This window comes from Frankia sp. CcI156, assembly GCF_001983015.1.
Taxonomy (GTDB): Bacteria; Actinomycetota; Actinomycetes; order Frankiales; family Frankiaceae; genus Frankia; species Frankia casuarinae.
Window position 1 is genome coordinate 1 of the sequence record NZ_MOMD01000059.1, and the last position, 42,577, is coordinate 42,577.

The window sequence follows — 42,577 nt, forward strand, 5'->3', positions numbered from 1 at the left end:
GTCCCCAACGGCGTGAACGCCACCCCACACCCGGGGCAGGCACGGTCGACCTCGGGCACATCATGGATCTCCTCGCGGGTCTGCAGATGCGAGTAGTCCCGCCGGCCATGCCCCCGGCTCCCCGGCCGCTGCCCGCGTTGACGCGCCGGCCGGCCGGCATCCCCACCGCCCGAATCCTGCCGATCTTCTGGTTTCTCATCCACAGCCGACGACGGGCCGGTCTTCTCCGAGGAACGACCGAACAGCATCCGGGACAGCACCGCGACCTGCTCGCTCAACTCCTCGACCMGCAGCTGCAGCTGCCCGACACGGGCCTCGGCTTTCTCCGCACACTCCTCGGCCCGCTCGGCACGCCCACGCCAGTACGCCACCTCGGTGACATCATCGGTGACAGACAGAACAGACACACCACCCAGGACACATCACCAGCGTCCTCGGTATCAGGAACTACACCCGACGTATCACGAAGAGCCCACAACCCCCCACCAGCATCCCGCGGACACTCCGCCCGACTCCCGCCACAGCCACGACACCGCCACACGGCGGAACCAGCCCCTCCACGCCATCGYCGAATACTTACACCGGTGTTCCCGGCCCCCGGTGGTTCGGCGGCGGCCGCTGCGCCGGCGCCGGCTGCTTTCTCGTCCGGGGGCACATTACCCGGCGGTTCGTGCGGCAAGGTTTCATCCGCTGGACTGGCGCCAGGCATAAGACTCCGGATGTCAGTCATCGTGTGCGCCCTCCACGCCCGAAGTCCCCTTTTCGTCCACGGCTCCGGGGTCCGGGGCCGTGGTCGGGGATCCCTGCGTGAAGTTAGAATCACCAAAATTAGGGCGGTCGAGCGGCGCGGCGAACTGGTGGCCCTGGCCATAGTGTTCCGGGCCATGGTGCTCGGTACGCGGCCCGATCTGCTGGTCGCCGCGTGGGGCGTGGGTATCTCTACGGGTTGTGCGGATCGGACCAGACGCGGTGTTGATGTCACCGATGCCCACGTGCGTCTGCGGCCGATTATCCCCGAAGACCGATCCGCCGACGTTGCTGATACCACCGATATTTCTGATGCCGCTGATATTTCTGGTAGCGCCGCTCTGCCCAAGGTCGGCTCGGCTACGGTCCGATGGCGTGGAAGCCTCGGCCGCCGCCCGCGACGGTGCGGCTGGAACCTCGGGAACGCGGAAGCCGCGGTGCAGCAGGCCGCCCGACGGTCTCGGCACATACAGGTACGCCTCGTCGCGGTATGTCTTCACCTCGACGGGGGCCTTCACGAACAAGGAGTCGTCCAGCCCGCTGTAACCGCTGAGCACGGCGTCCTCGTAGGCCCGTGACGACAGGATCRCGGCCACCAGGGTCGTCCGGGGATTCGACTCTTCCAGCAGGTGTCGTACCGCGGCGGCGTCAAGCTGGCGGTGCAGGGCAATACGGGCCGCACCGCTGCCGTCACCCAGCCGGTTCGTCCCCGAATCGGTCGTCGATCCCACGTGCAGGCTCACCCGCATCCGCAGCGTCCGGTCGGCCGCGGCAGGTGCGACGGGCGCGACCTTGTTCCGGTACTCCAGCTCCTGCTGGAGGTTGTCCAGGAACGGGTGGACGAGCAACGGCAGCATCGAGGGCTCGAAGCCGAGCACGTACCCGTCGCCGGTGGTGTCGGAGAAACGTTCCATCGATGGTGATTCGGACCAGCCAGAACGCGCGAACGCTCCGGTGAGGATGTCCGGCACCGCCCGCGTCATGTCCTCGTGCCAGCGTCCGGGGTAGCCGCTGAAATCCTTGATGTCGACGACGAGCAGGGCCCGGTAAGGGGGCATTGCCATGCTGTCGGTGCCGCCATGGACCGGTGTAGAGGCCATCGCTGAATCCTTCGCGTTCGCGGGAGAGCACGGATGTCGTGCCCGTGTTCTTCAGCGTCGCGGCGGAAGAGTGACAAAAACGTCCATCGACGGACGGTTCAACGGTGGCACGGACCACATCTCGTCGGCCCACCGGCTCCCGTCAACGGAGAACCAGCGGACGACCTGGAGCCCGCCGGGCCAGACCGGCATGCTCAGCCGGTCGTGATGCCCACCTCGGCCCGCAACCGTGAGATATCCGCCACCGCGAGCCGTGGCCCCGGCCTCAGCACCTGTTCCTCTCGCAATGCCGCCACATGTGCGGCCACCGTGCTCCGGGCGAGCCCCAGGGACTCCGCGACGGCATCGAGCGAGAACGGCACCCRCATCGGATCGGGCAGCTCCGGTCCGGCGAGGGCGACCAGTTCCAACAGCAGGCGGGCGACCCGCTGCCGCGGCGAGAAATGCACGAGCTGATGCTGATAGGGAACCGTTTCGGACAGCTTGCTCACCACGTAGTCAGCCAGCGCTCCCTGAACACCGTGCCGCCGCAGGAAGGAGTCGAGCGTGGCGGCGGAGACCCGATGCGCCTCGCATCGATCGATCGCCTGCACCGTGGCGGTGCGTCCGGTTCCGATTCGCGCCATCTCACCAATCATGTCCCMGGGCGAGCGCAGCGCCAGCAGGAGGGCCGAGCCCTCCGCGTCCACGCGCACCACCTTTACCCGGCCGGTGGTCAGCAGAAGCAGGAAATCATCTGGATCGCCCTGACGCAGCAGCACCTGCCGCGACCGGAAATGGCACCGGGAACCGCATGACAACAACGCCTGCCAGAGACGGTCGCCGAGGATAGCCTGCATTCCCCGCCGGGCAGGCCGGACAGAATTGGTCATCCCACAGAAGTATCGCGGATCGGGCCCGCATTCGGCGCCGCCACCGAGAGGATGCGACTGAGGTGACCGACCAGCGGTCTTGTCCGATCAATCCTTTCTATCCGGTTCGCCCGATTCGCTCTCGGCCGCGATGCACCGATGCACCGATGCACCGTGCCGCGGATGGTCGAACTGCTGCCATCCGCGGCACGGCGCCCGGCTCCCCGTGCCATCGGCGCAGGGCCTCGTTCACCGGCCGGGCCGGGCCCCGGGTGGACGGGTTACTCGACTACTCGACGCCCTCGAAAATCCAGCCCCTGTCCTCCCTGAAGATAGGTGACAGGGCAACCAGCGGCGGGTAGATGAGCGCCGGGTGAAGTCCCAGGGTCAGTTCATTGTCCGGGACACCGATGGTGAAGGTACCCGACTGGGGACCATCAGCGATCTTCCATTCACGCGGCTCCGGGAGCACACRTACCCGCTCGAATGTGTCCGGGTCACCATCGAAGCTCACAAAAGCCCCGCCGGACGGCTTGCGGATCGTGTAGGTGTCGTCGTTGGCGCGCCGCACCTGCCACACCTGCCCGCCGCCGTTGCCGTCAGGCAGAAGGACGAGGTTGCCCCCGCCCACGTCGGTGAGGGTCTGCTGCCCGGCGATGCTGATCCGGTAGATGCCGTCGATCACACTTGCCACGCTTGGCTCCTCTTCCGTCAAAGGAACAACTGGTCACGGTTGCAACCAGCCGCGATTGAGAATGTTGCTGCCTGCACCAGAGTCAGAAGGAAGATCTTCTCTTTGATGACATGATGAGACCCTTTTTGGCGGTTCGATGAGCCAGGAAAGCTCTGCGATGGGGCACTGGACGAGCAGACCGTGGTGGCAGCGGACAGCCAGGACGCTAACACCATCATGCCCGCTGGCGTCGGCGTTTCGGATCAGCGGCGCACACTAAAAATGCAGATCAAGACCCGACTCGCGCCGTCCACGTATCCAACGATATCTTCGCACACCAAACCGCGCTTTGTGGCCGGACTTCGCCCTCCTTTTCCCCCCGACGTCCCACCAGCCGCGCCGAGCGGTGTCCCGCCGCGCCGCGGCGCGGCGGCGCACCGGTGGCGCGAGCCCCGCGAGCGCACCGAGGGCGAGGGCCGCCGTATGGCCGACCGCGTCGAGCTCCCCACGGCTCACCCCCTTCATCATCACGGGGAGTACGACGACGAAGGTCAGTGACGCCAGAGCGCGCAGCGACCGGCGGGAGGGCAGCACCACGAGCGCGGTCAGGGCGGTCGCCACGACATAGCTCGGCCCGACATCCAGGACGTGCAGAGCGGTCCGCGRCAACCCGCCGGTGACGACCCGCAGGTCCAGCACACCCTGGGAGATCAACGTCGCCCCGGCGTGCCCACCCAGCACGACGGCCAGCGCGGTGGCGCCTCCCGCCGTCGCCTCCAAGCCGCCCACGGCCAGGCCCGCGAACATGAGCCACGGCGCCAACGGCCCCTCGGGCAGCCACGGAATACTGCCCACAAGCACCCCGAGGGGATGGTGGCGCATCTGGTCGAAGGTTGTGCTCATGGCCCACTGCCAGCGGGTCGCCGTGGCCGGGTCGACGTACTGGAACACCCGCGCCGCGACGAGGGCGCCGAGCAAGGAGTCGGTCACCGGCAGCCGCCACACGACCGACCACGGGCGTCCCGACCACGGGCTGGCGGCGCCCTCGGCCCCGTGAACGTGCTCCGCGCCGGCGGGGCCGTCGTCACCTCTGGCGGTACCGTCGTCGCCTCCGGCGGGGGCCGGTGTGCGGACGGTCATGGGACTCCGGCCCCCGGTCCACCTCGGATGTTCTCCGCCGGCGCGGCCCATCCCCGCTGATCGCCCCGGCCTGGAATCGAGCACGCCACGGAACACTCCCGCCTGACGAGAAGCAGGGCCCATCTGAAGAATGTCTTCGCCCGGCGCTGTCATTCCCGGCACCGCGGCAGCCGACCAGATGTGCCACGGTCGCGCCGGGCGGATGGTCGCGCCGGGCGGATGGTCGCGCCGGGCGGATGGTCACGCCGGGCGGACGGGGCCGACAGTCACGCCGGGCGGATGGTCACGCCGGGCGGTACCGCCCACAGCAGGCTGTCTCGAAGCGCCGGACGCCACACGCCGAAGTCGTGGCCGCCGGGGCGCAGCCGCAGCACGACGTCGAAGCCCGGACGCTCCCCCAGGGCGCGGGCCATCGCCTCCGTGTCGCCCAACGCCTCATGATCGCCATGTCCGCAGTCCAGCCACACCCGCATCGGCGGGAATGGTGGGAGCGTCGCCGCGTACCGGGCCGGGGTGTTCGCCGCCACGACCAGAGCGAGATCGGGCCGGTTCCCGAACAGGCCGACCATCCCGCCGTCGTGGGTCGGTTTCGACATCCCGGACATATCAATGATCGTCTCGACGAGGTCACGGTGGCGTAGCCCGAGGTTCAGCGCGCAGAACCCGCCGGCGGACATTCCGACGAAGATCCGGTCGGCTCGGTCCGCGATGGCGCGCAACCGCCGGTCGACCGTCGAGATCACGTCGTCGATCAGATAGGTCTCGATGTTCTCGCCGGGCCGGTCGACGCATTCGCTGTCGTCGAGCCAACCGTGACTCAGTCGCGGGGCGACGAGGATCGCGGGCCGGCCGACCCCGGCAAGCAGCGCGCCGACCTGCGCGGCCCGGCCCGCCCGGTACCAGTCGACCGGCACCCCCGGCGAGCCATGCAGAAGGTAGACGACGGGGAACCGGACGTGCGGTTCGGTGAAGTACTGGGGCGGGAGGTACACCAGTGCCTGCTTTGCCTCCTTCACACCGAACCCGCTGTGCGTGCCGGGGACCAACAGGTCGATAACCGATCCGTCCGGGTGCGGCGGCGCTGGCGCCACAGCCTCCCGCGCCGACCCCGTCGGCCAGGACTTCACCCCGATGACGTCGTCGACCCGCGGCAGGTAGCCGTAGTAGGCATTGACCAGATCCGCCGCCGTCACCAACGTGAGCAGCATGGCGAGGACGCCCATCCCGAACGCGGCGGGGCGTCCCACCCGGTTCCGATGHCCCGCCCGGCGCCGGTGGGCCAGCCACCCGCAGCCTGCCCAGCAGGCGAGCGACATTCCCGCCAGGGACAGCAGGAACCACTTCCCGATGACGACCAGGGACCCCAAATCCACGCTCCCCTGCGAGTGTGTCCACGGTGTAGACAATATGGACGACGTAGACAATATGGACGACGTAGACAATATGGACGACGTAGACTGAAGGTGATGGTCAGTCCGGCCCGGGGCCGGTCGAGGTGTCCTTTCTTCGGGCACGGTGATGGAGGCCGGCCGTCCCAGGCCGGGGCAGTCGGGACAACCGGGATAGTCGGGACAACCGGGATAGCCCGGACAGATGGTCGCGCCAGCAGGGCCAGACCAGGAAGGCCTCGGCTTCGAGCATCGCCAAGGCGATCCGTGGTAGCTCGGAACTGGCGGGGTAGCAGATATAACGGGGCTGCCAGGTGGGTTGAAATTTGGCGTTGAACCGGTACAAGCTATCGATTTGGAACCAGCGGGACAAGAATATTAACAGGGAACGCCAGCAGCGGATGACCGGCCCGGCGCCCAGGCGCTCGCCGCGTTCGAGCGCGGACCGGAAGAACGCAAAGTTCAGCGACAGCCGTTCGACGCCCAGCTCGCGGGCCTGGCGCAGGGCGCTGACGATGAGGAACTCGTTCAGCCCGTTGTCGGCGGTCCGGTCCCGCGTCATCGCGTCCAGCGACAGGCCGTTGGGGCCCCACGGCACGAAATGCAGCAGGGCGCGCAGCCGGGGCTCGGTGCCGGCCGCGTCGGCATGCGACGTGCCGTCCTCGATGCCGCTTGTCGTGTCGTTCGCCGGGTGGCCCGGAGCACCGTTCACCGGGTCGTCCGCGTCGTGGGGACCCGCGTCATGGGGACCCGCGTCATGGGAGAACGCCATCACGGCTACGCAGTCGCCGTCCGCGCCGCCGCCGAGGCGGCCGAGCGCCATCGAGAAGCCCCGTTCCGTCTGGGTACCCCGCCAGGCAGCGGCCTGTGCCTTCAGCCGGGCGATGTCGGCCGGCGCGAGATCGCCGACCCGCCGCGCGACCGCGGTGTAGCCGGCGCGTTCCACCCGGGCGACCGCCTGGCGAACGTTACGCATCGCCCGGCCCTCCAGCGTGAACGACGCCGTGTCGACGATGGCCTCGTCACCGAATTCCAGCGCGCACAGCCCGGCGCGSGTCCAGGCGAAGCCACCCGCCTCCGAGCAGCCGAGGACCGCCGGCGTCCACGCATGATCGGCCGCCTCACGCAGGAACTCCCTGATGGCCCCCGGCCAGGCCTCCCGGTCACCGAGCGGGTCTCCGCTGGCCAGCATCACGCCGGAGACCACCCGGTAGGCCACGCAGGCCTTGCCGGTCGGTGACCAGATCACCGACTTGTCCGACCGCAGCGCGAAGTATCCCAGCGAGTCGGCCTTGCCGTGCCGGGCCAGCAGGGCACGTATCCGTTCCTCGTCGGAGTCGGTCAGCCGGGGCCGGGGCTCGGGCGGTCGCAGCGCGAGGTAGCCGGTGGTCACTATGGTCAACAGGCCCATCGTCAGCAGCACGCGGGCGGCGAGGCCGGAGAACCGGTCGGAGGTGAACCGTAGCGGACCGGGGATCCCGACGAGTCCCTCGACGATCTGTTCGAACTGGGCGGACAGCGAATGCGGGCCGACGATCCGGTCCTGGCGCACATAAAGCAGCAGGAACCCGATCCCGATCGAGACGACAGTGAGCAGCAGGCCGACGCCGAGCGCCCGCCAACGCGTCGACGGGTCGCCCTTGGCCCGGAACTCCCCGTGGACCAGCAGCAGGGCGATGAGCAGCGCGGCCGATCCGGCCGCCTCCTCGTAGTCCAGACCCTTGGCAACGTGGAGCACGATGCTCACGCCGAGCAGGACCACCACGGCCCGCCAAGCCCGCCGCTTGCGGCGGCGCAGCCCCGGCGTCAGCAGCACGAGCAGCATGCCGACGACGACGGTGAACGCGGCGGCCTGCTGGGAGGCCGCGGGGGGCAGGAGCACCCGCAGGTCCTCCAGGCGGGAGCGCCACTCCGGGGTGACCGCGGAGATGACGTCCACCAGGCCGACAACCAGAGCCAGCAGCGCGGCGATCCGAGGCGCCCACGGCTGTTTCCAGGGGGGCAGCACGGGCATCCGGCCGCTCTTCCTGCCGGGACGGACGCCGGGTGATGTCGTCGACGGCGGGGCAGATGACGGCTGTGAGGCAGACGACGCCGGTGAGGCAGACGACGCCGGTGAGGCAGACGGGGCACGCGGTGCCTGGGGGGCAGGCTGTGCGGAAGGGACAGGAGGGACGGGAGAGGCCGCGGACCCCCGACCGACCGGACCAGACCGGGCGGACAGGCCCCGGCGGGCGCCGGGCCGCCCGGGTTCCGGCCGCACCGCCGGGCGTGGCCACCACCGGCGCCGGATGACGGCGCGCTCGTTCGCCTCGGGCGGCGCGTTTCCCCCCCGCCGCCCGTCGGCGGGGCGCCCGGCCGAGGTGCCCGATGCCCCGGTCCCGCTCGAGATTCTCATGATCCCTATCGTCTCCCGATGGGTCGCTTGCTATGGCGCTCAGGACCTGGAGACGATAAACCGCCCCGTCACGGACGTTCCTCGTGCCACCCGATCGTAGCCGGGCCGAGTCGCGGGGTGGTCACGCGCAGAAGGCGCCGAGTCGTGGACGAGGGCCAGGCGGGCGTCCCGGGCCGGCAGGGAAGGACGACCTGGACGATCTCCGCCCGAACGTCTAGACACACCCAGCAGACCAGCTCACATACGACATTTAGGCAGTTAACTCACTTATCTAGCTCACTTATTACTCCCATCCGGACGGAGGTGACCCTGTGAGGTCGATCCGCGGTCTACTCATCCTGCGCTGCCGCTGCGGCCATGCGCGTCATGACCACGAGCACTACCGGCCCGGCTCGGATTGCGGCCGATGCGGGTGCCCGGCTTGGACCCTGTGGAGGCGACGTTGACGCCCCTGAACCTAGGGTAAGACGGGCAGGACGCCAGTCAACCAGATCAGCCGCTTACACAGCGTCACCTCCTGCTGTCCGCCGGACACGATCAACACCAGGTCACACGTCATTGGCCCTTGTGGCCCTCGGCGCCGATSCGCGCACCGGCTCAGCTCATGATTTCCGGGCTTGGTCTCGGCCCGTCCTCCTCCCGATGTGAAACTTTCTGAGGATGCCGGCGACCGACAGCTCGGTGTCGAGATACCACGTGCCGACGATTACCCCTCCGATGAGGACGACACCGAAACCGATCAGCCACGACAGGATGGTGAACACGACCCCGATCCCGCCATAGCTGCGCTCGTTCGCCACGATGGAAGCCGAGAATGCCAGCCGGYTGACGACACCCAGACCAGTCAGGCCGATCGTCGTGAACAGGGCTGTCGGCCACGAGTCCCGCCAGCTCATCCGGCCGATGGTGAGTACCCGGACCCCGACCCACAAGAAGAGCGCCAGGATCACGGTGGCTACCAGGCCGTAGCAGACCTGACCAGCCACGGTGCCGGTKAGCAGCGCCCCGAGACTCGTGGTAGCGACGAGAAAGAAGATCAATCCGCAGAGCCAGCYGACCTGGRCCAGTAGGCCGCGTAGCCCGAATGGCTTCAGTCTGAAGACCCGCACATAAATGGACTGGACGGACGCGGCCAGACTCAGTCCGCCAATTATCAGCCAGAGCACTCCCAGTACTGTCCAGCCGGTGAGGACGGTTCCGCTCCGCGGGGTAAAGAGTCGTTCCACGGCCATCGCCGCATCATGGCTCAACCCCATGCGCGCGATGATTATGTCCGCCGCACCGCCCTGCCGCAGTGGCGACAGCGCCGCCAGCGTGATGACAAAAGGAAAGAAAATCATCAGGATCATCGCGGCGAGATTCATCGCCCTGTTAATCAGATCCGCCTCACGTAGTCTGGACGCCAGGTCTCCTACCGGGGACTGCCCCGCACGCCCCCGGGCTGTCCCGACGCGCGCACAGAGCGTCCTGATCGGCCGCCACGGCGCGCCGCTGCGGTGAGCGCCAGCGCCGCCGGACGGCCGCGACGCAGGATTGTTATTACTCGTACGCCAGCTCCGGGGCATGGCGTCCTCCCCACAGCACCGGGTTCATCGCCGGATCCGCCGAATGCCCTGTGTGCGGCGCTCGCCCTCCGGGGCGGGGACTCAGGCAGCCGCTTCAGTCGATGATGAGGGCGATGAAAATGATGCAGACGATTATGTTGATGAGCCAGCTGTGAGTGTTCATCCAGTCTCGGACGCGCGGTGCGGCGACTTCTGCCCGTCTATGGAACAGTAGTCGGGCAAGCAGCGGCAGTGCCGCCACCGTAACGGTCAGCCCGATGAACGGGAGTGCTGCCGCATAGGACKCGTTGTTCTGCTGCAGGTGTATTCCAACCGTCATCATAATCACGATGTCCGAGGGCATCAGCAGAATGACGAACAGTCCGACTTGGAACGCCTTCATCAGATCTGCCGCCATCAGCGTCGTCAGCCATTTCGGCGGCTCCACCGTTTCGCGCCRCACCCAGTTCTTCACGGCGGCGACTGCCAACAGGCCCACCAGTACGTACTGGATGATCTGGCCGGCCGAACCGTTACTCCTCGAACTTCCCAGGTCGACGGCGCTGTCCAGCAAGGCGGCGAGGCCCATCATGACGGCCACACCGGCCGCTGTCGCGGCCGCCACACCGGCCAGGAACCCCAGGGATACCCGCCCGGCTCGTGGCGTGGTAACGAAGATGATCGCCGACATGATCTGCGGTCCGATCATCATGGTGATTGCCAGCGGGAGAATCTGGAGACCGTCCATGGATGCTCCCCACCGCTTGACCATGYTGATTCACGCGAGACTCCTAGCCCTCTCGCGCTCGAACTCCTGGTCGTTGAGCAGTCCGCGGCGGTGCAGGTCTCCGAGCTTGGCCAGCTCGTCTGCAATAATGGTCGCGCGGGTCGCGGCGCGGATGTAGCCGCGGACCGCTTCCTCGCTCGCCGAGCCAACAGCCGGACCGGGTCCTCCCGGCCCCGCGCGCGTCGGGTGCGCCGATTACCACAGCCATTACCTACCGCCTGCTCGCCGCGTCAAACCCAGCATCACCCGAAACTCACCCTCTCGTCTCGGCCCGATGCCGCAGACGGTGGCCGGGGGCACTAGGTGAGCAGGGGCACTGACGGAAGACGGTCGGCTTGGGGTGTCCGGCCGGACTTGCGGGCCTTCGTCTTGGTACCGTCCCACTTCGCTTGAGTTGACCATGGTGTACCCACCAGTCGGCTAGGTCCAGCGTGGCGGCAGTCCGGAGCCGGTGCGCGGCTGGCCGCCCTACGACCTCTCCCACGACCCTCCCAACGTGCGATCAGCTGGACGATCGATGGTCATCGGCGGCCAAATGTCCACGCACGGCACTCACCCGTCCGGGGGATCCTGGAAGTGGCGTCAACGGCACGTGGTGTGCTGGCAGGAAGAAGGCCGGCGCGGGTTACGCGTACGGACGACGGCGCCAGTGCGCGACAGGGGGACCGCCGGATGACACATCATCGAAGTCCACGAAGCCAACCTGACGGCTACCTTAATATATCGCGGTCATCCACAAGAGCGGTGACACCGTGAAAGTGGTCTCCGTCATGAACTACAAGGGCGGAGTCGGAAAGACCACTCTGACGGCGAACATCGGCGCGGAGATCGCCCGCTGGGGAAAACGGGTTCTTCTGATCGATCTTGATCCGCAGGCGAGCCTCACCTTCTCCTTCTACCGGCCGGAGGACTGGCGGGCGCACCTCGCCGAGGGCCGGACCATCAAACAGTGGTTCGAAGCCTGGCGGATGGACGGGCCGGTGCCGGGACTCGAGGTACTCGTCACCGCCCCCACGGTGGCGAACTCCCGCATCGCGCATAACGGTGGCCGGCTCGACCTGATCGCGTCCCACCTTGCCCTCGGCGACGTCGAGATGGATCTCGCCGCGCGGTTGGGTGGGGCACAGATCCACCGGTCGACACGCCACTACTTCGACGTCTATCTGCGTCTCGCGGCCGGGCTTGCCACCCTGCCCGGGCGGCTCTACGATCTGGCGCTCATCGACTGCCCGCCGAACTTCGGCGTCATCACGAGGTCCGCCGTGGCGGCCAGCGACCAGCTGCTCATCCCGGCCYGCCCGGACGAGCTGTCCACCCTCGGAATCGATCACCTGCAGTCCCGGCTGCGCCGGTTCACCTGGGARTTCAACCAGGTCGCTGATCTGCAGGCCGACCTCCGGCCGGCCGTGAAGAAACTGGAACCGATGATTCTGGGCGTCGTCTTCACGATGGTCCAGTACTACGGTGGTCAGCCCGTCTCGGCGCTGCGGCCCTACATAGCACAGACCAGAAGCCTCGGGCTGCCCGTCTTCGATGCGATGCTTCGGGAGAGCAACAAGCACTTCGCCGGCGCGGCCCGCGCCCAGCTCCCCGCCATTCTCACCGAGCAGCTCAGCCGGGAACTCGCCTGGGAACTGCAGAGCCTGGTCGAGGAGTTCCTCAAACGCATCCGGACGGCGAACCATGGCTCCTGACAGTCGGCCCGCCAGCCACCCGGGTCGGGATGCGGCCCGTCTCGGGGCTGTTCTCCTGCGCCAGGTGTCCGATCTGCTCGACACCCTGGACGTCCGGCAGCTTGACGATCTCGTGGCGGGTCGGGCGCGGCTCGCGGTCGTCCCCACGCCCACAGCAGCGCCCACGCCCACAGCAGCGCCCACGCCCACAGCAGCGCCCACGCCCACAGCAGCGCCCACGGCCACGGCCACGGCCACGGCAGCAGACCCGGGCGGTCGTGCCGCGGCGGACGGCTCCCGGCTCCCGGCGTCCGTGGACGTCGAGAAGCTGCACGCGACACTGGTCGCCGCCGCGAGCCGGGAGGAAGCCCGGGAGCACCTGGCTGCCCTGGGCCGGATTCCGGTCCCGCAGCTACGGGCCCTGGCGGGCGCCCTGGGTGTCGACGGTGTCGGCGGCAGGGATCCGAAAGCCACCGTGATCCGAAAGATCGTGGACGGGACCATCGGTTTCCGGCTCAGCTCCCGGGCGATGCTGGCCGGGGAATCCGAACTGTAGAGCCGCGTTCTCCGACCGTTCTCCGGCCGGTGGAGCCGTCGGCTGGCCCGCTCCCGCCGGTCATGCCGCACCGAGCAGGAGGCCGAATCCGGTCATCAACACGGCGACGGCGAGTACCAGCGAGGTCACGAGATTACGCATGGTGACTCGGCGGGGAGCGCCGTCGAGGTCCGGCTGCGCCTCGGGCTCGCGCGGTGGAATCCGCAGGGCGAGCACGATCGGGTGAAACGGCGAGACGCGGTTCRGCGGCCAGGCGACCGCCCGCAGATCGCGCCGTTTGAAGGGGGCGTGACTCGCGCATCCGGTGAGCCAGCCGTTGACCGGGGTCTCGCAGATGCCGTCGTCGGTCCGGTAGGCCCGGCAGAGCGTCGGCCAACGGAATCCCAACATCACGGTGATCACGAGCAGGGCCACCGGCAGCGCGATCCACGTGCCCCGCAGGGTGAGCCACAGCCCGGCGGCACCGAAGGCGAGATAGCAGGCGAGATGGACATGTTTGCGTTCCCGTCGGCTCCTCGTCCGTGAAGCGGCCCGGYGGGACCGGGTCGGTTGCCGGCGGCGGGCGGACGTCCGGCCCGATCCCGACGAAGATCTCCTGCGCGGCGCTGCCATGACCATCCTCCTGTCTGCCCAGGTGCACGGGTGGGATGCGCCGCGGCGTCACGACAGATGCGTGGCCGTCCGTGCATCTGCGCCGACGGTCACGCCCCGCCCCTCGGCTGGCGTCGCTCCGCGATGGTTCTAGCACAGCTTGATGCCTAATTTAGCGCTTATCCTTTGTTTGCCATCACTTGCCACCAAACGCCAATAATAGGCGTATGATGTGTCCGTATAGCAGTCATGTTTTCAGTCATGCTTCTTCGCGACAGATCTCGATCAAGGCTTTGGCGGATCCCGCCGGCCTGTCGATCAGTACGGTGAAGGCGCGGTCGAGATCGGGCAGCGGATACCGGGGATGATCAGACTGGCCGCGACGAGCCTCGGCCTGGTCCCCACCGGCCTCCTTGTCCGACGGGACACGCGCGGGCGTCCGGGCCGGCCCTGGACCTTCGGCCGCACTGACGCGCCGCCGTTGACACCTGGAGCCGCTCCAGGAAGCTCCTGCTCCTGGCCGGGTTACTCGTCCATGGCACGGAGCAGGCTCGCGGGCAGCGATCGATCCGGGCCGGCTCCCGTAGTCCATCGGGAGCYCCATCGGCCGAGTTCCATCAGGATCGGCGCGAGATCCCGGCCCGCCGACGTCAGTTCGTATTCCGAACGAGGTGGACGTGGCTGATAAAGCCTGCGTTGCAGGATGCCTCGATCGACGAGCCGGTCGAGGCGCCGAGTGAGGGTGTGATCGGAGATCTTCAGACGGRTTCGGAAGTCGTCGTAGCGCCGAGCGCCGCCGAACGCCTCTCGGATGATCAGCAGGGACCAGTGATCGCCGATCAGCCCGAGCGCGCGAGCGGCCGGGCAGTCGGACTCGTCGTGCTGGTCAAGCACCTGGCCAGTGTATCTGTTGACTTCCATTTCGGAAGCATCTAGGATCCCTTCCGAAATGGAAGTCGGTCTCGGGGGAGTGGAGGCGCGTATGTCGAGGTCCGCTCAGCCGAAGGAGTCTGCGGCATCACCACTGCTGCTGCCGGTCGTGTGCCTCGGCCAGTTCCTGGTCGTGTTCAGCCTGTCCAGCGTGAATGTCGCGCTGCCCAGCCTGGCAGCCGATCTTCAGATGAGCCGCGAGACCCAGCCCTACACGGTCACGGCCTACGGGATAGCCCTGGGCAGCCTGCTCCTGCTGGGTGGCAGGGCTGGCGATCTACTCGGCCGACGGCGACTGTTCCGGCTAGGCACGGGGGTCTTCGCGGTCGGCACCGTGGTGTGCACGCTCGCCAACGTGACCGGCGTGCTGCTCGCTGGGCGGGCCCTGGAGGGGCTCGGTGCGGCCATGCTCGCCCCGGCCGCGCTGGGGACGATCAACGCGATCTACCCGCAAGGGCCGAGCAGAAACAAGGCGCTCGGGGTGTTCGGTGCGGTGTCCAGCGCGGCGGCCGGGGTGGGCGTCTTGGCGGGCGGGGTCCTCACCGACGGGYCGGGATGGCGGTGGGCGTTCGCGATCAAAATTCCCTTCTGTCTACTCCTGCTCGCCGTGGTCGGAAGGATCATGCCGGAAACCCGTGACACCCGTTCTCACCACGGCTTCGACATCGCCGGCGCGCTCACCGCGACGGGGTCGATGTTCTCGCTGGTCGTGGCCATCACACAGGCGGAGCAGCGCGGTTTCACCAGCCCGGCGATCCTTGCTCTGTTCGGATCAGCCGCCGTTCTTCTGATCGCCTTCATCGTGATCGAGAGCCGCAGCGACGACCCGCTCATGCCGTTGGCCCTCTTCCGCCGGCGTGGTCTCAGCGTCGCCAACGGCGCGACCCTGCTCGTGTGGGCCAGCTTCGGGTCGGCTTTCCTCCTGGTGGCCCTGTATGTGCAGCAGGTACTCGGCTACAGCCCGATGAAGGCCGGGCTGACATTCGTGCCGATGGCAACCGCGGCCGCGCTCGCGRCCAACGTCGCCCAGGCGACAGCGAGTCGTTCCGCGCGCGGTCCCAAGCCCGCGCTGCTCGTCGGCCTTGTCCTCCTCACTGTCGGYGTGGCCCTCCTGTCCCGGGGCGACGCCGACACCAGGTACACGGCGGTGCTGCTGCCGGCGCTCGTGCTGTGYGGCGCCGGTCTCGCGACCTCCCTCACCGCGCTCAACGTGGCCGCCTTMAGCGGCTCCAACAGCGACGACTCCGGGGTTGAGGCAGGACTCCTGAGCACCTCCCAGGAGATCGGCGCGGCCCTCGGCGTCTCGATTCTCTCGACGGTGTCGGCCCGCGTCATCTCCGATCATCTCGCAGCTCATCCCGGAGATCCGACCGCGATGCTCAGCGGCACGGTCGATGCCTTTCAGGTGTCCTTCGTCGTCGCGGCGGGCATGGCTGCCGGCGCCTTCCTGCTTTCCCTGATCGCCCTCTCGACGCGGGTTGATATCCCCCCGGCCAGCGTGTCGGAAAACCCCCTCGCGGAACCAGCCTCGATAATGCCCTCAAGGTGACACGGTCGCCTTAGACGGGACTTCCGAAGATCGTCGCGCGGGTTCCGCCCGCCTTCTCATCGGATCGAACTCGGCCGCGGCCATGCGGCTGCTCCTGCCAGGCCTCCGCTCCCCTCGTCCCGCTCGCGGCCTCCTCCGCTGGGYCGTGCCGTTTCCTCCTCCCGCAGCACATCCGGCGTCAGTGGCGCTGGCCAGTGATTTCTTTCTGGCCAGCCCGTCAGTACCCGCGCTCCTCAATGAATCGCTCCTTGAGGAGCAGGTCCGCGACCCCGTTTCCCACCCCGTGGGACGGGGTTGTTGTCGTGTTCGGTGGGGTCAGGGGTGATCCCGGCYCGCCGGTAGTGCCCGCTGATATCTCCCTCCAGTCTGTCGCATAGGAGACAGCGGAGTCCTTGTTGCTAAATTGCTACGTATCGCCCAGAGTGGTGATGTCCAGTTGTTCAGGAAGAAAGGATTGGCTGATGGTAGTGCTTGACCAACGGCTGCTCGAGAGTTGTCGACGCTACGTCGACGACATGCCGCCGCGCTTCAACTACATGACTTCCCCCGAGCTGGYCAAAGCCCTGGAGTCCCATCCGGACGCATACTTCGTCCTTGACAACCGCACCCCCGAGGCGTATGCGGCGGGCCATATACCGGGTGCCGTGAACATGTGGTTCAAGGACGTGCTGTCCGACAGCAACCTCGCTCTTCTCCCTCGGGACAAGACAATCGTCATCGTATKCTGGGTGGGCCATACGGCCAGTCAGCTCGTCGCCCTGCTCGGTCTGCTGGGTTTCACCGTCGCAGGTCTTCAGTACGGCATGGGTGAAAGCCCGGTGCCCGATTCCCCCCGGGCCGGCTGGCGCGATCTGGGCCTGCCGCTGGAAAAGAAAATTGGCTAGCGAATCGCTCACCTGAGCTGACGCAACGCCTATCTGCCCTCACCACAGGTCAAGACTTCCRAGAACCCGCTTTGAATCTTGTCTTGACCGCGAACGGCGCTACACCATGGGATCGAATCCCGGTACTCGGCGTGCCGACCGGTCACAGCCCTCTTTGTCAGGCTGGAATACCGGACCGGAGTACTTCTAAAACAGACTCTAAGAGGGAGTCTTAATCAGCCATGCCCAACGAAACCGCAACAGAGATCATCGATCTGCTGTTTCAGTTCCGGCGGCTCTCCGATCCGACGGAGGTCTGCTCGGCCCAGCCCTGCGAGCTCTGCTTCGACATCCATCGCCCAAAGATCGAGTACTGGATCAACCAGAACGAGCCGATCCACTTCGTGATCCTCGCTTTCCCGGCCAAGTCACCCAACAGGCAGAAGGTCCTCGGCTCGCTGCCGGATCTCGCCGAGCGCATCGCGCTCGACTTTCTGCGCTCGATGTGTGAGCACATCGGCCATTTCTATGAGCCCGGAGCCAGGATCACGGTCTGCTCGGACGGGCACGTGTTCGGGGATCTGATCAGTGTCTCCGACGAGGCCATCTCGTCCTACCGCAGCGACCTGGAGGCGCTGCTGGTCGACATCAGAGCACACAATATCGATCTCTACTCACTGGACGACGCGTTCGGCGCCGGTGACTTCACCGAGCTGCGTAGGAAACTGGAGGAAAACTATGCCGCAACGGTGGCGGAACTGCGCCAACAGATCGCCACGAGCCCAGCCACGAAGACGCAGTTCAACGGCATCCACCGTTTCGTGTTCGAGGATCTGCTGGTGCTGCGCCCGGAGACCAGCCGCACTCAACTCCGGCTCGCCAGCAAGGATCTCGCCTACCAGATCGTCCGCCGCAGCAACGCCTGGAGCCGACTCGTCGCCGAGCAGTTCCCGTCCGCCGTCCGCCTGTCGATCCACCCCCAGCCCTRCCATTCCGAGAAAATCGGCATCCATATGATCAGAACCAGGGACAACTGGCTCACTCCCTGGCATGGCGTCGCCATGGACGACGGCAACAGTGTCACGCTGATAAAGCGCAGCACCGCCGAAAAGCTGAACGCGTCGGTGGTCTGGCGCAATGGACGACCGAGTCACTTCGTCGCTCCGCATCTCATGCGGACGGATTCGAGGGTGAAGGAGACCGTCTCGTGAGTGCCGGGGCACTGGTCGACGCCAGCTCGGCGCCGCGGCGTTCGCTGCATCCGTTCGGACTGTTGATCGAATCATCCAGTGACACGGATCTGACCGCCGTGCCACCCGAGGAGTTGACCCGGTTCGTCGCGGATTCGAAGCTGCTGGTGCTACGAGGTTTCCAATCTCCTTCGACCACCGATCTCGTCGCCTACTGCCGGCGAATGGGCGAGATCCTGACCTGGGACTTCGGGGAGGTGCTGGACCTGACGGTGCACGAGGACCCACAGAACTACCTGTTCACCACGGGTCCGGTGCCCTTCCACTGGGACGGCGCGTTCGCCCGGCTCACGCCACGCTTCATCGTGTTCCGCTGCCTACGCGCTCCCGACCCGGATAGCGGCGGGGAGACGACTTTCTGCGACACCGCCCGCATTATTTCCGCCGCGCCTGCGCACCTGCGTGACACCTGGGCCGGCGTCCGGATCGACTACCAGACCGAAAAGATCAAGCACTACGGCGGGCACATCGTGCAGGACCTCGTGGTGCCCCATGCCGTGACGGGTGTGCCGACTCTTCGTTTTGCCGAGGCGCTCGACCCAGCCGAATATCTCAATCCGCTGTTCCTCGACATCCACGGCGTCTCACGGAATGATCGCGAGGACTTTCTCGACGATCTGTCGGCCCGGCTCTAYGACCCGTCCGTCAGCTACGCGCACGCATGGCGTTCCGGCGATGTCGTGATCGCGGACAACCATGCGCTGCTACACGGTCGACGGTCTTACTCACTGGCCTCCTCGCGGCGACTCCAACGCATTCATGTGATCTGAGCAAAGATTCGAGGAAATGGAGAAGACATGCGGGATCATTACGACGTTATTATCGCCGGCGGCGGGCCGGCGGGCTCTACACTGGCCGCGCTGCTCGCCCGCACRTCGGACCTGAAAGTAGCGATCTTCGAGAAGGATGAGTTCCCGCGCGAGCACATCGGCGAGTCGTTCGCGCACCCGTTGATCCCGGTGCTGGCAGAGAGCGGAGCGCTCGCGAAGGTGCTGGCCAGCAACTGCTGGGTAAAGAAATTTGGCGGTATCTACAGCTGGGCGCGGCAGGGTCCGAGCCGGGCGTTCTTCGACCACGCGAACTGGGCGGTGGACGGGGTACACCGATGGGCACTGCACGTCAACCGTTCAGAGTTCGACCAGATCCTGCTGGAACACGCCCGGGACCTCGGAGTCGACGTCACCACCGGGATGGCCGTCACCGACTTCGCCGCGGCCGCCAACGGCTGTCAGGTGACGCTCGCCGACGGCACCGCCGTGTCCGGCGCGTACTTCGTCGATGCCTCCGGTCGCCAGCAGAGCCTGGTCACCAAAAAGCCTCGCGAATGGTTGTCCGGCTACCGGAACATCGCGATCTGGCAGCACTACCTGGGCGGCCTGCCGGCCCAGGGGCTCGACGGCGACTGGAACATCTTCCGGGAGAAGAACCTCTCGCCGATCGGTTGCTTCGCGTTTCCCGACGGCTGGTGCTGGTACATCCCCGTCCCCAGGATCGTGAACGGGGAGCGGGTGCTCACGCACTCGATCGGCATCGTGACGAGCCCGGAGGTGCTGAAGGAACCCGGGAAGGACTTCACGGACTCCGAGGTCTTTCTGCGCACCGTCCGCGGCGTGCCGCGGCTGGCCGACCTGGTGGCCGAGGTGACGCCGATCTCCGACCAGATGATGACGGTCACCAACTACTCCCGGGTCAATGAGCGCTTCGCCGACCTCGACCGGCACTGGATCCTGATCGGCGATGCCTCCTACTTCGTGGACCCCCTCTTCTCGTCCGGGGTCGCGTTCGCGGCCAACCAGGCGGCCTCGGCGGCGCTGCTGCTGCGCACCACGCTGCGCGCCGAACTCTCCCCGGGTCTGGTGAGAGATCTGTGGCAGGACTACGACCACGAGTGGCACGGAATGGCCGAGGTGTTCGCGCTCTCGATTGATCAGTGGTATCACATGATCGGCGCGGACAACCCGGGCAGCGCATACTGGCACCGGCGCAATTCGAGTCCGCATCTGGACATGCCCGATCGGTCCTTCGACGCGCTGCTCAACACGGCGTTCACCCCCGACCTGCTCCTGATCATGACGCGCGGCACCGGCCGAATGTCCGACCTGGCGATCGACGGTCCGTACCAGCAGGCTCGCGCGCACGTGATGCTGACGGAGCCGGAACCGGACGCCGTGCTGGTCGCCGCTCCCGGAGTCCGGATGCGGGCCGGCGTGGCGCTKGATGTCCCCGGCTTCAAAGCGGTGCTCCCACCGGCCGACCTCGAACTGGACACGCCCGCCGCGGTACGGGCCGCCGTCGCCGAGTACTGGACCGATCCGGTGGCGGCCGAGGCGAACGGCGGCCTCGGCGTGCCTTCTCCGACCGCCTCCCCAGTACCGTGCCACCGTTTCGAGTTCGATTCCGACGCACTCGTCGATTCCGGCTCAGGCGCGACGGGGTTTTCGGTGCGCGGGGTGGACAGTCACGACGGCGCACCGCAGCTGTGGGAGATACTCAGCCGCGGTCCGGTCGTCTACGGCGAGCTCGGCTCGCGGCTCGCCCCCGGTCAGCGGGTGCTGCTGCAGCGGCTGATAAAGGCCGGAATGGTCACCGTCAAGACCGCGGCGAGGCAGACCACGCCGGGGACTGAAGCCGCCGAGGTCACCCTCGCGGACTGRCCGAAGCGGCGGCCGGCCAGCCGGGCGCGGGCCGGGCCGGTCGCTCACGCCGGCCCGGCCCGGGTCTCAGCCGGCGTGCGCGGGGACGACCTCGACGTTGGTAGTCGACTCCCGCCCGGCCCGGATGAGCACGACGATCACCACCGCCGCGAGCGCGATGAGGATGGCGCCCCACAGGAACGCCGTGGTGTAGCCCTCGATCTGCGCCTGGTCGAGAAGCGCCTTCCCACCCCGCCCGTGATCGGCCAGGTAGTTGGTGACGGCCGTCGCGTAGACGGTGTTGAGCAACGCGGTTCCCAGCGCCCCGCCGATCTGCTGGGTCGTGTTGACCAGCGCGCTGGCCACCCCCGCGTCGTGCGGGGCGACCCCGATCAGCGCGAGGTTCGACAGGGGCACGAACGAGAAGCCCATGCCGATGCTGATCAGCAGCTCGGAGGGCAGGATGTGCACGACGTAGCTCGAATCCGTCCCAACCCCGAGGAGCAGCGCCATCCCGACCGCCGCGAGCGTCGTGCCGGTGCCGGCCAGCACCCGGGGTCCGACGCGCGGCAGGAACTGGCTGGCAAGCCCCGCGGAGACGATGATCCCGCCGCTGAACGGCAGGAACGCGAAGCCGGTCTTCAGGGCGCTGTAGCCGAGCGTCTGCTGGAAGTAGTACGTCAGGAACAGGAACATCGCGAACAGGCCGGCCCCGGTCAGCAGCGAGGCCAGGAACGAGCCGCCGCGGTTGCGCTCCCACGGCACCCGCAGCGGCAGCAGCGGCGCGCTGGTGCGGGACTCGACGACGACGAAGGCCACGAGCAGCACAGCCGCACCAACCAGCAGCCCGATGGTGCGGGCGTCGCCCCAGCCATCCTCGGCGGCCACGGTGAAGCCGTAGACCAGGGCCACCAGGCCCGCGGTCACCGTCACCGCGCCGGGCAGGTCGTAGCGGGCCTCGCCCTCCGCCCGGCTCTCGCGCACCACCGGCAGCGCGAGTACCGCGGTGATGATCGCGATCGGCACGTTCACCAGCAGGCACCACCGCCAGGAGGCGTACTCGGTGAGCAGGCCGCCGACGATGAGACCGATCGCGGCGCCACCGCCGGAGATCGCTCCGTACACGCCGAACGCCTTGGCCCGCTCGTGGCTTTCGGTGAAGGCGACGGTGATCAGCGACAGCGCGGCCGGCGCGAGCAGGGCCGCGAACGCGCCCTGCAGCGCCCGCGCTGCGAACAGCAGCCCGGCGTTCGGGGCCAGGCCGCCCAGCGCCGAGGCCAGCGCGAAACCGAGGAGTCCCCAGCTGAAGGCCCGCTTGCGCCCCAGGTAGTCGGCGACGCGCCCGCCGAGCAGCAGCAGACCGCCGAAGGCCACGGTGTACGCGGTGATGATCCACTGCCGGTTCGCGGTGGAGATGTCGAGATCGGCCTGCGCGTGCGGGATCGCGATGTTCATGATCGCGGCGTCGAGGACGACCATGAGCTGCGCGACAGCGATGATCCAGAGCGCGAGCCAGCGCCGTGGATCGGGCGAGCCGTCAGCCGCGTCCACCGGACGGTCCTCCGCCTGGTGGTCGAGGGTTGTGGTCACAGGGAAGCTCCTAGCCGGTCGGACCTGAAACGGGGACGAACGAACGCCACGAGTTCGGGCGAGGCGACCCGGTGCGGTGGGGATGGTGCCGATGGGGATGGTGCCGATGGGGATGGTGCCGATGGGGATGGTGCCGATGGACGGCGCCCCCGGGACCGGGCGGTCCGTGGCGGCGTCGGTGACGCGGCAGTGGCAGGGACAGGGACAGTGGCAGTGGCAGTGGCAGTGGCAGGGACATCGAACAGGAGTTCGAGCAGAGAATAGCTCAGGCGTTCGAGTTGACCCCGGACGGGGGTGTTTCGGGCCGGAGTGTCGTTCCGGGCCGGCCAGCCAGCAACGGCRTGAGCACGTCGTCCACCATATGATCGACGAACGCATCGTYGAGCGGCTCGCCGGTGACGAGCAGGCGACAGAAAATCATCGCCATGACGATCTCCATAATCACGTCGAAATCGGCCGACACAGAGATCTCCCCCCGTTGCGAGGCCCGAGCGAACATGCAACGGCCGATCTTCGCTTTGTTCTGCAGGATGTTGGCCTGCACGACCGCGGCCAGCCGCGGGGACTCGCTCGCGGCCCGGAGCACGCCGATGAGCAGCGCACCGTCGGGACCGGTAATCGTGTCGATCATGAGGTGCACCTCGGCGGCCAGGTCGTCCCGCAGGCACCCGGTGTCAGCCGGAACGCGGTCGCCGGGACCATGCCGGCGCAGGGCCTCCACGACCATCTCGTCCTTGCACGACCATCGGCGGTAGATCGTCGCCTTGCTGGCTCGGGCCCGGGCCGCGACGGCGACCATGCTCATCCGCTCATACCCGACCTCGACGAGCAGTTCCAGCGCGGCGTCCAGGATCGCCCGTTCCCGGGCGTCGTCCCGGGGCCGGCCACGCCCGGCGCCACTCGGCGGGGAAATCGGTTTTCGCCCTTCCGTCTCGGACGCTTCTCCGGAGTCGACGCGCATGGCCGCGACGCCGAGGAGAAGGCGTAATGAACATTACCTGGACCAGAGAAACAGTACCGTACTGTACTGAAAATACCAGCTCCCCACACCGTGTGGTGCTGGTCACATCCACTACCCGTCACCAACACCCGTACCCGCACCCGCACCGCGTCGGCCCCGGCCCCGGCCCCGGCCGCAGGCTCCGGCCGCAGGCTCCGGCTCCGGCCGTGATCCGGGTGTCCCGAACGGACAACGCCCGGGGCCGTCCGTCTGGAATGTCAGTGAACGCCAAGATCAAGGGATTCATCATGCGATCGGACGTTCGGAACGGTCAGAGCGGCAGGGCATGATGACTGGCGGAGGCGAGAGTTCCGTCCCCGCTGACCCCTGCCCGGCCGATCCCCGTCCCGCCGATCCCCGTCCCGCGGACGGCCCTCCGGAAGGGAGATTGTCATCATCCGCTCCGCCCAGCACCGATTCCTCGCCGCTGCCGCCACCGGCGGCATGCTCGCACTCGGCCTGGGCCTGGCGGCGTGCTCCCGGCACGGCTCCACCCCTCGCCCCTCGTCGCCGACAGCGTCGGGCCCGGGTGGCCCGAACAGCACACTCGCGCAGGCCGGCACGCCCGAGGAGTCCGACGGCCTGTGGGTCCTGCGCGACGTGCCCTACGCGCCGGTCTCGCCGGCACAGCGGCTGGATCTCTACCGCCCCTCCCCGCCGGCCCCGACGGCGGGTGCCGARGGGGCCCGGGTGGTCCCCGGGACGGTCCTGCCGGTGGTGCTCACGATCCACGGTGGCGCGTTCATGCTCGGCGACAAGCGGGACGACCTGCCGGTGGTCCGGGCACTCGTCCACGCCGGATACGCCGTCGCCAGCCTGAACTACCGGYTGTCCGGGGAGGCGAAGTTCCCGGCCGCGGTCCAGGACGTGAAGGCGTCCGTCCGCTGGCTGCGGGCCCACGCGGGCACCTATGGCCTGGACCCCTCCCGCATCGCCGCGACCGGCGCGTCGGCCGGGGCCTACCTCGCGGTGATGCTGGGCACGACGAGCGGCGTGGCGATGTTCGACGACCCGGATCTCGGCAACCCCGGGGTGTCCAGCGACGTCCAGGCCGTTGTCGACTTCTACGGCCCGGTGAACTTCGCCTCGATGGACGCCCAGCTGCGCACGAACGAGCGGTGCACCGTGGCCGACGCCCAGCACGACCGGCCCCACTCGCCGGAGTCGCGCTTCCTCGGCCGCACCGTGACAGCCGTGCCCCAGCTGGTACGGGTGGCGAGCCCCCTGAACTACCTGAGCCGCGGGCCGCTGCCGCCGTTCCTGATCGAGCACGGGGACGCGGACTGCACGGTCCCCCACCAGCAGTCGCTGGAACTCGCCCACGCGCTGCGCACCGCCGGAGCGCCGGCAGTGGACGTGACGATCGTGCCGGGCGCCGGCCACGGCGGTGCCTTCCCGACCCGGGAACGGATGGGCGTCGTTCTGGCGTTTCTGCACCGCACCATCGGCCGCTGACGGCCGGCACACCACCCGGCGCTCCATCGAGCAACCACCTCTGCGACCTCAGGCCGCGGGCCATCCGGCAGGGTCATGACCCGGCCGCAGGCCCCACCGGCTCACCCCGCGCGTCACGTCGCGGGGGTCACCTTCAGGCGGAACCATGGCGGTGGCGGGGGACACCACGGCGAGAGGGTGATGGCGATGTCGGACACCACGGCACAGCCGGACAGCGCGGCACAGCCGAACAGCGCGGCACAGCCGAACAGCGCGGGGTACGCGCGCCCCGCCGGGCCGGCGGACGCCCGCAACCCCGCCGGGCAGGCCGTCGAGGTGGCGGACGCGGAGTCCGCCGCCGGTGGGATCGTCGTCGGGGTCGACGGTTCACCCGCGTCCGTCGCCGCGATCCGGTGGGCCTGTGACGAGGCCGCCCGGCGCCTGGTCCCGGTGATCGCGGTACTGGTATGGGACGTCATGGGCGAACCGCGGCCGGTCTTYGAGACCGCGGCGAACGCCGACCGCGAGGGTCTGGCGCACGCCGCCACGCGGGTTCTGGACACCGCGCTGACCGCCGCCCGGGTCAGCGATCCGACAGTGCGGATCATCCGGCGGGTCGAGGAGGRCAGTCCCGTCCCGGAGCTGCTGCGGGCCGCGGTCGGCGCGCGGATGATCGTCGTCGGCGAGCGCGGTCACGGGGCCCTGCACCGGCTGGTGAGCGGCTCGGTGAGCCAGGGTGTGGTGCACTATGCCTCCCTGCCGGTCGTCGTGGTACGGCCGGTCGCCCCGGCCGCCGGCGTCGACGACCGGCCGGTGGTCGTCGGCGTGGACGGCTCGGCCCTCTCGCTCACGGCACTACGGTGGGCCGTCGAGGCGGCGATGCTCCGCAAGAGCGCCCTGCACGTCGTGCATGCCTGGCACCTGGACATCCCGATCTACCCGGGGAGCTACGCCGATATCGGATCGGTGCTGGCGGAGCAGGCCCAGCAGACCCTCGACCAGGCCGTCTCCACGATCGTCACCGAGCACGCCGGCGGGCTACCCATCCCCGTTATGAAGGAGACCGTCGCCGATGGCCCCGCCCATGCGCTGCTGCGGGCCTCGGCTGACGCGCAGCTGCTCGTGGTCGGCAGCCGCGGGCACGGCGGCTTCGCCGAACTGCTTCTCGGTTCGGTGAGCCACCAGTGCGTCCTGCACGCGCACTGCCCGGTGGCCGTGGTCAGGTAGCGGCGCGGCCCGTGGTCGGGGAACCGGCACGGTTCGTCCGGCGAGATCGATCAGCCGACGCCAGCCGGCGTTGGGATGCGGGGGCGCAGCGTGCTCAGCAGGCCGAGGACCCGGTCGGCCAGGTCCTGCTCTCCCCCGCCGGCCGATCCAGCTGATCCGGCGGTGTCCCACGAGCCGAGCAGGAAGGACGGAGTCAGGCGGACGTAGAGCTGGATCGCGGTAACCCCGGGCTGCACATATGCGGCGATCTGGTCGCGGCACTGCTCGGGCGTGCCGTGGATGAACAGGGCGTCAATGACCTCATCGGGTAGTGCCCGGGCGGCACCACGCTGGTCCCCGGCGGTCCAGCGCTCGTGGGACTCGGCGAGCCGTTCGCCGTTGCCGAGCCATTCGTGGAAGGCATGGTAGGGGGTCTGGTTGAGGATCCAGGTGAGGAACGGCCGGCTGTCGCGGCGGGCGACGTCCGGATCGGCGTTCGGGCTCACGAAGACCTTCACCACCAGCTCCTTGCCCGCTGGCTGCGGTCCGACGACGGCGCGGACCTTGATCAGATCTTCGGGGGACAACAGATTGGTGACGGCACCATCCCCCTCGGTGAAGCCGAGCTTGAGCATGCCGGGCCGCRGCGCTCCCAGGATGACCTTCGGCGTCTCGATCGGAGGATTCGGTATGGCGAAGCCGCGGATCGCGAACGTGTCGAAGGCGCCGGAGACCACCTCGCCGCGCAGCGCCCGGGTGAGGAAACGAAGCGTGTCCCGGGTCCGGCGGAAGGGCTCGTCGAACGGGATGCCGTTGAGGTCGGTCACGTGGGCGGGCACCGACGAACCGATGCCAAGGACAAGCCCGCCGAACGTCAGATCGGCCAGGGTCGCCGCGGTCTGGGCGAGCACCGCCGGGCCGCGGGTGTGGACGGGCACGATCGCGCTCGCCAGGCGCACCCGGGGATCCCAGGCGGCGGCGACCGCGAGCGGGGTGAACGCGTCGATGCCGCCGCCTTCGGCCGTCCACACGTCGCTGTAGCCAGCGTCAGCGAGTCCCGTGACGATGCGTCGATGGTCCCGCAGCGGGATGCCGGGCAGAGGAAGGGTGACACCGAAGCGCGGAGTGGTCACGGGAGTACCTCACGGGTGGTCGACGGTGTTCGGTCAGATGGTCGTCGCGGAGACGGAGGACGAAGGACGAAGGACGAAGGACGGAGACGGAGGACGAAGGACGGAGACGGAAGGGCGGGAGTTCCCGCGCCCGTAAGCTCAGGCCGGGGGGCGCYGGCCCCAGGCCGCGATGATGCTGGGCCCGAGGTCGAGGAAGTCGGGATCGGCGAGCAGGGCCAGGGCCGAGTCGAGATCGGCGCGGGTGAGCAGGCCGCTGGCGACAAGGTAGTCGGCGGACTSGCTGAACGTCGCACGCCACAGGCGCCCGATCTCGTTGGAGCCGCCAACCGGGTAGTACGTGGCGTGCAGACCGGCGTCGACCAGGCCCGCTCGGGTCAGCGGCGCCGGCAGCGTTCGCCCCCACCACAGGTCCGACCCGATCGACGACGCCATTGCCTGGCCGATCGCCTCGAAGGCGTGCCGGAATTCGTCGTGCGGTGACGAGTCAACCGGGGACAGCACGAGATCCTCAGTGACCAGCCAGCCGCCCGGGGCCAGCCAGGAGACTAGCCGCCGCAGCACCTCCTCACGTTCGGGGATGTGCATGAGGACGGTGCGGGCATGGATGAGGTCGAAGGAGCCCGGCTCGAAGTCGTGGGTGCGCACGTCCGCTTGGACGATCCGCAGGTTCGACCGGCCGGTGTCGTCGAGGAAACTCGTGCTCACGTCGACCGCGGTCACCTCCCCGCCGGGGAACCGGTCGGCCAGCCAGTAGGCGACCGAACCCGCACCGGCACCGATTTCCAGGAACCGCCCTCCGTCTGCGATTCCCCGCGCCTCGAGAACGGCGTGCGTGGCCGGGTCCACCTGTGATTCCAGCAGTTGCAGCCGACCGAGTTCCGTGGAGATGTCGTGGCTGAGGATGCCCTGGACGTATCCGACCGACGTGTCGGGCTCGGAACGCTGTGCAGCGATCACGTCTCGCGCCGGCGCCAAAGCCGCATCGAATTCCGTTGTACTGGTCATCGTCTCCCCTGGGCATGGTTCTGGGCCGGCTCCGGGCGGTCGCAGCCAAGTCCCAGACCGGTTGCGGACCAGCTCCGGTCCGGCACGGCGGTACCGATGTCTGTGCGGTTTCCACCGTCGTACCTGGTTTCCACCGTCGTACCTGGTTTCCACCGTCGTACCTGGTTTCCACCGTCGCGGCTTCCACTGCCGCGAACAGTTTCCGCGTCCCGGCCCGCGACCCATTCCAGTCGGCTCGCGGCGGCGGGTCCAGAGGCATCACGGTGCTGTTACCAGTACTAACAGGATGTCGACTATGGACGCAGAAAGCTACCTTGACCCCACACGAACACGATGCCTAATTTCAAAACTCATGGCACGGAACTCGGCGCTTGGCGCGAGCCCGTGATGCACGATGGCGGACCGTCAGTACGTCGGATCGGTTGACATACCTCGGCTGGGGAGAAGCAGATGACGCAGACCRTCACGGCACAGGCGGCCCGACTCGGCGGATACGACGACGCCAGCCGGCTTCGGCAGGCTCAGGACACCGACTGGGTGCTCGGGTTCGCCGATCCGACCGCCCGGTCCGTCGCCGATCTCGGCTGCGGCATCGGTTCCCTGCTCGCCGCGGCGCTCGACCGCCTGCCCGACGCCGTCGACGCCCTKGGCCTGGATCGTGAGGAGTCCCGGCTCGCCGAGGCTCGACGCAAGCTCGCCCCCTACGCGACCCGGGTACGGTTCCGCTTCGTCCAGGCCGATCTGCGCCGGCCCCCGCAGCTGGCCGACGATGCGGGTTCCACGGCGTTCGACCTGGTCACCCTCACCGCGGTCCTGCACTGGATCCACCCTGACGAGGAGCAGCTGGTGCGGTGGATCTCCATGCGACTGCGACCCGGCGGCGCCTTCCTGCTCACCACCCACCATCCCGAGCACGACGAGTACGGGTTCGGTGGCAGCGACGACCTCGCCCGGCAGGCCCTGGTCCGCCTGGGCCATGCGGCCGAGGACGTACCCAGGCTGCTGGCGGCGGCCGGGATCATTCCGATCGCCGTACGCACCCTGTCCGTGGACGACACCGCGACCCTGCTCGACGCGTACTTCGACATCGACGGCGTCGACGAACGCCCGGCACTCGTGCGGGCCGCGAGCGGCGAAGAGTACCAGCGGTTCCACGCGGCGACCTTTGGCACCTACTACAGCCGGCTCGTCGGTGCGGATCGCCAGGAGGACTATTTTCGGGCGATCGGGGAGGTCGCGCAGCACCGCCTCGACACCGACGGGCACATTACCCAGATGCCGGTACGGCTGTGGCGCTGTCGGCCACGGGCGTCCCGGCCTGCGGAGACGGCCCGGCCTGCGGAGACGGCCCGGCAGCCGATAGGGGGGTAGGCGGTGCGGGGAGCCGGGGCACCGCGGCGAGCAGCCGTACGGTGTAGGGGTGCCGGGGGGCGGTGAAGACCGTCTCCACCTCCCCGGACTCGACGATCCGCCCGTCGTACATCACCAGGACCCGGTCGCTGAGGTGCCGCACGACGCCGAGGTCGTGAGAGACGAAGACCATGGCCAGACGGTGGGTCCGGCGCAGGTCGACAAGCAGGTCCAAGACCTGGGCCTGGATGGACACGTCGAGCGCGGATACCGGTTCGTCGCAGATCAGCACCTGCGGTTCCACGGACAGCGCCCGGGCGATGGCCACCCGCTGCCGCTGGCCGCCGGACAGCTCGACCGGTCTGCGCCGTAGTTCCCGCGCGGAGAGCCCCACCTGTTCCAGCCGTCGGACGGCGGCGTCGCGGCGCTCGGTCCGCGCGACCCCACCCACCCGCAGCGCCTGCGTCAGGATCCGGCCCACCGTCAGTCGTGGGTCGAAGGAACCCAGCGGGTCCTGGAAGATCGCCTGGATCTGCCGACGGCGTGGTCGGCGCTCACGCTCCGACACCGAGCTGCCCCGGCCGCCCCCAGGATCCGACGGACCGACCCAGGGAACGCCGCCGAGCAGCACCTCACCCGCGTCGGGTTCGGTCAGACCCAGCATGATCCGGGCGAGCGTCGTCTTCCCCGAACCGGACTCGCCGACGAGCCCGAGGGTCTCCCCGCGGCGCAGCGCGAAGGAGACGTCCCGGACCACCTCGCGTCGCTCTCCGTCCGTCGTCCGGAACGCCTTGCGCAGTCCCGTCGCCCGCAGAAGGATCTCGGCGCCGGTCGAGCCGCCCGCGTCGAGCCCGGCAGACGCGAGCCCGGCTTCGTCGACGGGTCCGGCCAGCCGGCTGCCCCTGGTCCGTGCGGAGGGCACGGCGGCAAGCAGCTCGCGGGTATAGGCGTGCGTGGGATCGCCCAGCACCCGCTCGGTCGGGCCACTTTCCAGGATCACTCCGTCGCGCAGCACGGCGACCCGATCGGCGAGCCGGGCAACGACCGCCAGGTCATGGCTGATGAGCAGCAGTCCCATCCCGCTCGCACGCAGACCGGCGAGCAGATCGAGGATCCGGGCCTGGACCGAGACGTCGAGAGCGGTGGTCGGCTCGTCGGCGATGAGCAGGTCCGGGGTGCCGGCCAGCGCCGCGGCGATCAGCACCCGCTGGCGCAACCCGCCGGAGAGCTGGTGCGGGTACTGCCGGGCACGGACCTGTGGATCAGGAATGCCGGCCCGCGCCAGCAGCGTCACGACGCGGGGGCCACGTTCGGCTCGCGCGACCGGGCCATGCGCCCGCAGCGCCTCGTCGACCTCCTGCTCGACCCGCCGCAGCGGATCGAGGGAGCCGAGGGCGTCCTGGAGCACCAGGCCGATCCGGCGGCCACGCAGGGCGCGCCATTCCCGGTCCCGCAGCCCGATGAGGTCGGTCCCGCCCAGGCGCAGCCGCCGGGCCTGGACCGTCGCGCCCGCTCCGGCGAGTCCGACGAGGGCGCGGGCGGTCACGCTCTTACCCGATCCGGACTCGCCCACGAGGGCCACACACTCCCCCGCGCCGACATCGAAGGAGATTCCCCGCACCGCCTCGACGGCCCGAGCGCCCCGGCCGAAGGAGACCCGCAGCCCGTCGACGGTCAGCAGGGTCGCGGACGGCTCCTTCGCCCCCCGCCCGCTCGGAGGTATCGAACCAGGGGGCTCCGACCCCAGCGGTGCCAGGTTCGGCGATGCCACGTTTGGCAGTGCCAGGTTCGGCGGTGCCAGGTTCGGCGGTGCCGGCGGTGAGACCTGCGGCTGGTCGTTCACGGAGTCCGTCCCTCCACCCGCAGGCGGGCATGGCGGCCGAGCACGGTCACGGCGACGACCGTGGCGGCGATCGCCGCCCCGGGGAACACCACGACCCACCAGGCGGTGTCGATGACGCCCCGGCCGTCGGCGAGCATCGCCCCCCACTCGGGGGCCGGCGGCTTCGTACCGAGGCCTAGGAAACTCAACGCCGAACCGGAGATGATCGCCGTCCCGATGCCGACGGTGGCCAGCACGAGCAGCGGTCCGAGCGTGTTCGGCACGATGTGGCGCAGCATGATCACCGACCGGGGCAGGCCGAGCGCCACCCCGGCGTCGACGAACCCGGCATGGCGGACGACGAGGGCACGCGACCRCACAACCCGCGCGTAGCTGGGGACCGCCGCGATGCCGATGGCCACCGCCGCGTTCACCGATCCTGGACCGACGATGGTGATGACCAGCAGCGCGAGCAGCAGTTCGGGGAAGGCAAGCAGCAGGTCCACGAGCCGCATGAGCAGCCCGTCGGCGAACCGGCCGCCGAGGGCCGCCGCGAGGCCGACCGTCGCCCCGATCCCCGCGCCGAGCGCGGTCGCTCCGGCACCGAGCAGTAGCGAATGCCGGGCGCCGGTGACCACCCGCGCGAAGACGTCCCGGCCCAGCTGGTCGGTGCCGAACCAGTGTGCCCAGCTCGGTCCGCGCAGCGCCTCGCCGAGGTTCGTCCCGTCCGCGGGATGGCGGCTGAGCAGCCCCGGCCAGGCGGTCGCGACAAGAAGCAGGACTATCAGCAGGCCGGCCGCGATCAAACCGGGACGCGGCCGGCCACCGCCGGTGCCGGCCAGGGCACCGGCGGCGGGCGGCTCGGTCCCGGGGCGGGTTTCCCCGACCGCGGTCACCGGGACACCGCCAGATCAACCGCCGTGGCCCTCCCGGCACCGGATCCGTCGTCGCGCAGTCGCGGGTCGATGAGCAGGTAGAGCAGGTCGACTACGCTGTTCACGACGACGAAGACCGCCGCGGACAGCAGCACCACCGCGGTGACCACCGGGATGTCCTTGGCCGAGATCGCCACGAGGGTCACCCGACCGATCCCCGGCCGGGCGAACACCGCCTCGGTGACGACGGCGCCGCCGAGCAGGCTGCCCACCGCCCAGCCGAGCAGGGTGACGAGCGGGAGCGCGGCATGGCGCAGGGCATGGCKGGTCAGCACACCCACCGCGCCGATGCCGCGGGCGCGAACCGAGACGACGAACGGAGCCTCCAGCGCGGCGTCAAGGCCCTCCCGCAGCACCTGGGCAAGGACCCCGGCGATCGGCAGGGCCAGCGCGGACGCCGGGAGGACCAGTCCGGACGGGCCAGTGGCGCCGGCGCTGGGAAACCAGCCGAGATGCGCGGAGAAGAGGGTGATGAGCAGGATGCCGATCCAGAACGTCGGGCTCGACACGACGAGCAGCTCGGCGCTGGTCGCCAGCATCCGGCCGAGCCGGTGGGTGGTGCCGCCCCGGCCGGCGGTCGACACCGCGAGTCCGACCGCCAGCAGCGCGGCGAGTGCGGACGCCGTGAGCGCCAGCTGCACCGTCGGCCACACCTGACCGGACAACACCTCCACGACCGGCCGCTGCAGCTGGTAGGAGGTGCCGAGATGGCCGGTCACCAGGCGGCGCAGCCAGGTGCCGTACTGGACGACGAGCGGCGACTGGAATCCGTACGTCTCGTTGATCTGCTCCCGAAGCTGCGGCGAGATCCCGAACGTAGGCCCGATCAAAGTGTCGACAGGATCACCCGGTACGACGTGCAGCGTCACGAAGGCCAACGTCGCCGCGCCCCATAGGACCCCGGCGCCCACGACCAGCCGGCGCAGCAGGAACCTCGCCACAGCCCGCACTAGATCAGCCCACCCAGCTGTCGTAGAACAGCGGGAAGGCGTCCGCGTCGAAGGTGATGTCGTGGACCTTCGACGCCGTGCCGACGGTCCGGGTGAACACGTAGATCGGCAGGGTGTACGCGTGGTCGATCACATATTTCTGCACCTGCCCGTAGGCCTTCTTGCGGGCGGYGAGATCCGTCGTGCCGGCGCCGGTCGCGAGCCAGTCGTCGACCTCCGGCACCGCGATCCCGGAACTGTTCGCCCCGCCCTGGGTGAACGCCAGATTCGAGGCGAACAGTGTACGGAGCAGGTCGGGGTCGGACTTGCCCCAGCTGTAGGCGATCAGGTCGTAGCCGCCGGCGTTGCGCTGGGTGGTGTAGGCGCCCGAGTCCATCGAGTAGAGCTTGGTGGCGATGCCGACCTTCTTCAGGTCGGCCTGTACCGCCTGGCTGACGATGTCGCGCTGCTCGCGGTTGAAGGCGCCGACGTAGGGCCAGTCGAGGACGAGACGCGCGCCGTTCTTCGTGCGGTAGCCGTCGGCGTCGCGGCCGGTGTAGCCGGCCTCGTCGAGTAGCTTGTTCGCCGCGGTGACGTCATGGGGGAAGGCCTTCTCGAGGCTGCGATCGTAGGCGATGTTCTTTGGCGTCAGCRTGCTCCACGCGCGGGCGTACTGGCCGGCGTAGACCGTCTTCACGATCGTGTCGACGTCGACGGCGCGCTGGACGGCCTTACGGACCCGCTCGTCGGAGAACGGCGCACGCCTGGTGTTGAAGTAGATCGAGTAGTTGGCGTTCTGCGGAATCACCTTGAGTAGCCGCAGGGAGGTATCGCCCTCGATCGCGGCGACGTTCTGCGCCGGCACGCCGTCGGCGGCGTCGATCTCCCCACTGCGCAGCGCGCTCACCCTCGTCGCGTCCTCGGGCAGGAAGCGGATGGCCAGCTTGTCGAGGTAGGCGGCGCCGGTGTGCTTCGCGCCGCCGGGGGCCGAGGTGTAGCCGTCGTTGCGGGTGAACTCGGCGACCGATCCCTTCACATAACGGGTGAAGCGAAACGGCCCGGTACCCACCGAGTTCGGCCCGCCCGAGCAGAGGGTGTCCGGCGCGTCGGCGATCTTCTTCGACGACTCGATGCCGAGGTAGGTCGTGGCGGCCGCGGCGAGGAATGCCGCGTACGGCTTGGAGAAGGTGACCTTGGCCGTGTGCGKGTCGACGACCTCGGTGCCGACGTAGGGGCCGAGCAGCGCCACCGCGTACTGCGACTTCGTTGACTTCGCCGCGATGTGGTCGAAGTTCGCCTTCACCGCCGCCGCGTCGAACGGTGTGCCGTCGTGGAACGTCACGCCGTCCTTGAGCTTGAAGGTGAACGTCTTCGCGTCGGCGGAGACCGTCCACGACGTGGCCAGCCACGGGCCGACCCCGCCGCCMGGCTGCTGCGTCACGAGCGAGTCGAACACACCCCGCTGGATGACGGCGGTGACGTCGGCCGGGCTGACGTGCGGGTCGAGGCAGTCGCCCTCGGTGGCCACCGCGAAGGTGAGCGTGCCGCCCCGGTGCGGTGTTCCGCCCGCCCCGTTCGCGCTGGTGGAGCCGGCGGGTGCCGGATCGGACGCGCAGGCGCCGAGCATGGCGGCGGCGGCCGCGACGGCCGCGACGCGGACGGCGGGGTGGAATCGGGGACGTGGGCGTTTCATGGATGCTCCAGATAGGGCGGACGCGACGATGGCCTCACCGGGTCATGCGGCCCGGCGGCCGAGGGGCACGGGGAGCCGCAGCCGGCGGCCCGGGCGCGTGCCGTACGAGCACGGACCAGCACGAACGGGGAGGTAGTCGCCGATGGTGCTACTGCCGTACCAGCCCAGACAGGCAGCGGTTCATCCTGTTATCGCGGCTCATAGACATCGCCGCAAGCCCGTGCGCGTCGCCCCGCGGCCCGCCCCGCCCGAACCGACCCCGCCCGAACCGACCCCGGCCGAAAGGCACCCTCAGGTAACCTGAGCGGGGTCAAACGGTCGTAGCGACGCCCCGATACCCGAGATGGCGTGGACCGATGCCCGCGACATGCGGGCCCCAGGTCATGGCGGTCGACTACGCCCTGGCGGGCTGGCCGCCCGGCACATCCCCGGCCATCCGGCGGACTAAAGTCCCCGCCGAGGAGATCTGCACCGACCCCCGATCCCGGCGGCGGACCATGCCGAAAGGCCAACTCACCCGCGCACCAGGGAAGATCACAGATATCTGATCATGCTATGAAAGATCACACCACCAGCGCTGGTGGATCCAGGTAGACCGCAGGAAGGAAGGGCCGACACGGTCGGCACAGCCAGCGCAGCTGTCACACATACACAGGCACGCCACGACGTCATCGGGCGAGATACGCCCGCGGGAACGCCACGACCTCCGCCAACGCCTCCCTCGCAGCCCCCGAACTAGGCACCGCGATGTGCCAGCAGTGCCCGGTGCCCGCCCACGCGCGGTACGTGACACGGCCCCCGGYGGCGGAAGCCCCGCGTCCCGTGCGGCCAGCAGGGCCGCCGCCGTGCAGATGCAGCACCATCGCGCGCCGGCCGCCGGCCGCCGGCCGCCGGTGGCGGGCCGGGCCGCCGGTCGCGGTCAGGCYGAGAGCCGCTGCCGCGCGGCGGGGTCCGGGCGCCCCGCCGCGCCCGGCGTCTCGGCCGCCAGCCGGGTGAGCAGCTCCCGGTCCGCGGGCGTCGCGGGCGTCTGGAGCCAGATGGTGGACTCCGGATCATCACCCGGTCGCAGCACCGACAGCATCAGCGAAATGTCGCCGAGCGGCGTGGCCGCGCTGACCGTGCGGCCCGTGAACACGCGCACGGACCGGCACTGCCACCAGGCACGCAGCTCGGGGCGCGCCTGTTCGAGCAGCTCCAGCACGGCACGGCCGCGCTGGTCGTCGGGATGATGACCGATCTGGGCGCGGAACTGGGCGAGCAGGTCCTTGGCCACGTCCTCGGACCCGCCCATCCCGTCCCGGGTCCGGGGCTGCGCCACCAGCAGCCACAGCAGGTTGCGCTGGGGCTCGGGCACGTCGGCGGGATCCCCCMACAGGACGGTGTAGGCGTCGTTCCAGGCGGTGACGTCGAAGCGCCGGTCGAGCAGCAACGCCGGACAGTTCGGCCAGTTGTCCAGCACCGAACGCAGCGCCTTGACGAGGGTGTGGTGGCGGTCCGCTGGCGGCGTGTGCAGGCCGGCGAGCGCCAGGGCGTGGCGACGACCGTCGTCRTCGAGCCGCAGGGCCCGGGCGACGGCCTCGAGGACCTGCCGGGACGCGGCGACCCGGCCTTGTTCCAGCCAGGTGTACCAGGCGAGGCCGAGGCCGGAGAGCGCGGCGACCTCCTCCCGGCGCAGCCCCGGGGTGCGGCGGCGAGGTGTGGCGGGCAACCCGACGTCCTCGGGTCGCAGGCGCTCACGGTGGGCACGAAGAAAGAATCCAAGCTCACGCTGGCGGGCGTCGTCGCTCATCGGTTCCAGTCGGATCGGGCGGCCTGGTCGACACCGCCGATCCGGYACATCCGGCACATCCGGCACATCCGGCGGGCGGGACAGCATCGACACAGGGACACGCGGTCAGCAGGACTGCTACTACCCTCAGTCGCCAACAACGCCTAACAGCAGTCACCCATGTGATGGCTGAAATCCAGCCACCGCCGCCGGATCAGCGCAGGCCGAAACGGCCGAGCGGACCGTCCAACGCAAGAGGACACAGCCCCATGGTGGCATCGCCCGGCAGCCATGTCCGGCGCTTACCCGGAGAGATCGCGCCATTTACATGATCGAATAACGTCAGCACGAATTTCGACACCCGAAGCAACCTATCAATAACCACAAGTAATAGATCTGTGATGATCAGCCGGAATCCGGATCATCGAAAACACCGACTCGCGGAACGTGTTCATCCCGCCATGGCGCCCGCGGCCACCCCGATCATTCGATCATCCGGTCCGGCGCCGATCCGCGGCCGGACCCACGCCCACGGCCCGTCCAGCCGGCATGCGGACCGTCCAGCAGTCCGTGCCGATAGGCGTAGAGGCCGGCGCGTAGCCGGTCCGGCTGGCCGATCTTGCGCATCGCACCGGTGAGGTACCGCTTGACCGTTGCCTCGGCCAGGGCGAGCTCGCAAGCGATCTCCGCGTTCGACAGACCGCGGGCGAGTTGGCCGAGCACCGCGCGTTCCCGGGAGGTCAGCCCGAGGGCCTGCGGTGGCAGCTCGGCCTGGACCGGCGGCCCCGGCACCCCCGTCGGCGGCGGCGCGGGCAGGAAGACCACGCCGCCGAGCGCGGCGATGGTGACCGCGTGGGCGAGGTCGGCAGGCGGGGCGTCCGGCAGCACCGCCCCCGACGCCCCGGTGGTGAGGATCTGGGTCAGTTCGGCGCAGGTGGCCAGCGGCCGCAACAGCAGAACGCGCGTGGTGGGGATCCGGTCGCCCTCCACGCGCAGCCGGCGCACCGCCGCGAGGTCGGTCGCGAGATCCCCCGCGAGCCCGAGCAGCAGGACCCGGGGACGCGAGCGGCGGATCTGCGGCAGCGCGGCATCCAGCCGATGGCCGCGGCCGACGACGTCGAGCCGGCAGATCGTCGAGAGCAGCAGGTGCAGCCCCGCCCCGGTCACCGGATGGGCGTGYAGCAGAAACACCGACACGCCGCCGTCGATTCCCGTGGGCCTGAGATCCTTGGCGTACGCGGGACACTCGGGCTGCGCGGACGCCTCGGCGCGAACGGGAACCCCAGGACAGGCCGAAACCCTGACCCACGGCGGACCCCCGGAGGACCCGGAGGACCCGGAGGACGCAGAGGACCCGGAGACCTCGGCACGGACGGGAGGGGGCGAGGCGGCTCCGATCGTCATGACTCCGGGTCCTTACCACGAGGAGCGAACGCGGGCCGGCGGTATCACCCCGTCGTCCCGCGTGCAGGKGGCTGGCCTGACCGTAGGCACCTTCGGGTAGCTCAACCAGGTAGGCGGTGGTATCGCTAACACCCTCCGCGCACACCGTCCCCGGACCCCTCCGCCCGGTCCGACAGCCACCGGTCCGACAGCCACCTGCCGTCAAGCCTCAGAGCGGACGGGTGATCAGCTCCCGGATCTGGTCGGTGACAGGTCCCAGGTCATCCCGGCGGAGCAGGTTGATCCGGTTGCGGGTGATGTCCCCGCGGTGGACGAACTCATAGAGGTCCTGACGCTGCCCGAAGCTGTCCGCCGTGAGCTCCCAGGCCAGCCGGAACAGCCGTGACTTCTCCTCGACCGGGAGGTTCGCGCCCCGCATGTACCGATCGAGATAGGGCCGCAGGTCGGCGGYGGCGAGGTCACGCTCGCTGGGCTGCATGAGGACACCCGACGAGCCGATCCGCCGCACGATCTCCACCGCCCGGCCGGCGACCTGCGCCGACCACACGCGGCTCGCGTCGGTGTTACCCGGCGCGAGCAGGCCGCCGTCCGTCGTCTCGGCCCTGGCCTCCCCCGCGTCGAGAAAGTACCCGACGAGGTCAACGTAGCTCGCCAACTCCCCGAGGTCCTCCTGGACGTGACGCAGCCCCGAGGCTCCGATCGCGTCGGCGAGCAGCGTGCCGACGGCGAGCAGGGTCCGCAGCCGTTCCTGGTAGCGGATGTGGCCGGCGGCCGCGCTCCAGGCGTTGATCCGTCCGAGTCCGACCCGGGCGAGGTTGCCGTCGCGCAGCAGGAACACCCGGTCCCACGGAACCAGCACGTCGTCGAAGAACAGCATGGCGTCCTGCTCGTCGAACCGGGACGCGAGCGCGTGGGCGTGCCCGTACGGCCGGGCCCCCAGCGGCTCCCGACAGAGGATCTTCACGCCTGGGGTAGCCAGCGGCAGGCCGAACCAGATCACGAACTGCTCGGCCTCGCGCTGCGCGAAGCTCGCCGAGAGGTACACGAGCACCTCGTGGGCCAGTGGGGCCAGCGTCGTGAGCTGCTTGGCGCCCCGGACGACGACGCCGTCGTCCCGCTCGGCGATGATGCGCAGCGCGAGATCGGGATCGTCCACGGGGCTGGTGGTCCGGTCGATCTGCGGGTCGCCCAAAGCGTGGCYGAGGACCAGGTCATTGGCCGCACAGTGCCGGTAGAAGGCCACCGCGTTGGCGCCGAAGCCGGCCTGGTTGCACTCCAGATGCTCCCGGAAGTCGAGCAGACCCACCGCCACGTTCGCCATGAACGACGGCGACCGGCCGTGCTGACCCCAGGACTCGCGCATCCACACGGCCGTGCTGCGCCGCCGGGCCCGCAGATCGTCCAGCGTGCGCGGCAGCTGGTAGGACCARCCGACGCGGGTTCCCGCCTCGGGTTCGTGGACGGTGAGCACGTCGCGCAGATCCGGGTCGTGCTGCAGGTCGAACAGCCGGGCCAGCTCGTCAACGGCGCCCCGGAAGGCTGGATGCGTCGCCACGTTCGCGACCTTCTCCCCGTCGAGCCACACCTCGCGGCCGTCGTTGAGGCTCGCCCGGTACCGCTCCCCGGTCATCAGCCCCTGCGCGGCAGGCGGCGGGGTTCCCAGCGGCGAGTCGGCCGGGGGATCGGCCGTCGCACCGGCGGGGTGGTCACCGGCGGCTGGTCGGCCCGGATCGTCGATGGCGCCGGGATGACCGCTGTCGGTCACGAGGGTCATGGCCTGATCTCCGCTCTGTGGACAATGTCGGTGGCGCCGGTGGCGCCGGTGGCGCCGGTGGTGCCGGTGGTGCCGGTGGTGCCGGTGGTGCCGGTGGTGCCGGTGGCGGTCCAGACGCAGCCACGGTCGACCTGCCCCGGTCCGGCGACCGACCCGGCMACGACGGCAGGCTGGCCGCCCGGAGCGGGCACGGCCACGCCGGCTGACGGGACCGAGGGGTCGTCATGCAGCAGGCGGAAGGCCGGTTCGTATCCCTTGGCCCGGATGTTCGCCGAGAGGGCAGTGGTGCAGAACGAACAGGGGGAGGCCAGGGTGAGGGGCACGCCCCGGGCGCGGGCCTGCTCGCGGTAGTCCCAGATGCCACAGTGCGAGATGATCAGGGTCGCTTGCATGGGCTCGTCGGTGTCGACCGCGTAACGGGAGGAGTAGAGATCCGCCTGGCGTGCGAGCCGGTGGACGACGTCGGCGGGCCGGCCGGTCGGCTCGGGCTCCACCTTGCCGAAGACCGAGGCATTGGCCCTCGCCCAGTCGACGAGCTCCGCCTCGCCCCAGCGCGACACGATGAACCGTTCGATCAGTGCCTGCGCGCGGAAGAACACCCGCTRCCAGGCCGTCGGATCACGATCGTCGGGCGTCGGGAAGTCGGCGAAGATCTCGGCCTGGGTATGCAGCCAGTCGAGTAGACGCAGATCGGCGTGGTGTTCCAGCAGGAACGTCGTCATCCCCGACTCCGCCTCGAGCAGGCGCTGCTGCCACAGGGCTACGCGGTCGTCTCCGGTCATGTCGAGGGCCGGAGCCGGGGTAGACGACCCGGACGCCGTCGCCCGCGGGGATGCGCCGGGCGGCTCAAGGTGGGCGTGGGGACGGGTGCCGAGGACCGCCATCGGCACCGACGCGGCMGAGGACATGGACATGGGTATGGCCATCGGCGTGGCAACGGCACGGGGCACGTGTGTGGGAGCCTCCACGGATCTCCTGTCCCTGGCGGCCCCGGCTAAGCGGGCCACCGCGACGACCGTTCCGGAGACCGGACGGTCAGGATGAATCACGACGGAAACGACGCTAAGTGCGCGGATGATGTAGAAATACCGACCTTTGGTGCATCTTCGTGCCACTTTCGGCGTCCGTCTCCTCACACGTTGTCGCCGTATGCATCGGCGCCGCACGGTTCGTCCGCCGTCGGCAACTCCGGCGGCCGTCGGCAACTCCGGCGGCCGTCGGCGACTTCGCGGCAAAGGTGTGGGCGGAATGCCGGGTGCGGTACTTGCGGTTCCGGCGAGGGCGCAGCGGATACGCTCGGTGYCTTAGCCCTCCATCGACTTACCCGGGGGTGGYTGCGGCAGCGGTCGCCTTCCCACCCACGTGATCAGTATCCGGGACGCGTGTATCTATCAGGACGCGAGCGCCCCTCCGATTCCCTGACCCTTCAAGGCACCAGTCCCCCGGAGGTTCCTGATGGCGATGACGGATGATGCCGAGATGCCGTTGCTGCGCCGGCTGGTCGGGCAGGCGCTGCGCCGACGTCGCCTCGCTCAGGGCCGCACCCTGCGGGACGTGGCGGACGCGGCGCGGGTGTCGACGCCCTACCTCTCGGAGATCGAACGCGGCCTGAAGGAGGCGTCTTCGGAGATCCTCGCCGCGGTCTGCCGGGCGCTGCACATCCGGCTGTCCGATCTGCTGGACGAGGTGCGTCTGGAGCTCGCCCGGCTCGAACCCGAGGTCACCCCCGTGACATCGCCTGGGCCGCTGTCCGCCGTCCACGGGCAGGCGACACCACCGATCACGGCCCGCGTCATCTCCGCTGACCTGCACGCCGCCAGCGGCACCGCGGCCACCGCCAGCATCACGGGCTCGGCTGGCATCGAAACAACCGGTGTCGGCGCAACGGTCGGCGCGGCGTCGCCCTTCGGCGTGTCGCCGAACCTGGGACTCTCGCCGAGCTTCCGGGCCGCCGTCCATACCGGCCGGGTGGTGGTGCCCAGCCCGCGGCGAGCCGCCGTCGCTCCCGGTCCGCGGGGATCGGGGAGATCGGAGGGGCCGGGCAGGTGGTCCCGGCCCGCGGCCGCCTTCCGGCCGCAGCATAGTCGGCCGGAAGGCGGCCGCGGGCACGCTCGTCGACAGGTCGGCCTGTGGCCAGTCGACGTGTGGCAGGCCGACCGGAGCGGCCAACCGCCGGATCGCACCCGGTCAGGCGCTGCGTGCCGATAGAAGCCGGGCGGCCTTACGGCTCATGATGACCTCGTCGATGAGGCCGTACTCCTCGGCCTCATCGGCACTGAAGATCTTATCGCGTTCGGTGTCGCGACGGATCTCCGTCTCGGTACGACCGGTGTGGCGGGCGAGCATCGTCTCCTGCAGCGCCCGTACGCGCAGGATCTCCCGCGCCTGGATCTCGATGTCGCTCGACTGGCCCTCGCCCTGCGCCGACGGCTGGTGGATGAGGATCCGGCTGTTCTCCAGCGCGAACCGCTTCCCCGGCGTGCCCGCCGCCAGCAGCACCGCCGACGCCGACGCCGCCTGACCCATGCAGATCGTCGAGATGTCCGGCCGCACGAACTGCATCGTGTCGTAGATCGCCGTCAACGACGTGAACGACCCACCCGGCGAGTTGATGTAGATCGAGATGTCCCGGTCGGGATCCTCGGACTCCAGGAACAGCAGCTGCGCCATCACGTCGTTCGCCGACACATCATCGATCTGCACACCGAGAAAGACGATCCGCTCCTTGAGCAGCTTCGAATACGGATCCATCGAGTACTCGCCGCGGGAGGTCCGTTCCACGATGTTCGGCAGGACGTGACGGGCCCTCGGCGCACCGCCACCCAGCATGATCCCGCTCGCGGCGGGAGGCCGCCCGGTCA

At 69.2% G+C, this 42,577-nt stretch carries 36 protein-coding genes and 1 pseudogene; 11 read left to right on the plus strand and 26 right to left on the minus strand.

Going from position 1 to position 42,577, the window contains the following annotated elements:
• From CcI156_RS19090 to CcI156_RS27880, 10 genes are all read right to left on the minus strand, one after another.
• Window positions 1–407: transposase (locus CcI156_RS19090; RefSeq protein WP_217697723.1), on the minus strand; the 407-nt coding region annotated here is incomplete at its 3' end.
• A gap of 315 nt (window positions 408–722) precedes the next feature.
• The gene (locus CcI156_RS19095; RefSeq protein WP_139341548.1) at window positions 723–1,847 is read right to left on the minus strand and encodes a hypothetical protein; all 1,125 of its coding nucleotides are present in this window, start codon (window positions 1,845–1,847) and stop codon (window positions 723–725) included.
• A gap of 194 nt (window positions 1,848–2,041) precedes the next feature.
• Entirely contained in the window at window positions 2,042–2,719 is a 678-nt protein-coding gene (locus CcI156_RS19100; protein WP_076807286.1) for a Crp/Fnr family transcriptional regulator, read from the minus strand.
• A 268-nt stretch (window positions 2,720–2,987) separates the two neighbouring features.
• On the minus strand, window positions 2,988–3,392 hold the full coding sequence (locus CcI156_RS19105) for an RICIN domain-containing protein (RefSeq protein ID WP_076807288.1): 405 nt from the start codon (window positions 3,390–3,392) through the stop codon (window positions 2,988–2,990).
• 255 nt (window positions 3,393–3,647) lie between these two features.
• Window positions 3,648–4,511 (minus strand): rhomboid-like protein, encoded by an 864-nt coding sequence (locus CcI156_RS19110; protein ID WP_076807290.1) that lies wholly within the window; start codon window positions 4,509–4,511, stop codon window positions 3,648–3,650.
• 266 nt (window positions 4,512–4,777) lie between these two features.
• Window positions 4,778–5,884: an esterase family protein gene (locus tag CcI156_RS19115; RefSeq protein ID WP_023841772.1), complete on the minus strand. Its 1,107-nt coding sequence runs from the start codon at window positions 5,882–5,884 to the stop codon at window positions 4,778–4,780.
• 97 nt (window positions 5,885–5,981) lie between these two features.
• Window positions 5,982–7,913, minus strand: a complete 1,932-nt coding sequence (locus CcI156_RS19120) for a phosphatidylglycerol lysyltransferase domain-containing protein (protein WP_011437135.1) — start codon at window positions 7,911–7,913, stop codon at window positions 5,982–5,984.
• Between the two features lie 986 nt (window positions 7,914–8,899).
• Window positions 8,900–9,661: a ribonuclease BN gene (locus CcI156_RS19125; RefSeq protein ID WP_254847517.1), complete on the minus strand. Its 762-nt coding sequence runs from the start codon at window positions 9,659–9,661 to the stop codon at window positions 8,900–8,902.
• Between the two features lie 295 nt (window positions 9,662–9,956).
• Window positions 9,957–10,589, minus strand: coding sequence for a GAP family protein (locus CcI156_RS19130; protein WP_076807295.1), 633 nt, complete (start codon window positions 10,587–10,589; stop codon window positions 9,957–9,959).
• Window positions 10,590–10,619: 30 nt separating this feature from the next.
• A complete protein-coding gene (locus CcI156_RS27880) occupies window positions 10,620–10,742 on the minus strand; it encodes an SHOCT domain-containing protein (RefSeq protein WP_108913277.1) in 123 nt (40 codons plus the stop codon).
• 638 nt (window positions 10,743–11,380) lie between these two features.
• Between CcI156_RS27880 and CcI156_RS19140 the strand changes: the two genes are divergently transcribed.
• Both CcI156_RS19140 and CcI156_RS19145 read left to right on the plus strand, forming a co-directional pair.
• The gene (locus CcI156_RS19140; protein ID WP_076807297.1) at window positions 11,381–12,322 is read left to right on the plus strand and encodes a ParA family protein; all 942 of its coding nucleotides are present in this window, start codon (window positions 11,381–11,383) and stop codon (window positions 12,320–12,322) included.
• Window positions 12,312–12,857, plus strand: coding sequence for a hypothetical protein (locus CcI156_RS19145; RefSeq protein ID WP_023841768.1), 546 nt, complete (start codon window positions 12,312–12,314; stop codon window positions 12,855–12,857). Before CcI156_RS19140 ends, CcI156_RS19145 begins: the two co-directional genes overlap by 11 nt.
• Window positions 12,858–12,917: 60 nt before the next feature.
• Here CcI156_RS19145 and CcI156_RS19150 read toward each other — a convergent pair whose 3' ends face one another.
• Together CcI156_RS19150 and CcI156_RS19155 are read right to left on the minus strand one after the other, a co-directional pair.
• Window positions 12,918–13,469 (minus strand): hypothetical protein, encoded by a 552-nt coding sequence (locus CcI156_RS19150; protein ID WP_139341549.1) that lies wholly within the window; start codon window positions 13,467–13,469, stop codon window positions 12,918–12,920.
• 504 nt (window positions 13,470–13,973) lie between these two features.
• Complete coding sequence (locus CcI156_RS19155) at window positions 13,974–14,369, minus strand: helix-turn-helix domain-containing protein (RefSeq protein WP_076807301.1); 396 nt, start codon at window positions 14,367–14,369, stop codon at window positions 13,974–13,976.
• 61 nt (window positions 14,370–14,430) lie between these two features.
• Here CcI156_RS19155 and CcI156_RS19160 point away from each other — a divergent pair, with 61 nt between their 5' ends.
• From CcI156_RS19160 to CcI156_RS27135, 5 genes and pseudogenes are all read left to right on the plus strand, one after another.
• Complete coding sequence (locus CcI156_RS19160; protein WP_175637627.1) at window positions 14,431–15,927, plus strand: MFS transporter; 1,497 nt, start codon at window positions 14,431–14,433, stop codon at window positions 15,925–15,927.
• Between the two features lie 461 nt (window positions 15,928–16,388).
• Window positions 16,389–16,811, plus strand: coding sequence for a rhodanese-like domain-containing protein (locus CcI156_RS19165; protein WP_076807305.1), 423 nt, complete (start codon window positions 16,389–16,391; stop codon window positions 16,809–16,811).
• Window positions 16,812–17,032: 221 nt separating this feature from the next.
• The gene (locus CcI156_RS19170) at window positions 17,033–18,001 is read left to right on the plus strand and encodes an L-tyrosine/L-tryptophan isonitrile synthase family protein (RefSeq protein ID WP_076807308.1); all 969 of its coding nucleotides are present in this window, start codon (window positions 17,033–17,035) and stop codon (window positions 17,999–18,001) included.
• The gene (locus tag CcI156_RS19175; RefSeq protein WP_011437145.1) at window positions 17,998–18,810 is read left to right on the plus strand and encodes a TauD/TfdA family dioxygenase; all 813 of its coding nucleotides are present in this window, start codon (window positions 17,998–18,000) and stop codon (window positions 18,808–18,810) included. Before CcI156_RS19170 ends, CcI156_RS19175 begins: the two co-directional genes overlap by 4 nt.
• 27 nt (window positions 18,811–18,837) lie before the next feature.
• A pseudogene (locus CcI156_RS27135) lies at window positions 18,838–19,974 on the plus strand (NAD(P)/FAD-dependent oxidoreductase); the annotation flags it as partial.
• Between the two features lie 786 nt (window positions 19,975–20,760).
• On the opposite strand, the gene CcI156_RS19185 reads toward CcI156_RS27135, so the two are convergent.
• Both CcI156_RS19185 and CcI156_RS19190 read right to left on the minus strand, forming a co-directional pair.
• Window positions 20,761–22,263: an MFS transporter gene (locus CcI156_RS19185; protein ID WP_011437147.1), complete on the minus strand. Its 1,503-nt coding sequence runs from the start codon at window positions 22,261–22,263 to the stop codon at window positions 20,761–20,763.
• A 265-nt stretch (window positions 22,264–22,528) separates the two neighbouring features.
• Window positions 22,529–23,224 (minus strand): TetR/AcrR family transcriptional regulator, encoded by a 696-nt coding sequence (locus tag CcI156_RS19190; protein ID WP_083718672.1) that lies wholly within the window; start codon window positions 23,222–23,224, stop codon window positions 22,529–22,531.
• A 483-nt stretch (window positions 23,225–23,707) separates the two neighbouring features.
• On the opposite strand from CcI156_RS19190, the gene CcI156_RS19195 reads away from it, so the two are divergent.
• Entirely contained in the window at window positions 23,708–24,718 is a 1,011-nt protein-coding gene (locus tag CcI156_RS19195; RefSeq protein ID WP_011437149.1) for an alpha/beta hydrolase, read from the plus strand.
• A gap of 186 nt (window positions 24,719–24,904) precedes the next feature.
• A complete protein-coding gene (locus CcI156_RS19200; RefSeq protein ID WP_083718680.1) occupies window positions 24,905–25,924 on the plus strand; it encodes a universal stress protein in 1,020 nt (339 codons plus the stop codon).
• A 50-nt stretch (window positions 25,925–25,974) separates the two neighbouring features.
• Here CcI156_RS19200 and CcI156_RS19205 read toward each other — a convergent pair whose 3' ends face one another.
• Together CcI156_RS19205 and CcI156_RS19210 are read right to left on the minus strand one after the other, a co-directional pair.
• The gene (locus CcI156_RS19205) at window positions 25,975–27,036 is read right to left on the minus strand and encodes an LLM class F420-dependent oxidoreductase (RefSeq protein WP_076807311.1); all 1,062 of its coding nucleotides are present in this window, start codon (window positions 27,034–27,036) and stop codon (window positions 25,975–25,977) included.
• A gap of 138 nt (window positions 27,037–27,174) precedes the next feature.
• Complete coding sequence (locus CcI156_RS19210) at window positions 27,175–28,041, minus strand: class I SAM-dependent methyltransferase (RefSeq protein WP_175637628.1); 867 nt, start codon at window positions 28,039–28,041, stop codon at window positions 27,175–27,177.
• A gap of 450 nt (window positions 28,042–28,491) precedes the next feature.
• Between CcI156_RS19210 and CcI156_RS19215 the strand changes: the two genes are divergently transcribed.
• Complete coding sequence (locus tag CcI156_RS19215; protein WP_076807313.1) at window positions 28,492–29,412, plus strand: trans-aconitate 2-methyltransferase; 921 nt, start codon at window positions 28,492–28,494, stop codon at window positions 29,410–29,412.
• Here the strand turns inward: CcI156_RS19215 and CcI156_RS19220 are convergent.
• The 9 genes from CcI156_RS19220 to CcI156_RS25910 all read right to left on the minus strand — a co-directional run bounded on the left by CcI156_RS19220 (window position 29,309) and on the right by CcI156_RS25910 (window position 40,630).
• The gene (locus tag CcI156_RS19220; protein ID WP_023841766.1) at window positions 29,309–31,234 is read right to left on the minus strand and encodes an ABC transporter ATP-binding protein; all 1,926 of its coding nucleotides are present in this window, start codon (window positions 31,232–31,234) and stop codon (window positions 29,309–29,311) included. The genes CcI156_RS19215 and CcI156_RS19220 overlap by 104 nt on opposite strands.
• On the minus strand, window positions 31,231–32,109 hold the full coding sequence (locus CcI156_RS19225) for an ABC transporter permease (protein WP_076807316.1): 879 nt from the start codon (window positions 32,107–32,109) through the stop codon (window positions 31,231–31,233). The genes CcI156_RS19220 and CcI156_RS19225 overlap by 4 nt, the downstream gene beginning before the upstream one ends.
• The gene (locus tag CcI156_RS19230) at window positions 32,106–33,098 is read right to left on the minus strand and encodes an ABC transporter permease (RefSeq protein WP_076807318.1); all 993 of its coding nucleotides are present in this window, start codon (window positions 33,096–33,098) and stop codon (window positions 32,106–32,108) included. Before CcI156_RS19230 ends, CcI156_RS19225 begins: the two co-directional genes overlap by 4 nt.
• Window positions 33,099–33,102: 4 nt before the next feature.
• A complete protein-coding gene (locus tag CcI156_RS19235) occupies window positions 33,103–34,770 on the minus strand; it encodes an ABC transporter substrate-binding protein (RefSeq protein ID WP_076807321.1) in 1,668 nt (555 codons plus the stop codon).
• Window positions 34,771–35,689: 919 nt separating this feature from the next.
• Complete coding sequence (locus CcI156_RS19240) at window positions 35,690–36,559, minus strand: helix-turn-helix transcriptional regulator (protein ID WP_076807323.1); 870 nt, start codon at window positions 36,557–36,559, stop codon at window positions 35,690–35,692.
• Between the two features lie 193 nt (window positions 36,560–36,752).
• Window positions 36,753–36,899, minus strand: coding sequence for a hypothetical protein (locus CcI156_RS25905; RefSeq protein ID WP_157858560.1), 147 nt, complete (start codon window positions 36,897–36,899; stop codon window positions 36,753–36,755).
• A gap of 122 nt (window positions 36,900–37,021) precedes the next feature.
• Window positions 37,022–37,729, minus strand: coding sequence for a response regulator transcription factor (locus CcI156_RS19245; protein ID WP_175637630.1), 708 nt, complete (start codon window positions 37,727–37,729; stop codon window positions 37,022–37,024).
• Window positions 37,730–38,150: 421 nt separating this feature from the next.
• Entirely contained in the window at window positions 38,151–39,716 is a 1,566-nt protein-coding gene (locus CcI156_RS19250) for a 4-hydroxyphenylacetate 3-hydroxylase family protein (RefSeq protein ID WP_254847518.1), read from the minus strand.
• Window positions 39,713–40,630: a hypothetical protein gene (locus CcI156_RS25910; RefSeq protein WP_175637631.1), complete on the minus strand. Its 918-nt coding sequence runs from the start codon at window positions 40,628–40,630 to the stop codon at window positions 39,713–39,715. The genes CcI156_RS19250 and CcI156_RS25910 overlap by 4 nt, the downstream gene beginning before the upstream one ends.
• 541 nt (window positions 40,631–41,171) lie before the next feature.
• Between CcI156_RS25910 and CcI156_RS27505 the strand changes: the two genes are divergently transcribed.
• Window positions 41,172–41,924, plus strand: a complete 753-nt coding sequence (locus CcI156_RS27505; protein ID WP_011437162.1) for a helix-turn-helix domain-containing protein — start codon at window positions 41,172–41,174, stop codon at window positions 41,922–41,924.
• Here CcI156_RS27505 and CcI156_RS19270 read toward each other — a convergent pair.
• The gene (locus tag CcI156_RS19270) at window positions 41,904–42,545 is read right to left on the minus strand and encodes an ATP-dependent Clp protease proteolytic subunit (protein WP_035733944.1); all 642 of its coding nucleotides are present in this window, start codon (window positions 42,543–42,545) and stop codon (window positions 41,904–41,906) included. The two genes, CcI156_RS27505 and CcI156_RS19270, sit on opposite strands and share 21 nt — an antisense overlap.
• Between the last annotated feature and the right edge of the window lie 32 nt (window positions 42,546–42,577).

What these genes read in the sequence shown, in the direction of transcription:
- CcI156_RS27505 (WP_011437162.1), top strand. Translation starts at nt 41,172, where the DNA reads ATGGCGATGACGGATGATGCCGAGATGCCGTTGCTGCGCCGGCTGGTC.
- CcI156_RS19145 (WP_023841768.1), top strand. Translation starts at nt 12,312, where the DNA reads ATGGCTCCTGACAGTCGGCCCGCCAGCCACCCGGGTCGGGATGCGGCC.
- CcI156_RS19270 (WP_035733944.1), bottom strand. Translation starts at nt 42,545, where the DNA reads ATGCTGGGTGGCGGTGCGCCGAGGGCCCGTCACGTCCTGCCGAACATC.